Here is a 48,557-nt window from a genome sequence, read left to right on the forward strand (position 1 = left end):
ATACACCTGCCGCGCCGACAGCATGGTTGCCAGGAGCGGAAAACCCCAGGCGTGAACATGAAACAGGGGCGTGATGGGCATGTATACATCATGGGTCGAATGAAACGCGACGGCTTCATACCCGCAGATGTAGGTCACCAGCCCCATCGTGTGCATGAACAACTGCCGGTGCGAAAAATAAACACCTTTCGGATTGCCGGTGGTGCCGGTGGTATAAAACGTCGTAGCCCAGGTATTTTCGTCAAAATCCGGGAAATCGTACTGGTCCGAAGCGGTATTCAACAGACTTTCGTATTCGCCGACAAAACCGTCCGGAATCACAACCTCTTGATTTTGATACACTTTATCGCTCACCAGAATAAACGTTTCGACCGTCGTGAGCTGGCTTTTGATCGCATCGAGCAGCGGTAGAAAATCTTCATGAATGACCACCACTTTGTCTTCCGCATGATTCATGCAATACAGAATCTGCGCGGGAGACAACCGCACGTTGATCGTGTGCAGAATGGCCCCCAGGCACGGAATGGCAAAAAAACACTCCAGATACCGGTGGCTGTCCCAATCGAAAACCGCTACCGTATCGCCCGGCTTCACCCCACTGGAAGTTAGCAAATTGGCCAGACGACGAACCCGCTGGTTGAATTCCACGTAATTCATGCGGAACAGGTCGCGGTAAACAATTTCCCGCTGTGGCTCGTAGTTGAGCGACTGTGCCAATATCGTTTTTACCAGAAGCGGTTGCTCCTGAGCCGAAGCCGTGCGGGGAATCAGTTTCGTAGCAATCATCACAAGAGGGATAGGAAGGCTAGTAATAGGACAAGAAAATCCTGCTGAAATTATAGAATTTCAGTCAAATCCTGCCCTCCTGCAGCGGTTTTATTTTACAGCAGCAAACCGGCGAGCGTTGCCGACATATACGACGCCAGCGTTCCGCAAATCAGGGCTTTGAAACCCAGCTTGGCCAGATCGCTCCGGCGCGAAGGGGCCAGCTCGCCAATACCGCCCACCTGAATGGCAATCGACGAAAAATTGGCAAATCCGCAGAGCGCGAAGCTGGTGATGGCGATGGTTTTGGGGTCGAGTGTGCTTTTGATTTTCACCAGGTCGAGATAGGCCACAAACTCGTTCACCACCATTTTGGTACCCATCAACGACCCCGCAGCCTGAATATCCTTCGACGGAACGCCCATGGCCCAGGCAAAGATGGAAAAGACATGGCCCAGCAAAAAGTTGAGACTCAGGTTGGGGAAGCCAAAAATGTAATACCCGATCCGGAACAGAATGCTGTCGAGCAAGGCCATTAGGGCGATGAAACCGATCAGCATGGCAATGACGTTGAAACCGACTTTCAGCCCTTCAGCCGCGCCGGAAGCAATGGCATCGAGCAGGTTGGCGTGGCTTTTTTTGATTTCCAGCTTCACGATGCCTTCCGTTTCCGAGACTTCCGTTTCTGGAAAAACGATTTTACTGATCACCAGCGCACCCGGCGCGGCCATCAAACTGGCCGCCAGCAGATACGGTGCCGGAACGCCCAGTGAAATATACACCGCCAGAACACCCCCGGCAATGCAGGCAAAACTGCCTGTCATCGACGCCAGCAATTCCGATTGCGTCATGGTTTTCAGATACGGTTTGATCATGATCTGTGCTTCGACCTGTCCGACAAACGTACTCGAAACGTTCGACAATGCCTCGGCACCACTAACGCCCATCAACCACTTCATGAACCGCGCCAACACGGCCACAACCCGCTGCATGATGCCCAGATGGTAGAAAATATTGACCAGAACCGCTACGAAAATGATGGTTGGAATGACCTGAAAGAAGAAAATAAAGCCATTTTCGGGACCGAACGCTTTGCTGAGCAATTCACGGTTGACCAACGGAGAAAAGACAAATTCAGCACCCTTGACTGATTTCTGTAAAAGCCGGTCGACAAACTGCCCCAGTGTCTGGAAAATCTGCTGACCAATGTCCGTTTTCAGAATAAAAACCGCCAATCCAAACTGGAGTAGCAACCCGACTCCCACAGTTCGATACTTGATTGCTTTGCGGTTGTTTGACATGGCATAGGCGATGCCCAGAATCAATACGATGCCGATCAGTCCGGTAAAACGGCTCATTCAATACGCTGGTTAGTTGAAGTGTACGGTAGTTTACAAAAAACTTGTGAAGATAAGAAGGATTGATCGGTCCCGAATGCGAATTAACCGGTTTTCTCATTGGGCAACGGTTTATTTCCTGTTCGCGAATGTCGTGGTTTCTCCGATGTTCAGTGTCTTTCATACCGTTTCCATTCTCTTTTTTTTGCTAATTATCAGACAAAAACAGAAGAAATTTGTTATCTTATTATCTCTGATTATCAATTAATTAATTGAATAATTTCAATAATTATTGGATATATGAAAAAGATAGTATTTTCCTTTTTTATGACAACTTTGCTGGTTATCAGCAATGCCTGCCAGAATCCACTGGATGATGTGGGAATTGGATTTAAAGACCCCATTGAAAACGGAATTGTTGAGCTCCGGTTCCGGAGTCTGAAAGGGCCGATGCCAAAAGAGATTGAATTAGCGGTGGCCGGGGCCGATGCCGACCAAATTGTGACGACCCTCAATACGACGAATTACAAAGTAAATGAGGATGGCGTCTTGATTCTGGCAGCTTCTCCCGAGGCCATTTATTCGAAAAATGATCCACTCAATTTTGTTGTTGCCGCCAAATCGGTGGGTTATCTGGACATTATTCAGCCGGTTAAACTGGCTGATACGGGCCGATACAGCCTGTCACCAAAGTGGCTGAAACTGAGTGATCCGCCTACCCACCTGTCGGCAACGCAGGTAGACGCGTTCGAACTACCACTTGTCGCCGGCTTAGCCATCAAGACGCCCGTTGTCAACCAGAAAAAGGACAATGTAACGGTTCGGATCGAACCCGGCACTGAATTCAGGACAGCCAGTGGAACGGACTTGAGCGGCCCTTTGACGGCGGCTTTGCTCCACATCGAAAACCGGGGTAACAACCCTACCGATTTTCTACCGACGGGTTCAATCATGTCGTCGGTTACCAGTGCTGGCGGAGAAAAGTTGGGATCATTGCAACTCAGCCAGATTGCGGGGGCTTTTTCGCTGGAGTTTCACGATGACCAATTCCGGCTGGTTCAACAGGTTTCGAAACCGGTTTCCTGGGTCATGACGCTCAATCCGGCCACCATCAACCCCGCCCTGGGTCGCCCGCTTCAGCCGGGCGACGAAATTCCATTGTACCGCTATGACCGGGTTAGTAACCACTGGCAGCAGGAAAAACCGGGGCTGGTTACCCGCAATGCTTCCACCGGACAACCGGAATGCAGCCTTTCGATCTCGCATCCGGCTTTATGGGTGGCGGGCTGGACCCAGGCGGTTTGCGACGAGGGGCCTATTTTTACGGTAAGCAGTAAACTGAATCAGGTTGACATCCGGTATCTATGCAAGGTCGTGGATGCCGATACGCGGCAGGAACTGAGCTCGTTTTATTCGCCTTTGAACAACGGCAGCCGCATCGTTCTGACGAATCTTTTACAGAACCGAAAAGTCCGGTTGCAGATTTTTGCCTTCAACGATGCCTATAGTAGCGGAAATCCGGGCCAGCCGGTGCTTGAAACCGCGCCCCAGCAAACCTGCAACCGCAGCCCCCAAGTCGTGGATTTGCAAAAATTAGCAGTTCCACCTGCCATCACCGTAAGCTTTAATTTTGCGTGTCCGCCCCCCACTAAACTGGACGAATCCAGGTTACCCGCCCGGATTCGTTTGCAATACAGTGAGGCCGGAAAACGGAATTGGCGCGATCTGGTTACCCTGGATCGAAAAAGTACCAAAACCATGTCCTATAAGCTGCAGGTCAAAAAACCGTATGATATTCGGGTTAGCACCGATGGCGGAGCAAGCTGGCCACTGGAGAAAAACCGGTTTGTGCCCGACCACAACACACTGGCGTTCGAGATTGCCTCGCCGGAGTTTTGTAAATAGTAGTTTTACGGTTTACGGTATTCCGTTTACGCCGGGCCGTCGCTACGGTGGCTGACGCGTTTGAAGCGTGCGTCAGCCACCGTAGCGACGGCCCGGCGTAAACGGAATACCGTAAACTTAACTCGTGTGAACCTCCGTTTGCGGCTGTGTTTCCGGTTGGGGCGGCTCAGGTTCGATCGGTTTTTCGTTCACGAATAATTTCGCCTGCATGACTTCCTTCTGCGTCACTTCAAAAAACTTCTTCTGAATATTGAACGGCGGATCCGTTTCTTCGTCCGCGCAGCATCTCACGTAAACCCCGTCTTCGTGAAGTTCATAGGCGTTGACGTTGTCACGCAGATTGTAGTCCAGCAGGTGAATGGCCTGCTGTTTCACCCGTTTGTCCACCAGCAAAAACAACGATTCGATGCGCCGGTCGAAACTACGCACCATGACATCGGCACTGCCGCCGTAAATCTTCGGATCGTCATTGTTGTGGAAATAAAACAGACGCGTGTGTTCCAGAAAATCACCGACAATGGACCGGACGGTAATGTTCTCACTCAACCCCTGCCGATGGGGCCGCAGGCAGCAAATACCGCGTACGATGAGCCGAATGGGCACCCCCGCCTGAGAAGCCTTATAAAGTTCGTCAATCACCTCCTGATCCTCCAGGGAGTTGATTTTGATGCAAATACCGCTCGGTAACCCCGCTCTGGCGTTTTCGGATTCGGCCCGGATGAGCTTGACCAGTTGCTTCCGCATGTCGCGCGGGGCAGTAATCAAATACTGGTAATCGTTGGGCAGCGAGTGTCCGGTAATGACATTGAAAAATTCGGAAATATCGTGCGTATACACCTCGTCGGTGGTCAGCAAACCGATGTCAGTGTAAAGTTTCGACGTCTCTTCGTTGTAGTTTCCACTCGACAGGTGGGCATACCGAACCACGCGCGAACCTTCACTCCGAACCACCAGCAGCAGTTTCGTATGCGTTTTATAACTACTGATCCCGTAAATCACAAAACAGCCGGCTTTTTGCAGCCGCTGGGCTTCACGAATGTTGTTTTCTTCGTCGAAACGGGCTTTTACTTCAAACAAAACCGAAACATGTTTACCATTTTCGGCGGCTTTCAGCAAGGCTTCTGTGATCCGCGACCGTTTGGCCAGGCGATAAATTGTGAGTTTGATGGCTAGCACATTCGGATCCTCGGCAGCCTGTTCCAGCAGCGACATCACCGGCTCGAAGTTGTTATAGGGATGATGGAGCAGAATATCCCGCTCTTTCATCAACTCGAAAATGTCCGCATTTTTCTCCCGACGCATTCCCAAAGCCGGTACGGGGGCTGGGGGTGCAGGCAATTCATCACGAAATTCCGGGTGCCGAACGACTTGCCAAAGGCTCGTATAATCAATCAGTTCCGCATTTTCAAACAGATTGTAGTCATCGATTTCCCAGCGTTTTTTCAACAGATTCACCATCCATTCCGACGCATTGGGTTCAATTTCGACACGAACCACGCGACCCAGCCGGCGGTTTTTGATTTTCTGCTTGATTTCGTCGATAAAATCGTTTTCGATGTCGTCGCTTTCCTCCAGGGTAAAATCGCCATTTCGCGTTATCCGCATCAGATTAACCGAGTCGATTTCTACATTCCGGTATAACTTCTTGATTTCCTGACGGATAATCTCTTCAATTGGCAGAAAACACGTTTCGTCTTTGCGCTCAAATGGCATGAAACGGGGCAGATTGGCCGGAATCTGAACGAACGATAACCGCTGGTTCTCGTCATCATCCCCGGCTTTCACGGGGCGACTGGGGTCCTGGGTAACAACGCTGAAAATCAGCACCTTTGCCAGCAACATCGGAAAGGTGTGTGTATAGTCGTAGACCATCGGCGTCAGCATGGGATAAATGGTCCGATCGAAATAATCGACCGCCTTCACCCGCTCGTCGTCGGTAAGGTCATCCAGTCCGACAAATCGAAAGTCGATGTCCTTGAACGACGCTTTCAATTCATCAAAAACCGCACGCTGGTCCCGGCTGAACTGCTGTGCCGCCGTCATCAGGGCTTTTCGGAAAGGAATTTCCCGCAAACCGGAATAATCGACGCGCTCTTTTCCGTAGTCGAGGTAATTGTAGAGACTCCCGATGCGAATGGTAAAAAACTCGTCCAGGTTCGACGCCGTAATGGCCAGGAACTTGAGTCGGTCGAGCAGATGACGTTCGGGCGTTCGGGCCTGATCCAATACCCGGTCGTTGAATTTCAGCCAGCTCAGGTCACGGCTGATGTAGTTGCTCTGGTCGATGACATTCGCCAGTTTTTCGTTTATTTTCATAGCCTTACCATCTTCCGAATCGGATGGTAAAGTTACTTTACGCCCTGAGAAAAACGAGAAAAGATTCCCGAAAGAACCCTTCCTTTCCATATTATCTTTTTGTGAAGGACTTTTGCCGGTCATAGGTAGGGATGAACTTTATTGTATTCAAGTAACGCATAGTATAACAACTTCGTACGCTACTTTTTAGTTTACGGCACCTTCCTGCCACTTCATACGCACAGATTCTGTACCAAAAGGGTCGTCCACTCAAAAAAACGGCAAAAAAGAACGCCGAAGCATTTTTTGCATTAATTCTTTCAATGTTACAACCTTTCAATCATTGCATATGCAAAAATAATTTATTTATAATTGAAATCTTCAGTGGTATTTTAGAAATTTTGGTACGAGAATTGTTTATTATCAATCTAATAGCAGGATCAATGTATCGGTTTTTATAACGACTGATCTAAAAAACGGATTGACTTATGATGACTCGTACATGCCGTTCCGCTGAAGAACGACCCGGACAATCGGGTCTATCAATTAGCACTATTTATTCACCTGTTATGCGGTAGATTAGCTCAACAATAAAAAAACGAATAAATCGTTTTTTTGGCAATACCAGCAATAATTCCTACACAAATTGGCAGATTTTCAAACCAATTGTGACAACCTGAAAGCGCTTCAAAAAGCTGTTTTGGTGCCGGATGGCCTTTTTTTAGATGCTTTCCACTAAATTCAGGCTAATCTATTCTAGCCTTTCACAGCCTTTTGTCCTAAGCAGCAATGAGTTGTTTAGCTACTTTATCTGTTCAGACTCAGCAGCATACTTATCATACAACGCCATTCTGTCGCCCTTTAACATGTGCCATTAATTGAACCTTTTGGGTAGCAACTAAAAATTACCGGCGACATCAAGTCATTGAATCAAATGGTTGTTAGTCCGAAAAATAAAATCAAATTAACTCCCTCCGTACTATGTGGCTAAAATCGAGAATACCCTGGCGTTTTTTTTCAGTAATCCTGGTTTATTTTAGCATTCACTGGTTTATTGAAAGCCTGCCCGATTTGATCCGTTATTTTTCTAACCGCCCCTAAAAACAGAAAATCCTGTCGTTCTTCCGGATTATGGTTTTTACCAGCAGGGGTTTCCCGGAACATTCCGGATAACCGTTCCTGAGCGAACAAAAAAAAAGCGGGCTATTCGCCCGCTCTGTCTTACACGTCTACTTTTGCATATTTGGCGTTTCGCTCAATGAACTCCCGCCGGGGGGCCACCTCATCGCCCATCAGGGTCGAAAAGACGTGGTCGGCTTCGGCGGCCGACTCGATGGTCACTCGCTTGAGGCTCCGTTTCTCGGGGTCCATCGTCGTGCTCCACAACTGCTCCGGATTCATTTCTCCCAGACCTTTGTACCGCTGCACGTTCACGTTCTCCTCACGACCCGATCCGGCCAGTTCCCGAATAGCGGCTTCGCGTTGTTGCTCGGTCCAGCAATACCGTTCTTCCTTGCCTTTTTTGACCAGATAAAACGGTGGCTGGGCGATGTACAGAAACGCATTGTCGATCAGCGAGCGCATGTGGCGGAAAAACAGGGTCAGAATCAGCGTCCGGATGTGGCTACCATCGACGTCGGCATCGGTCATGATGATCACCTTATGATACCGCAGTTTCTCCAGATTCATCACGGTTTCGCCATTGACGCGTTCGTAGCGAATCCCGAGCGCCGTAATGATGTTCTTGATTTCTTCGTTTTCGTAAATCTTGTGTTCCAGGGCTTTTTCCACGTTCAGGATTTTCCCCCGCAACGGCAGAATCGCCTGGAAAGCGCGGTTACGGCCCTGTTTGGCAGAACCGCCGGCCGAATCCCCTTCCACCAGGTAGATTTCGCAATTCTCCGGATTGGTGTCCGAACAGTCGGCGAGTTTACCTGGCAAGCCCATCCCGCTCATGAAGTCCTTGCGGTCGGTCATGATGCGTTTATAGGCCAGATCGGCGGCAATTCGGGCCTGTGCTGAAATCAACACCTTCCGAACGATCGACGAGGCTTCTTTCGGGTGTTCCTCCAGCCACATTTCGAGCATTTCAGCCACCGTCGAGCTAACGGCTCCAACGACATCGCTGTTCCCCAGTTTGGTCTTGGTTTGGCCTTCAAACTGCGGTTCGGCCACTTTCACCGAAATAACGGCAGTTAGCCCCTTGCGGAAGTCGCTCCCGTCGAAGGTCACTTTACCGGAATTTTTCCCCAGCAAATGCGCATTGCGTTCGGCATAGCCTTTCAGAATCCGGGTCAAGGCGGTTCGGAATCCCTGCACGTGCGTGCCGCCTTCGATCGTATTGATGTTGTTGACGTAGGAAGAGATGTTTTCGCCTGCTTCCATGTTGTAGACCATCGCCACCTGAACGGGCGTCGTCCCGGTCTCGCGTTCCATGTAAATGGGCGACATGCCTTCCAGGGAAGGACGGCTTTCATCCACATATTTCACAAACTCGGTCAAACCGCCTTCCGAATAAAACTCCGTGTGCAGCGGTTCGCCCTGTTCGTTCATATCACGCAAATCGGTCAGGGTAATGCGAATGCGTTTGTTGAGGAAGGCCAGCTCGCGCAAACGACCGGCTACGGTATCGTATTTGTAAACGCTTTCGGTAAAAATCGAATCATCGGGTTTGAAGCGCACCGTTGTTCCGGTATCCGTTGCCGTACCGATTTCCCGAACGGGATAAACCGGCTGCCCGATGTGGTATTCCTGCTCGAACACTTTGCCTTCGCGGTGTACTTCAACGTGCAGAAACGTCGAGAGTGCATTCACGCAGGAAACCCCCACGCCGTGCAAACCGCCGGACACTTTGTAGGTATCCTTGTCGAATTTACCCCCGGCATGAAGCACGGTCATGACCACTTCCAGGGCTGATTTGCCTAATTTAGTCTGCATTCCGGTCGGAATACCCCGGCCGTTATCTTTCACCGTAATCGAATTATCTTCGTTAATCGTAACCTGAATGGTATCACAATAACCGGCTAAAGCTTCGTCGATGGAGTTATCAACTACTTCCCAGATCAGGTGATGTAACCCTTTGATACCAACATCGCCGATGTACATGGCCGGTCTTTTCCGAACGGCTTCGAGACCTTCCAGGACCTGGATATTGTCTGCATCGTAATTACCTCTGGAACGTTCTTCGGGTGTGATGTCGGCTTCAATTAATTCGTTTGTCATAGAATGCAATCAGTATAGCTCCGTTTTACGGAATTGTTATAAGAAATGCGGTTAAAAGGACGATTTCGGATAGTAAAAATACAAATTTTCCGGGTCATTTCCTAGCCCCGTTCGGCTTAACGTATAAATATACCTACAAAACAATGGACAGCAAAATTTTGTGTTTACGAATAGCGGTAAAAATGAGCGGGAATTGGCATTTTTAAAACTAAACCAATCCCTTTTTCGTCTATCTAAAGGGAACATCCATCAAGCATAGCAAGTACATGAGAAAACTGTTGTTTTTCGTAGCCATTTCTGCCTTCGCACTGACTTTCAGCCAATGCAGCGTCAACCGCCAGATCACGCAGGCCAAAGCTCTGGGCGATTGCAAATTCAATATCACATCGGCCGACAGCGTTTATCTGTCCGGCATCGACGTTCGGAAACTGAAAAATCTGGAAGATCTGAATCCCATGAAGTATCCGCAACTGGCCACGGGATTCATGACCAAAAGCATTCCGCTGAGCGCCCGGATCAACATCGACATCACCAATCCGACCAATAAAACGGCGGCTATCGACCAGTTGGAATACAAAATTATGCTGGCGGAACAGGAACTCTTTAACGGGTTTGTCAACCAGCGCATCGAAGTAGCCCCCGGTGGCGGCTCAACGCGCGTTCCGATCAAGCTGAACGCCAATGCCTACAAACTGATGACCGACGAAAAAAACCGCGGTGCGTTCACAGATCTGGTGCGAAACATGAGCGGATCGAACAGCGCCAAACCGTCGATGCTGACGATCAAAATCAAACCAACCCTTGCGCTGGGGAATAAGAAAGTCAACTATCCCGGTTATATCACGATCGATAAGGAAATGACGAATAAGATTCTTTTGGGGCAATAAGAAGGGAATACTAAATGCAAAATGAGTAATGCTGAATGTAAAAGTAATCGAATCGCTATCGGAATACTTTTACATTCAGCATTACTCATTTTGTATTTAGTATTTCTTTTCAAGAATAGCTTTCCTCTACTTTCCAGACATTACTCGCATAAATCAGCAGTTCGCGGACGCGGTGGCCGAGAACGAGACGGCATTTGGGCCGGGCACCTTTTTCGAGGTAACTGATGGCTTCCCGGTTCAGGATGTGGCTTTTCCCGATCCGGATGAAATGATCCGGTGGCAGGAGTTTTTCGAGCGTATCGAGCGTTAGATTCGGCACGTTGAGGTGTTCCTGTTTGGAGCAATAGACGTTGATCTGCTTGTTGGCCGATTCGCAGTACATGATGTCGGCCACCTCGATGCGGTGGAGCGCCACCGAATTTTGAAACGTCAGAAACCGGGGGCCCGACAAAACCGCCGACTCCGGGTTCTGACTGAACGCTCTTTCCAGTTGAGCCGTCAGCTCGATTTCATGCTCCTTGTCGGCCTTCCACTTGTGGTAAAACAGTCGGAACTTCTCTTTCAGAATCAGCGGATCGATGGGCTTCACCACAAAATCCGAGTGAGGATGCGGGGCGGCCTTTTGAACCGCCGTGAGCGCATCGTCGGGATAGCCCGAGATGAAAATGACGCCGTAAAACTGTTGTTGCAACGTAAGCTCATCCAGCAATTCAAAACCGCTGCGGATGGGCATCTTGATGTCCAGAAAAATCAGATCCGGTTTTTGTTCCGCAATCAAATCCAGCCCCTCCGTCACATTGCCGGCTTCGCCCACCACGCTCACTTCCGGCACGGAGGATAACATGCTGCGCAACGTTCGCCGAACCGGCAGTTCGTCGTCGATAATGACCGATCGTACCATCAATGCATTCATAGCGAGTCGTTTAAAAAGATCAGGAAACCGGTTCGTCAGAATCGACCACATTCTCTTCCGGTGGCAAAACCGGGTGAAGCGGCAAAAGGGCCTCCAGCCGAACCCCCGACACGCCGGTTTCAAAGTTAGTCAAATCGGTTACGTGCTGTGCGCTTTTCAATTCGTTATACTGGTTAAGCTGGTCGAAAACCGCCTGGTTGATGTTCAATCCGCGGCCCGTGCTCCGACGCCGGTATTGCCGGGCTTTCACCAGCCCTACCCCATCGTCTTCCACTTTGATTTGCAGACAACCTGCTGACTGGCCAACGTAAATGCTTACGGTTCCGCCTTTGGGTTTGTGTTCCAGCCCGTGTTTGATGGCGTTGGAAACATAGCCCTGAATCAGCATTTTGGGCAGGTTGGTCTCCATCGGAATGCCTTCACACACCTCGATTGTAAACTGAATCCGGTCGCCAAACCGCAATTTTTCCAGATCCAGGTAATTTCGCACAAACTCCAGTTCCTCCTGAAGCGTCCAGAAAACCCGGCTGCGGGTCATCAACTGATTCCGGAAAATGGAGCCAAACTTGGCCAGATAACTCACCACGGTGTCCGGGTCCGACTCGTAGGTAATCGACTGAATGGCAGTCAGGAAATTGGCAACAAAATGTGGATCGATCTGATTCGTAATGGCTTTTACCTCCAGCAAGGCCCGCTTCCGGCTGGCTTCGGCCAGTTGACGCCGGATTTCCGACTCCTGCTTTTCCCGGTTGGCAGCTTCCACTTCCAGTTGCGCCACCCGTCGCTGAATCTGGAGCTGTTTCAACCGGCGTTGCGCCAGCACCCGCACCTGCCGCAGACGCCCGTAAAACAGCGCGCCAACTACCAGAACAATCACCAGCGTTCGGAACCCCCAGGTGGCATACCAGGGCGGAGCAATGCGAAACGCCTGCACAATGGGTTCCGTATTCCATAACCCATCGGCGCGCAACACCTGAAGGGTCAGCCGGTAGGAGCCGTCGCCCAGGTTTTGCAGGGTGAACGAATTTTCGCGAATCGGTTCTGACCATTCGGGGGTTGTCGGGTTGCCGTCCAGACGTTCCAGGCGGTACTGGTAAGTCGTACTCGCCAGTAAATCCGTGTCGCCGGTTTTCTGAAGCTGAACTTCCAGGTCGTTTTCGCTGGATTTGAACGCTATTTCACCCATTTGCGTCTCCACCATCCGTCCGGATCGCATATCCCGAAATGCCTGAATGCGGGTTGGCACCGGTTTTAACAACTGAAAAAGCCGCTTTTCCGAAATCATCATCATGCGGTCGCGCGTGGCAACCCACAGCCGTCCGCGTGAATCAAGCAGAATGCCATTAAAAATGCACTGACTTCCGCGAAAGCCGTTTTCCCGGTCAAAATATGCCAGCCACTCTTCGCCCGTTTCATAAAACCGCTCCATATCGAACACAAACAAGCCTTCCAGCGTCCCAACCAGCAGGAAACGCCCCACGGGTCGGCAATAGGTGATGGTTCGCTGGATGAAGCCGGGAGCGATCCGCCGGTATGTTTTATAATCGTACAACCAGAGCCCGTTCCCAGTCGAGAGCCACAGGTTTCCGCGTTTATCTCGACGGACTTCAGCCAGCGTCTGGGTCGGCAATCCCTTATTTTTTTGGGTAAGCTGCCGGAATGAGCGACTGGAGCCGTTCCACAAGAGGGTTTTGTTCAATCCGGAAATCCAGAAACGCCCGAGTTGGTCGGTTTCAATGTTTCCATACTGGTCGGGCGGCATCGGCACCACGTCCAGGAGTGCCAGCGTCCGGCGGTTGTAAATGAATAAATCCGTGTTGGAAACAACCAGATAACGGTTTCGACGGATATCGTCGTAGAAACCCAACGGCAACGTTGCCGTATCGGAACCCGGTAACCGGCTAAAAGTCTGGCCGTCGAATCGGAAAACGCCTTTTTTCGGTTCGGCCACCAGGATGATATTTCCGTCGGCATCCGTCTGGCTTGCGGGCTGGAAATAGTCGGTGGGCATCGATTTGCGATACGTCCGGTCGGCCACAATGCCCTTCTCAGTCAGGCGGCTGAGCCCTTTTCCCCAGGAACCAAACCAGATGACGCCGTTCCGGTCTTCGGCCACGTTGTTGGTTTCTTCCAGCCAGCCTTCCGAGTTGTCGAAATATTGCCAGCCACTCATTTTGATGTTGATCAGCCCATGATGCGCCGTGCCAACCCAAAGATCCCCCCGGTGATCGAACAGCAGCCGGTTGGCTGGTGACGAACTGATGTGGGAGTTGGTCACCGTTTTGCCATCATACCAGCAGATGTCAAGGTCTCCCTTCGTTTTCTGAAAAGCCAGTTCGCCATTGAGGCCAATGGCACACAGCGATACTTCGGAAACCGGAACCGGCACGTCATACAATTTACTCACCGTCTGGTTTTCAATCCGGTAAACCGTCGACCCGGCCATCGCATAAAAACGCCCCGCCGGATCGGTCAGCAACTGTGTCAAAGCAAGTCGGTCGACCAGCAAGGTCAGGCGGTTTTTCTTCACTTCCCACAACCGGCCGTCATCGGTCAGCAACAGAATCCGGCGATTGGGCCAATCGGTCAGGATGCCCCGAAACCGTTGTTCCGGATTGGTAAAAAACCGTCGGGTTACATCCTGCATCCGGTCTTTCTCCCAGCAATACAGCCGCTGGCCAATGTTCCCCGGTTCCATTCGGGCGGCAAACCACAGCTTGTTTTCGTGGTCGGCGGTCATGAACACCACTTGCTGCTGGGGTTCCTTCCGCCCGTAGTTGACCGAAAACTCCTTGACGGTCAGCCCTGTTGTGGTGATGTTGTTCATCCGGAACAGGCGGTTTCCCGCGCAGGCCCACACCGTTCCGTCGGGCGCATCGGTCAGATTGTCGCCCCCGTCCGGCAAGGCCGGAATTTGGCGCTGGTTGATAATCGGAGGAACGCCGTTGAAATAATTGAGTCCAAAATACGTACCGATCCAGATTCTGCCAACACGGTCCTGATACAAACCCGACACATAGACGTACGACAAACCGTCGTAGACGCCGTAGGTTCGGTCGGAAAATTGCTGGGCCACGCCCACCCCCGTCCAACCGCAACTCACCAATCCGATCAGGAGCCGGATCAGGCTATAGTTTCGCTGAAGGAGCAAGTAAATGGGCATGACAATGCGATAGAATGATGACAATCAAGGTACAAAGGATGTCGCGGTATCACAATGGGGTGCGATCCTGAACCGATGAAAATGGCTTTTGAGCGTTCATAAAGTGCCGATCACTTCCTATGATTTTTTCAAAAAGCAGACGAGCCACACTGCGCAGTGTGGCTCGTCTGTTCGATGGGTGTGGATAAAAACGATGGGTACGGGTACGTCAAGACGGTTGAAGGGCACGATTGACACTTACAGGTCGGAGGTCAGGCGGGTTCTCTTGCAACTGCCCACCTCAAACCGCACCGAACTCGACCATTTGGTCACCTGCTTGCCATTCAGCGTTGCTACGGCATCGAGCGAGTAACTGCCAACCGGCCGACTGATGTTCAGAACGACGCCCGCCGTTTCAGACCCGCAGGGCGGCACACTTTGCTGGGTTGTGGCCAGATACGGTTTGGAGAGCAATCCGACGGTTTTTCCGTCCAGTTTCACCTCGACCTGGTCAAACTTTGAAGCCGACAGGCTGGTATAAATCAGATAAGAGCCTAAATCCTCCGGTTTTACTTCGTTGGAATCTTTACAGCTAACAACGGCAAGGAGCGTGACCAGTGCTAAAACATTTTTTTTCATGGCAGTAGTAAATGTTGTTGGTGATTAATGGATCAAAATTAATCACAACCGCCCGCGGGATCAGACAATGCCTTTCCAGCCAGACGAATAGCTACCCACAGCCGATGAAATAGAGGAACGAAGCGATGTATTATTGAACGGTAAGGAGTTAGGAAGGAAGAGTTAAGAGTTGGCTGACGCATTAACTCTTAACTCTTAACTAATTAAAGTTCCTGGCGGTTAGCAGCCATGCGTAGGGGTTTTGGGGTTGCGGGAGTCCGTCGGCCTGGAGTTGCAGGTACATGATGTGCAGATGCGTTGGCGAACGGGTTGCGTAGGCGTTGAAGCCGGTTCGGCCTACTTCGCTAATCTTTTGCCCCGATTGTACCCAGTCGCCCGGGCGAACCACAATGGCGTTGTTGTGGGCGTAATACCACAAGCCGTCGAGAATAGGGTCATAAATCCAGATCCAGTTACCCCCCCGGTATTCCTGCCCCGGCGTCCAGGCGGTTTCGATGGCCAGCACCACCCCGCTGGTCATGGCCAGCACGTCGGCCGGGCGGTCGGTGTTGTCGTCGATGCAGTCCTGGTTGCGGTCGGAGATAAAAATGTCCTGCGCAGGGTGGCTCCCGCGAACGTTGTAATCGAATAAGTCGAAGCCCCTGGCCCGGTAGCCTTCCCCGTGTGAACCGCCAATGGCGTCGGGGGAGTAGTTGCGGAGCGGGAATGAAAAATAGGCCGTTCGGAGAATGCTGTCCCGTCGGGTGCTGTCGAGCCGGAAAGGTTCGGCGGTGCGGAATTTGCCGCGCAGGCCGAACATGATGTCACTAAAGAATTTACGGGCCGAATCGGGCAACACACTTTCTTCCCGAATCTGGGTATAAAGCCGCTGAAACTGGTAACACATCGAATCGACCGGCGGAATGTCGGACCCGGCCCAGGCCACGGTTTGCGACGAAGCTGAATTTGATAAACCAATCCACAAAGCGCTTAGGACGCCGATCCACCGCATAGTTTCCCAAAATCCTGATTTCACAATAACGAGTTGTATTCGATCCGCTGAAGGCCAAAAATACGCAAAAAGTCCCGAATATGGTTATTCAGGGCACGTAATCCGGTAGAAACGGTAGGTCAACGTGATGCCAAGGTAGGTGTACGTATCTTTGGAACCGGGGTCGCCGTTTCGTAATTTATCCGTATCACTAAAGGTATTTGCTCCGAAATTGTCCAGGTAATCGGATCCGGAAAACCGGGTCCCATATTCCAGCCCCAGACTCCAGGGTCGTTTAAATTCATACTTCACGCCCACGCCCAGCGGGAAATTAAAGAGCGATTTTCGCTGGTAGCCCGGACTTTGGGGATTGGGCTTAAAGGTGAACAAGCCCAGTCCGCCAAATACGTAGGGCGTCCAGTTTTTCACTTTCCGCTGGCTGGCATAATTCAGGAAGTTGTATTCCATCAACACGTTCAGTTCCCGGATCGAGGTCTTGAACGACAGATCACGCGCCTGTTGAAACGGATCGTTGAACCGGCTGTCTTTCCCGGCAATCTGGCCTAAACCGGCGTTGATCCGCACCGTAAACGGCTGGCTGACGTTGTAGCGCACCAGCAAATTACCGGCGGGCCGGATGTTTCCCGGGATCAGGCTGGGGGCCAGATCGCCCTTGTAAATCATTCCGCCCAGACCGGCACCCACTTCCCAGGTCGGAGTCGATTGCGCCCATGCGCTAGAGTTCATCACCAGACAAAAAACTGTTATCACCCAGCCATCCGTCAGAAAACGGACGACCGACTTACGATCAGGCACCAAAAAATACGGGCAGACAGACAAGGGGTAATTTATTTGATCGGTGGGCATTTAATTCGTGGCGTCAGAACATAATGTACCTGAAAGCTAATGGTCATGTAGCCATCGTTGAAAACCCCGTCGGCCCCCCGCGTCGCATAAGCGGGATCGGCAGCCAGCACGCCCATAGGGTCGGTCGTGTTCAGGTAATTTTGTAATTCAGCAACGCGGTCACCCCCTTTCCGGGCAGCGGTCGGCTCCAGCCGACGGTCGGACATCACCCGCGCCAGGTCGTCTTTCAGAATGGTTGGATCGGGGTAGGCTCCACCGGCATCGTCCAGGTAATCGCTGGGCGTATAGCGGAATCCAATTTCACCGGCCAGACCAAACCGGTCGTTCAGCCGGTATTTCACCCCAAAGCCCACCGGAATCGCCAGGGTTACCAGAGAATACGGTTTTACGCCGTTTTGCCCCTGCCCTTCCGTTCCGAGCGGCTGCAGTTTTACCCAGCGCTGTTCCGTGTCGTCGGGTGTGGTACCGAAGCCAACCGGGGTCCGGGCTTCCGGGCTGTGGGCCAAAGCCGCAATCCCCAAAAATACATACGGCGTCAGTTTTGCGCGGTAATTCGGATTGCGTCCGTCCGGCACAAACTGGTAAATCCCGGACAGGGCAAATTCCTTCAGGTCATTGCGAAAATGCAGGTTCCGGGCGTACTGAACAATGCCGGAATTGAGATCTTTGCGATTGTACGTATAATCGTCGCCGGCGATTCGCGCCCAGGTAAACGACGCACGCGCGGCCAACTTCGGCGTAAAGTGCCGGGTATACATGGCTCCGGCACTCCAGCGCATCATTAGAAATGTGGATTTAAGGGGTTTTCGATACCCGGCAATCTCGCCGTAATAGCTGGCGGTTCCCAGTCCCAGACCCACTTCCGAATAGGGCACGAAGGGATTTCTGCCATTTTGCGCCTGTGCATCGACCGCTTGCAACGCCAGACAGGTGGCGGCAATCAAACTGGTAATCAGTAGGTTATTCTTCATGTTTCTTTGCTTACTACCGCACCGGAAACCCGGAGCCTCTGATTCATCGATTGAAGTTTTGACCGGTTTGGTCAAGCTCCTCCTCTGAAACGCCCGTTTTTGGTATTTTATTGGGTCGCTCGGTAAAACTGTTGCGCATTCTGAGCGAAAGACGGCTCCAGCGCACTGTAAAGGTATTTTTAATGGTCTAATTTCGAATATCCCAGCCCCAGCTCAGCTTGTTTCGCAGCGTATTCAGAAAACTGTCGTCGCTCATCTTGACCAGTTTGGCCGCAAACTTTTCTTTCCGGACGCTCAAACGGGTACCGGTGTTGATGGTACGAAAACGGGAGTCTACCGAAACCAGAAACGTGTTGCTGCGACTTTCCACTTCAAACGACAATTGCGCCGAATCCGGCACCACCATCGGCCGGACGTTCAGGTTGTGCGGGCTGATGGGCGTCACGATGAAGTTGCTGTTGTGTGGCAGCAGCAGCGGCCCTCCGCAACTCAGCGAATACCCGGTCGAGCCCGTGGCCGTTGAAATGATCAGGCCGTCGGCCCAGTAGGAATTCAGAAACTCACCGTTGAGGTAGGTGTGAACGGTGATCATCGACGACGTTTCGGTTTTGGTAATGGTCACATCATTGAGTCCGAACGGAACCCCGTCGAAGAGGTCCTCGTCTGATTGAAGATTCACCAGCGTCCGTTCATCGAGTCGGTAGTCGCCGATCGACAGGGCCTGCAGCAGTCTAGGCAGCATTTCCGGATTTTCGGGTGAAATGGTGGTCAGAAAACCGAGCCGACCAATGTTGATGCCGACAATCGGAATACCGCGTGGCCCGGCGTGGGTGAGCACTTCGAGCAGCGTTCCGTCACCGCCGAGGCTGAACGCAAAATCGGCGTCGAAAATATTGAGGTACGACGTATACGTTAAAGTAGAATGGTGGGCAATACCGGCAGAATCCAGGAACGAACGGTAGATTTCAGATAGCTGCACTTCTATTTGCCGCCGGGCCAGCTCATCGAACATGGATTGGATGAATGGGGTAGCCAGGTCGACAAAATTGCGTCCGTGAATAGCAATTTTCATAAAAATCGTCAGTCAGTTCGTCAGTCAGATTTGCAAAGATGAGAGAAAAGTCCAAGAATCTGCTATCGACTGCCGACGGAATGCCGGATGAATTAGGAATCCAGATACCGGAGCAACAAATCGAGTCGTCCCTGATCGATGGATTCGATGGGAGTATTGGCAAAAGCCGCTTCGATGGAATAGCCAAAGCGTTCGAGTGTAGCCACCACCGGCGTAATGTCTTTGCGATTGAGTTTGAGCGTGAGCCGCGATTTATCGGGCATCCCGTAGGCTGCCCCCGCGAAGTAGCTGCTGATGATCCGGACGTTGTTCGATTCGACCAGCCGACTGATTTCGGCCATCGAATAATCGCGTTCGTTGATGGAGAGAATCAGAATGGCGCCCGCTTCCTGAACGCCCAGCAGTTGGGCAAACTGTTTGAGGAGTTCAATGGCAGAAACCGTCCCGACAAACTCCTGTTCGTCGTTCACCACCGCAATCACCTGCAGCCGGTGTTCGGTAATTAAACTCAGGAGTTCGTAGAGATGCTGGGATTCATGGACCGACAGGTGCTCGAAAAGCCGCATGACCTCACTCAACTGGTGGGTATCATCCGGCACATCCATCAGCAGGTCTTCATTGACAAGGCCCTTGTATTGGCCCTGATCGACAATGGCCAATTGACCAACACGGTGTTCCTGCATCCAGTCGAGGGCCTGCCCAACGGTATCCGTCGGCTTCAGGGCCGGTATCATCGGGTCTATTAGTTCGGAGGCCAGCATCGGTGTCGGTTGTTTACTACTCTGTACCTGTTTATTGTCCAAAAACATCCGGAAAATTTCTGGAAGAGATCTCCGGTGTCGTGTAACTGGAACAGTATAGTTGAAAACTAAGAAATTTCCGTTAGAGTTTCAAAATCTTTTCGGAAATTTCTTAATTCCATCAGGCAATGGTGAGATCGCTCTGCCGACTGGTGGCATTCAGGGGTTGTCGGATGAGCCAATCGGTCAGCAGCGTATTGAAACGATCCGGATGTTCCATCATGGGCGCATGACAACATTTATCAACAAAGTGCAATTCTGAGTTGGGAATCAGGCGATTGAATTCGTGGGCTACTTCCGGTGGGGTAATCGTGTCGTTCAGCCCCCAGATCAACAGCGTGGGAATGGTAATGTGCTGAATATCCTTCGCCACATTGTTGCGTTGGGCCGATTTGGCAATGGCCACGATCCGCAGGCACTTCGGAATGCTGTTGGTAATTTCGAAGACTTCGTCGATCAGTTCTTTCGTCGCCACTTTCGGGTCGTAGAACGTGTAGGCAACCCGTTCGGCGATGTAATCGTAGCTGCCCCGTTTCGGGTAAGAACCGCCCATCGAGTTTTCGAACAACCCGGAACTGCCCGTCAATACGAGCCGTTTCACCATATCCGGATGTTTCAGCGTGTACAACAGCCCGACATGGCCGCCCAGTGAATTGCCCAGCAAAGTCAGATTGTCCAGGTCTTTGAAGGCCAGGAACTCTTCAATAAACTTCACAAGTCCTTCCAGTCCGGCTTCCCGGATGGGCATTTCATAAATTGGCATCACCGGAATTACTACCCGATACCGGTCAGCGAAGGTGTTGATTACGCCGTCCCAGTTGCTTAAAGCGCCGAATAATCCATGAAGTAAAAGCAATACATCGCCTTGTCCTTCATCAATGTAACGGAAGTTACCTTCTTTCCGAACACGATAGTTCATAGCGGTCTTGGTTTTGTCGTAGAAAAATTGGAAAAATACAACAAAATGGTCACTATTTAGTTGTTTTCACAAAGGTAATCCAATTTTTTAAAATTGCTAATCCGTACTGGGTCAATGCCGCTTCGGGGTGAAACTGAATGCCCCAAAGGGGCAAATTACGGTGCCGAAACGCCATGTTTTCGCCCTCAATCGTGGTGGCCAGTTCGGTCAGTTCGGCGGGCAGGTCCACCAGCACCAGCGAATGATACCGGGTTACCTTGAACTCGTCGGGCAGACCAGCTAGTAAAGCATCATCCGACGATTTCCTAATCACCGACAGTTTTCCGTGCATCGGTTTGATGGCCTTGACCAGCCGGGCGCCATAATAGTCACCCAACGCCTGATGACCTAAACAAACACCCAGCATCGGAAGTTGCTCGTGGTAATAGTGGATTACATTTAGCAGACAACCCGCCTGTCGGGGTGTTCCGGGGCCGGGCGACAAAACCACGCCGTCGTATGGTTCCGCCGTGATTTCGTCCAGCGACGCCGTATTGCGCACCACCCGACACGTCGCCCCGGCCTGTTTCAGGTAGTCGACGAGCATGTAGGTGAACGAGTCGATGTTGTCCAGAACGAGTAAATGCATGGGGATGAGAAACTAAAAGTACAAAAGTAATCATCCTATCCGGTAAGCTGTATTTTTGTAAAAAAACGAACTGAATCCTGATGCAGTCCAAATCCTCCGTAGTCATTGTAGGAGCAGGCATGGCCGGCCTGACCTGCGCCGTTTACCTCCGCCGGGCCGGTATTGAGGCCACCTTACTGGAAGCGTCCGACGGCGTCGGTGGCCGCATCCGGACGGATGTTGTCGACGGTTTTCGGCTCGACCGGGGTTTTCAAATCCTGTTGACCGCCTACCCCGAAGCGCAACGGTTGCTGGATTACAGTGCGTTGAAACTGCAGACGTTTCGTTCCGGTGCGCTGATCCACCAGCCCGCGGGCGGCTGGATTCCGTTCATCAATCCGCTGCGCGAACCGTCGGGTCTGTTTCAAACCCTGGCTTCGGATGCGGGAACCTTCAGTGATAAACTGCGGATTGTCGAACTGATGCGGTACGTGTCGGGGATCTCGACCGATGCGTTTTTTCAACAGGAAGCCACCGATACCGAGACGTTTCTGGAGGATTTCGGCTTTTCGGAACAGATCATCAACCGGTTTTTCCGGCCTTTTTTCGGCGGCATTTTCCTGGAAGATGCCCTGGCCACCTCGAGCAATTTCTTCCAGTTCTGTTTCAAGAACTTTTATACGGGGGATGCGGCCCTGCCGACCGCCGGGATGGAAGCCATTCCGCAGCAACTGGCCGGGCGATTGAATCCGGCTCAGATCCGGTTGAATTCACCGGTGCGGCAAATCCGGGATTCTATGCTCTACCTGGAAACCGGTGAAAGCCTTCAGGCTGACACCATTGTGTTGGCCGTCGATGCGTCTGCCGCCAACCGCCTGCTGGGCCTTGAAAATCCGGTGCGGCTGTTTAATGCCACCACCAATACCTATTTTACGGCCTCGCAGTCTCCCAAAGCAAAACCGTCCGGTGCTGAAAAACTGTTGTTGCTGAATGAAAACCGCCAATCCGCCATTCATAACATCGCCATCCTGAACGACGTGGCTCCCTCCTACGCCCCCGACGGCCAGGCGTTGATTTCGGTCAGTACGCACGGGATGGACGTGGTGAACGAAAAAGCCCTGGCCGAACGGATTCAGAAAGAACTGGTCGGCTGGTTTGGCCATGAGGTCGACCAATGGCGCTGGCTGAAAACCTACCATCTTCCGGAAGCCCTTCCAACCTATTATCCGGGAACGCAGCACGCTCCGCTGAAACGCGCTGAAAATCTGTACCAATGCGGGGATCAAACCGCCTATCCGTCGCTCAATGCCGCGATGCAAACCGGGCGGAACGTCGCCGAGCTGATCATTGCCAGGGAAACCGTTGAATAGGCACCGGTTTTCAGTTTACGGTTTACGGTGCGGTTCCCCCCCGGGACTGAAAACCGTAAACCGAATACTGTAAACCGTAAACCCAAAAACAGATTTTAATGCGTTGGTTTGTCCGCTTCCTGGTGTTTCTGCTGATTTTGCCGCTGGCCTACTTTGCGGCCTTTCCGCAGATTTTTCGTTGTCAACTTTTGGAATATACCGCTGACTTTCAGCCGCTCACCACCGGTGTGTGGGTCGACGCCAGCACCCCGGAACGCCAGCGGATTTATCTACTTTTTGAAATCAATGAAGCGAAGAAGCGGCTGGAACAGTTGTGGAACAGTCCGGCGAAAGGCCGGGCCACGGTGATTTTCTGCCAATCGCCCGAGCAATACCAGCAGTACTGCCACGATGGCGAAGGCGCGGGCTGCAGCCTCGGAACACCCTGGGGCGAATCGTGGATCATCATCAATCCGTATGGCCGCAACCCCGACGTGCTGGCCCACGAAATGTGTCACGATGAGCTGTTCACCCGCCTGGGCTGGCTGAAAACCCAACGCCAGATTCCGCAGTGGTTCAACGAGGGGCTGGCGCTGTTGATCGATCAGCGGTTTACGACAGCCACCGACAGCCTGCGTCGCCACGACGAATTTCAGGATCACTGGGAGGAGCAATCACACGGGCAGCAGGTGGTTCTAAAGCTGACCGAACTGGAATCGCTGAAGGATTTTTTTTCGGGAAATTCCAACCGGGTCATGCTGGCGTATATGACCGCCGGTCGGGAAGTGTCACGCTGGCTGGCGGTGGTGGGCCGCAACGGATTGACGAAACTGGTCGACCAGCTTAAAGCCGGTGACAATTTTGAGACGGTTTACCAACGGCTGGAGCGGGAAGCGAAAACCGGTGGGTGATATCATCAAACCCACCGGCCAAACGGTCAATACGTCGTCACCTTCTTCGCCAATTGGTCACCGTCTTCCCAGATGCGGGCCTGATTGATCGGAATCAGCCTGGTGTTCTTGTCGTCGCCGGTTTTCTGGGTCATGGTTAAGCCGATTTGAAAGTTCAGAATACCGTCCGGACCAATTTCACCCGATACGACGTCCAGCGCCTTGAACGAAATACCGGAATCCGTACCCGCTGTCTCCAGAAAAAGCGTGAATTTATTGCCCGATCCGGCTAGCAAAGCCCCTTTGCCCGTACCCGTTTCCGATCCTGAAGCGTTTTTGTAATCGACCTGAACCACATCGCCCTGCTGCTGATAAAACCGGTATTTGTAATTCCCGATCACCCGCCCCTGCCTGAAATTATCGTTGGGACCGTATGGACTCAGCAACCGGTATGGGCTGATTTCAAAAACACCTTCGATATTGGGAGGCTGTGATCCCTGATTGACGACTAGCCCTTTCGCTTCCAGATCGTCCAAAGTGGCCTGCGGGACGATATTTTGAATCTTGGCCGAAAGACCACTGGTAGGCTCGTTGTCTTTTTTGCATCCGCCTGCCAACGCGAAAACACCCAGCATGACCAGAAGCCCCGGTCGAAATTGATTGAAACCGTATTTCATATTATGTATCGTTTAAGGAGTATATTGCCAGAATTGGCCCATTAGATTGGTGCAGGGAGTCCCCGAAACGCTCCGGTATTCGTGGAACAAATAGGCACTATTGCCAACGGATTCCACCTGAAATTGATACGTCGTGCATCCTGCTCCGCCAGCGGGCGCTCGGTAGATGGCATCCGGTGCCTGGGCCGTTGTCCACGCTTGTGCAGCAAAATCATAGGTAAAGTATTTGTCTGCCTGTTGCACAAAGGTTAGCTTTCCACCCACCAGGTAGGCTTTGCCACTATACGCCCCCCCCTGTATATCCACCGGGGAAGCGGTTTTCTGAGTCCAGACATCGGCAACAGCATCGTATTCCCACAAATCCTTGAAACTCCCGAAATTTTCAGTACTCCCGCCCATGATATACCCTTTGCCATTATACACCGCCCCAAAGGCTCCAAAGCGAGGTTCTCCGGGAAAATCTTTCTTTTTAGTCCATTTGTCCGTGGTTGGGTCATATTCATAAACCGCTTTACCGGGTTCTATTAGCGTTGCCGTATTGGACCCGGTTTTGCTGTATCCACCGCCAACGACATACCCTTTGCCATTCAGCACCATCGTAGTCCGCCAGTTGCCGATGAAGGGAACTGAACCTTTGGGTGTCCATTTATCCGCTGCGGGGTCGTAGACATACATCGTGGACGTCGTGATGTTGGCTCCCCCCAGAAGCGTGAGCATCGTGTAGGCCTTCCCTCCGATGGACATTACGGGAAGCGTGTAACTCACATTAAAACCGTTCGTCACCGGCAAAGCCGCCTTCTGGCTCCATTTATCCTGAGCCGGATCGTATTCCCACAAATCATTGAGTTCAACCTTCGGCGATTTGGTTTCATCCGTTCCTCCCAGCACATACAGCTTCCCGTTTAGCGTAAACACGCGCGACAGCCGCCGACTTTGCCCCGGAAAATTAGCTTTGCTCACCACCCCACCCGTAGACACCGTCGTTGAGGTGGGTGCTTCGGTTTTGAAATCCACTTTCATACTGATCTGCCCGACTTTGTTCACCGCAAAAAAGTAAACCGTATAGGCCGTGTTAGGCAGCAGATTGGTCAGTTTGGCGGTGACCGTCAGCGGAAACGGGCCGCTCGTAGCCCCCAGGCTCACTTGTTTGGATTCCTTTCCGGTTTCGGCATAGGTATAGCCGTGCTGCGTGATGGCTTCCCCGCCATTACTTCCCAGAACAACCGACACCTGCGCCGAGGTGCTGGCAATGCCGGTGATGGCCGGGGCGGTTTTGACAACCGGGATGGTGGCCGCCCCCGTCACCGAGGTGTTGCTGCCGGGGGGCGTTGTGCCGCCGGGCGTAGCCGGATCGGGCTCCGATTTTTTGCAATGGAGCAAGGCTATCGCCAGGCTTGTGAAGATCACAAGCGAAAAAAGACGCGTTCTCATTGGGAATCAGTTAGATTGAATTGGAACAGGTGTTCATTATTTTTTCACAAATTCATAGAGCTTCCCCATTTCTTCCTTGTCGCAGGCCGTTAGATTGGCAACCTCTTTGGTGTTGCTGATCACCGCAAATATCCGGTCACCAACGTGTACCATATTCAGACCGCTTCTTGGATAAGCATCGCAGGCTTTGGGGTATGGCAACAGATTGGTAAGCTGGGGCGTCACCTTGAGGGGGTCCAGCGTGAGGACAATGGGCATTACGCCATCCCGGTATTGCTGTCCCGTCCAGGTGTTGTACTCCACGATTCTATCACTACTGAATCCGAGCGACTTTGAACTGCCACCCGCACCCAAATAATCCCGGGTAGACACCGACGTCCATTTGTCCGTCGCAGGATCATACGATAGCGTCGAAATTGGCTGGCCGGTTTCAGAGGCTCCGATGACCAGCCCCTTTCCGTTTGTAGCAGCTCCGATAGAACCGCCTTGTAGCGGACCGGTCAGATCACTTTTCTGCGTCCATTTATCCGAGCTAATGGTGTATTCCCAAACTTTCTTCACAAAACCGGTCGAACTGCTATGCCCGGCAAAATACGCCTTGTCGCCGATCACAAAAGCCGCCGTTCCGCCGGGGTCGAAACCCGCTGGCAAAGCGCCTTTTACCGACCATTTATTGGCAACGGGATCAAATTCATGAACGTTGGCTTTCACATCGGCGGGCGTTGGACCAACCCCAGCCGGGAAAAAGATCTTTCCATTGGCAACCAGCGGCCGGATGGGCGGGAAGAAAATGGCCGATTGCGTAAAAGCGGTTTTGGCTTTTTCGGTCCAGCGATTGCCCGCCGGGTCGTATTCCCAGGCGTCGTAAAACCTTTGTGTAGCACTATACCCCCCTAACAGGTAAACCTTGTCGTTTACGGCTACCAACCAGAAATCATTGCGCGGATTGGCCGGAAATTTGGCTCGTTCAACCCAGGTCCCGCTCAGTTCTCCGGGCACGGATGTGGTGGCAGCCGCCGTCTTCACCTGCGCCACGGTTCCGTAGCCGGTTCCTTTGTCGTTGGTGGCATACGCCCGCAGGTAGTAGGTCGTGTTGGCTTCCAGGCCGGTCAGTTTGCCCGTAATCGTCAGCGGGAACGGTCCACTGGTGGCTCCCAGTTCGGTTTTACTGTCGGCGGTGGTGGGCGTCTGGCTGGTTTTGCTGTAGACAAAACCGTGCTGGCTAATGGCCGACCCGCCGTTGCCGCTGATTACCCCCGATGCCGTGGCCGAGGTGGATGCCACAGCAGACGTGGTGGGTGCGGTGGCCGTGTTGACCAGGGGCGCGGTGCTGGTGCCCGTCACCGATGTCCCGCTGCCGGGGGGCGTGGTGCTGCCGGGCGTGACGGGGTCGGCACTTTTCTTACACTGAAACAGGGTAAAAATGACTACGACAAAAAGTGTGAGGTAAAGAACTTGTTTCATGGCCGGGATATAGGCGAAAAGCCGTCGTTTGTTAGAACCAGCCCAAAGGTAGGCGTACCCGCAACGCCCGTCAATCCCATGATCATGTGACCGGACAAACCCCTACCGGTTACGTAGAATTACGCATTTTTGTAAACGGCATTAGAATAACACCCTGTTATGTGTAGTTTGTAGAATCGATCGACCCAAACCCACATGAACCGTTTCTTTGACTACCCAACCCTGCGCATTTTTCTGGATGGCATGTTGTGCATGATGTTGGTCTACACCCTGATTTCGTACGTCTGGCACCGGAAGCGGCTTCATTTTCTCTATAGTGCCTACATCATCAGCCTGCTGATCTACTTCTATCTCAACGACGTATGCCATTTCTACATCGATACCCATGCCCCGGATGGCCTGACCAACCGCGCACTGCTGGCCGAAAGCGTCATACAATGCTTTTCTTTCATCATTTATGGCCGTTTTGCGATTGTTCTGATGGACCTGCGGACGAACGATCGGGTGAGTGTTCGGCTGATCAACGCGATTGCGGCTCTGGCCCTCCTGCTGATTGTCTTCGATTCCATCAAATTTCTGGCGGGTACAACGGATGGCCCATTCCAGCGGGCATTCTACATCGCAAGCCGGTATTTTGTCTGCTTTTGTGCGCTGGCGACTGTTCCCCGCATTCTCCGGTTGCGAAATCAGGTGGTATCGTTTTTTATTACCGGCACCCTGTTCTACGTTTCGGGTGCTTTGCTGGGCCTGGTCATGCACCAGTTTGGCTGGGACAGCCGACAGCCCGATGCGCCATTTACCTTTCCGATGATTCCGATGGAGATTGGTGTTGTGCTGGAAACCATTTGCATTACAGTCGGCATTTCGTTGCTAAACCGGCAAACCGAGCGGGAAAAAATTCAATTTCAGGCGCAGCTTATTGAACAATTGCAGGAAAATGAACGCAAACAGCAGCAACTCCAGCGCATCCGCGACGACATCGCCCGCGACCTGCACGACGAAATTGGCTCCGACCTCAGCGGCATCAGCATCCTGAGTGGCGTGGCCATCCGGCAACTCGACCACCAGCCCGAAAAAGTTCGTACGGCCCTGACCATCATTGGCGAAACCGCTCAGAACGTCATGTCGGCCATGCGGGAAATCATCTGGAGCCTGAACTCTGCCCAGGATTCGATGGAACAGTTGAGCCTGCGTCTGAAAGAAACCGCCTACAATCTGTTTGAACACACGCCCGTAGACCTGGAAATAACGTTTCAGAAGAACCTGCCGGCGGGTTTGCTCGCCACCCAGCACCGGCGCGATTTTTTCCTGACCTACAAGGAAATCCTGCACAACATCGTCCGGCACGCCCACGCCCACACGGTGGCAATCAATCTGACGGTAGCCCACGAAACCCTCTGGCTGGTGATCCGCGACAATGGCGTGGGTTTCAACCCGGCGCTCTTGCGCACCGGCAGCGGTTTGACCAACATGCACCAACGCATTGCGCGGCTGGGTGGCGAAATCGACATCCGCTCGCAGCCCGGCGAAGGCACAGCGATCACCGTTCGTTGCCCGGTTCCTGCGTCCCAGGCCGAAGCCGTCGCTCCCGGTCCTCCCATAATGATGTGAGGGCGGGCGGTTTTTGCATTTTGTCTTTTGACACCGCGCACCGTACATTGCTTTATGAAAAACCTCCTGGGCATTGTCTTCGTTCTTGTCTGCACTCTTTCGGCCCAAAGCCAAACGCTGTCTTTTGCCTTCAAAGACTACCTGACACTACCCCGGAGCCGCAACCTCCACAATATTTCCGGGATGGAGTATATTTCCGGACGACAGGAATGGCAGTTGGCCGAAGACCGGGGAGCCTACCACCTTTTCAAAACGATTCACCAGCTTTCCGACTGGGTCTGCGAGCCTGATTCGAGCTTTCAAACGGGTCTTTTCCTCGAAGCCGTGCGGTATGATCCGGCCCTGGACACGTATTTTTTTGCCGTCGAAAATGAACAGGAATCCTACGTCGGTTTTAAACGGCATTCGCTCCCGCAGCCGGGCGATTCCATCCAGCGACTGACCTTGCCCCATCTCATGCCTATGCCCAAAAAAAACAAAGGCATTGAAGGACTGGCCGTAACGCCCCAGTATCTGTGGATTGCACCCGAAGCCGGTTCGCGGGAAGAAGCCCGGGTCGACAATCCGCTGATTCATTTTTACCGGTATAAAAAAAGCAACGGCTCGGTGGTGTTCGACGCCGAGTTCAGTTACGAGATCGACCGGAATGTCTGCCCGAGCGACTCCAACGAAGCCCTCGGCGGGGTGTCGGAGATTATTTCCGTTCCGGGCGACGAAACCCGGCTGCTGGTGCTGGAACGCTGTTACGAGAAGACGACGAAGACCGTCACGGTGAAACTCTACGAAGCGCAGGTGGACGAAGCCCGTCGGCAACTCCTCAAACGGAAAGAAAAACCGGCTTTCGATTTCAACGGGCGGAACGGTTTTCGACCCGACAACCTGGAGAGCATGGCCTGGGGCGAAGACGTCGATGGCCGGAAAATTCTGGTGGTGATGTCCGACGACAATACCGGTAAAAACCAGTGGACCCAGGTTGTTTTGCTCGAAATGCAGCCCAACTGACTTTTTAGTAAGCGGCATCGAGTTCTCCTCTATTTTTTCTACCCTAATGGGCTCCAAAACACGCTTGCTCTCAGCGGTTTAGCCGTACGCCTACGCCTGTTGTAGTCAAAAAGCCTGCCATTATTTATTTGTTACCACTGCGTAAAAAGCAGTAAATTGTTTGGACTTTTTAGCAAACGGTTCTATTTTTAGAAATCGAAACTTGACTTGACCTACTAATTTATGATTAGAAAAGTGCTCCTGACGGCGCTTTGCGTTGTCTCGTTTGGCATTGCTCAAGCCCATAGCCCGCTAAAACGAATCGTTAAAAAACATTCGACAAAACCACCAGTCGTCGCAGACTCAACTTCTTTTTACGAGCGGATTCCCCTGGTTCACGACATTCTCGGCTACGCCAAAAAATACATTTCTTCGCGGTATCGCTCCGGCGGTTCGTCCCCCCGCGGCTTCGATTGTTCCGGCTTCACCCGGTTTTGTTTCAGTAAATTTGGGATTACCTTACCGCATTCCAGTGCCGCTCAGGGCAACGTCGGCGTCAAAATTGATCAGGATGTAGCCCGCCCCGGCGACCTCATTTTCTTCAAAGGCCACAGTTCGCGCGACCGTCACATCGGGCACGTCGGCATGATTGTCGAGATTGTGGGCGACCGCATCAAGTTCATCCATTCGGCCTGGAACGGTGGCGTGCGTTACGACTGGCTGCACGCCAGCTACTACCAGCAACGGTACGTCGGCATCCGGCGGGTGGTTGGCTAGGCAGGAACGCCCAAACGCAAAACCGTGCCGACACCACTCCCGCTCACGGCTTCGGCCACCTGGTTGGCGTGGCAGATAATGACGCGTTTCACCCCCTTTTCCACCGCTTTGAAGGCGTTGTCCAACTTGGGAATCATGCCCTTGTTGATGACTCCCTGGCTTTTGTAGTCGGCGTAGCTTTCGGGCGTTAGTTCGGTAATCACGCTGTCGTCGTTGTCCGGATCGGATAAAACCCCCTTTTTTTCGAAGCAATACACCAGCGTCACCTCGTTGCGAATCACCATATCCACCGCAATCGCCGATGCCATGGTGTCGGCATTCGTATTCAGCAAACTTCCGGTGCGGTCGTAGGTCAGGGGCGCAAAAACCGGGGTCAGATTCTGCCGGACAAAATACTGGATCTGGCCGGAGTTGACCTCTTCAATATCGCCAACAAAACCGTAGTCGATGGCCCCAACCGCCCGCTTTTTCGAAAGCACGGTATTGGCATCCGCGCCGGTCAACCCGATGGCATCGACGCCAAGGGCCTGTAACTTCGCCACAATCTGCTTGTTGACCAGTCCGCCATACACCATCGTTACGACATCGAGCATCGGCTGGTCCGTAATCCGGCGACCCTCGACCATCGTGGTCGAAATACCCAGCTTTTCGGCGACCTGCGTCGCAATTTTTCCGCCCCCGTGGATGAGAATTTTGTGCCCGTGAATCCCGCGAAACGAAGCGAGAAAATGGGTCAGCGCATCGGGATTGTCGATGACGTTTCCGCCTATTTTAATGATTGTCAGACTGTTCATAATCCTTGCAATACGCCTTTCAATACCGCCTGCGCCGACCATTCCCGGTTGGCGGCCTGTTCGATCACGAGCGATTGCGGGCTGTCCAGCACCTCATCCGTTACTTTCATGTTGCGCCGAACCGGCAGGCAGTGCATGAATTTACCGTTGTCGGTCAGCTTCATTTTATCCATGGTCACCATCCACGACGCATCCTGGGTCAACACCTGTCCATATTGCTGGTAGGAGGACCAGTTTTTGCCGTAGATAAAATCGGCGCCTTCAAAGGCTTCGTCCTGGTTGTAGGATACGCGGGCGTTGCCGACAAACTCCGGCGCCAGGTCGTAGCCTTCGGGATGCGTCACCACAAACTCGGCGTCCGTGTGGTTGATCCACTCGCAAAACGAGTTGGCCACGGCCTGCGGAAGCGGTTTGAAATGCGGGAGCCACGTCAACACGATTTTAGGACGTTTCCGGACTTTGAACTCTTCGATAGTGATGCAGTCGGCCAGGGATTGCAGCGGATGGCGCGTGGCCGATTCGAGATTGATGATCGGAACACCAGCGTATTTTTTGAACTGGTTCATCACCACTTCCCGGTAATCCTGTTCGCGGTCTTTCAGGCCGGCAAAGGCCCGAACGGCCACAATGTCGCAATATTTCCCGACCACCGCAGCCGCTTCCTTCACGTGTTCGGCTTTGTCGCCGTCCATGACGGTTCCTTCCTCCATCTCCAGCCCCCAGCTATCCTGCCCCACGTTCATCATGATCACGTTCATGCCGAGGTTCTGAGCGGCTTTTTGGGTGCTCATGCGGGTCCGTAAACTGGAATTGAAGAAGATCAGGCCAATCGTTTTGTTGTGGCCCAGCGACTGATCGGCAAAAGGATTCTGTTTGGCATTCAATCCCTCCTGAATGAGGGTATTCAAATCGGTTACGTCGTCGTACGCTAAAAAATTGGTCATTTCTAGTAGCAGAGTCAGGTTTAAGCGGTTAAGAAACTACGCGCACTTCTTTGCTCAATGCTTCCAGAAATACATCGACTTCCTCGCGGCCCAGCGCCAGCGAAGGCAGCAGGCGAATGGTGTTTTTTCCCGCAACGCCCGTAAAAATGCGGTGTTCGAACAGCAACGAATTCCGCAATGATTCGACCGGGAAATCATACTCGATTCCGATCATCAGACCCCGGCCCCGCAGGTCTTTGTAACCGCCAATCTGCCGAACGCCGTCCATGATGTATTCGCCGATTTGGGCAGCATTTTCGATCAAATTCTCTTCCTGCATGATGTCCAAAACCGCAATGCCCGCCGTACAGGCCAGGTGGTTGCCGCCGAAGGTGGTTCCGAGCAAACCGTAGGTTGCTTTGAATTTTGGCGAAATCAGCACCCCGCCAATCGGAAAACCGTTGCCCATGCCCTTCGCCATCGTGATCAGATCAGGCGTGATGCCGCTGAACTGGTGGGAGAAGAACTTGCCCGAACGACCATAACCGCACTGAACCGCGTCCAGGATCAAAATGGCACCAGTTTCGTCACACTTCTGACGCAGGGCTTGCAGAAACGCATCGGAAGCGACCTGAATCCCGCCAACGCCCTGAATGCCTTCGATGATGACAGCACAGGTTTCGTCGGTAATACCGCTCTGAGCCGCTTCGATGTCGTTGAACGGCAGGAACGTAACGTGTTCATTATAATTAATGGGGGCCACGATGGACGGGTTATCCGTAGCCGCTACGGCTCCGGCGGTCCGGCCGTGGAACGACTTTTTGAAAGCCACCACGTTTTTACGACCCGTATGGAACGACGCCAGTTTCAGGGCATTCTCGTTGGCTTCGGCCCCGGAATTGCACAAAAACAGCGCATAATCCGGGTAGCCCGACAGGGTGCCCAGTTTTTCCGACAATTCTTCCTGCTGCCGAATCCGTACCGAATTGGAATAGAACGAAATCCGGTTCAACTGCTCCGTCAACGCCCTGACGTATTTGGGATGGGTATGGCCGACTGAAATAACCGCGTGACCACCGTATAAGTCGAGATAACGATCCCCCTTGGTGTCCCATAAATAGCTGCCCTGCGCCCGAATGGGTTCGATGTCGTAGAGCGGATAGACGTTGAAAAGCATTTTGAAACTGGATTAAGCGAATTACTAATTTCAGGTACTTGATTTTCAGCCTGCAATTTTACGCATTCTGATGATAAATCGTTGCTAAAAATGTAAAAAGCAGGCCTGACTGCCTGCTTTTGATAACCATCAATGGCGGACAGAGGTTCAAAGTCGGCCGGTTGGTCGTTTACCGGTCTCCAGAACCGCCACCTGATCGGGCGAAAAGGGGGCTTCGTACAGAGCCGCCGATTCGTGGTAGCAGCGGAAAAGGTCGGCAATGAAATGAATCCGCTCGGGCAGATCGGCCCAGTCGCGCGCGCCGGTTTCCAGCAAGCTGTTGGCTGTGGGGTCGATTTGCAGCAGCAGCGTTTGCAAATCCGCATTGGTAATCAGCCGGAGCGAGGCCGGAAAGTCCACCAGCAAATCGCGGCCCAGCCGCAGGCGCACATTGGGCGGAAAGGACATCGTCATCAGTTGTTCGGTCACCACCAGCCGAATTTGCTGGTGGATGGCCGCGACCAGCGATTCGATGGCGCGGTCCAGGGGGGCAATCTGGCCGATGGTTTCCAGAAAAAACAACCGCATTCGGCCCAGCACACTGCCCGCCGGAAACACCAGTTCCATCAGGCGGTTTTTCAGCACCGCCGGATCAATGGGAGCCATGTTGAGCGATTCGGCAATTTCGGGTTGCAAACGGGTTTGTTCATGAAACCCGATCTGGAGATTCGCCAGCAACCGGAGTTCGGCCTGTTGCTTCGGATCATTTTCAAACCAGGACTGGTAATACGACGTAAAAGCCTGCCGAAGGTATTGCTGCCCCTCGGGTGGGTTGCCGGGCCGAAGTTCCCGTAAAAACTGTTCGAGATGAGCCGGATTGTAAACCGGATCAGGCTGGCAAATCGCTATAAACCGCGCAAACTCGCGCCCGATTTCAATGAACACCTTCCGGTTTCCCCGGCTCACGGCCTCGCTCGCCCGGTTGAGCGCGGTCATGACGACGGTGTTCCAGATAAGGGTGCGAATGGCGTCCGGTTTCTGTTTGGCCCCCAGTTGCCGCACCAGACCAATGATTTTCTGAATGGCCTCACCGGCTTCCGACTGAATGCGTAAACGGGCTTCCAGTTCCCGAACCACATCCTCCCGGCGGATGGTTTGACCGGCCTGTTTCGAAGCCCAGGTGGCGTAGGTACACCAGTTGGCTCCTGCGCCGGAGCGTTCGGCAAAAACCGACGAAAGTTCGTGGTAACACTGCGTAATCTGCAGGTTGCGAACCACCGGGTCGCTTAGGGCGGCAATCCGTTCGACATCGGCGACCGTGGGCATGCGTCTGGTGCGTAAAGGGGTGTGGTGAATTGCGGGTTCCGACATGACTTCCATCCGTAGATATGGGGCTAAAGGTATCGCAAACCCCACAAAACCAGTCGGGTGATTTATTTATCGGTCATCCGGCATTTATGCTTTTTCCGTTCCGGTTGCCATAAAATGAAAAGCGGTATCAGGTTTCCCCCATACCGCTTCGGATTCATTCAATCGTGTCGTTACAAACCAGCCGCGAAGTCCCGGATGGCCGTTATCACGTCGTCCGGACTTTCGATCATGCCCAGATGACCGGCATTTTCCAGGACAACGGTTTTCGCATTGGGAACCGCGGTGAACAATTCCCGGCTTTTTTCAATCGGTACGATCTGATCCTGCTGCCCCGCCATAATCAATACCGGAAAAGCGGCCGCTTTCAAAACCGCCGTCCGATCGGGGCGCGAAGCCATGGCCTTCACCCCCGCAATGAGGGCTTCTGCCGGGAGTGTCGAATACTGCTGTACGGACTGTTGCACCACATCCGTATGGTTTTTGCTGAATGTTTCCCCGAACATTTTAGGAACGGTTTGGGCGATAAAAGGTGCTGAACCGTTGGCCTGCATGGTGTCGACGGCTTTCTGCCGGGCTTGTTTCTTGGCTTCATCGTCGGCAAAAGCCGTTGAATTGAGCAACACCAGACCGCTAACCCGTTCCGGATGCTGTTCGGCAAAAGCCAGTGCAATGTAGCCCCCCATCGAATGTCCAACCAGTACGCACGATTCGATTTCCGACGATTGCAGAAGACTAAACAGGTCCTCGGCGTAAGCATCCATCGATTCGTGGCGGGTTTGTTCCGAAAAATCGGGTTTTATAATGCGGTAGTGGGTAGTCAGCTCGTCATAGATTGCGTTCCAGATGGCCGCATCGACGCCGTGGCCGTGAATCAATACAATAACCGGTTTCTCACTCATCATTCCATTGCTTTTAAGGTGTGTACAGATAGTAACCGGGAAGTCTGAAAACAGTTTGGCGCAGTAGCCAACCCGGAAGTCGATTACTACGCCAAAATTGTTTGTGTTTAAGACTGAATCGGGTGCGATTCGCTACGCTTGGGCGAGCACGTCCACCAGAATCAGCACCAGACCGGCAATCAGTGCTAAAAGACCAAGCAACGACAAGACCGGAATTCCCAAAATAACTAAAATCAAACCAACCACGCCGAGAATAACACCCGCCCGGAGCGTCCGGCTCATGGCTTTTGCTTCGTCCGGTGCCAGCGAATTTTTGATTTTCTTGTCGATTTTCTTCATCATCATCCGCTCCGCCAGATTCATTTTGTGCGTCGTGGTCAATGCTGAAGCCGATGCTTTTGTGGTCGTGGTAGCGGCTTTGGCACTTGCTTCCGCCAGCATGGTTTGAACGCGGGCCATCCGCTTCTCCAGCTTTTTGTTACCAGCCAGTTTATTATCATTACGAGCAACGGTTTCCTGGAGCTTCTGCTCAACGTTTTTCAGCGCTGCCGCCGTAGTCAGGGGTATTGCCTGCTCAGCGGGCGTCAGGGCCGGGGTTTCTACCGCTGCCACCGCTACGTCTTCCGCCGGGGTCGGTGTGGCCTGAACCGCAGGAACTTCCTGACGGCTGCCAAAGCGTTCGACCGGCATTTTCTGATAGGTAGCATAGGGACGGCTACAGGCACTCAACAAAGCTGAAGAAAGCAGTGCATACACTGCCAGTTTGGAAAATGTTCTCATGAAATGTAAAATGGAGATTAGATGAGTAATGTGTATTCGTTGTAACTGGGGGCAAAAAAGCAGAATGATTAGCATCCCTGCAAAACTTGACTCTACTTTTTACAAAAAAGTCTACAGGCAAACGGGTAAATTTATTTACCGCACTTAAAAACGGTCATTTCACGCCAGAATGGCGGAAATGCAACGCGCCCGGTTCTTGAAACCGGGCGCGTTTATACGTTCCGTCAGACGATCAATCCGACCAGTAACAACACCAACCCGACGACCAGCAGGGTGATTCCGATTGCATTGGAAGTCGTGGCCAGGTATAAAATCAAACCAATCAGAGCAACAATGGCGCCCACGGTCACGATGACGTTGACGGCTTTGGGTGCATTGGGATTATTGGGAGCAAGCGTTTTCTTGATTTTTTTATCGACATTTTTCAACATCAAGCGTTCGGCCAGATTGGGCTTCTTGGCCACACCGGCTTTGCGGGCCTCCATGGCTGTTTGCGTGGTTTCTGCTCCCAGCATTTTCTGGATGCGGGCCATGCTTTTCTGTAGCTTATTGCTCGTTACCTTATTGGTGCTGCTGGCTACGACCTGATCAACTGCCGCTTTGGCTTTTGCTACATCCGCTGACGGTGTGTTGACGACGGCTACCTGTGGACTGGCAGCAATGGGTTGAGAAAGCGAAGGAGAACTTACTGCCTCCGGAGGGGTTGTCGCCAGAACCGTTTCAGTGGGCACAGCTACCGGGGTTTGGGTTTTCCGGCTGCCATAATGCTCGACGGGCATTTTCTGGTAGGTGGCATACGGGCGGCTGCAGGCACTGAATAAAACCGTGGCGATCAACGCGTAAATCACGTTTCGGGAAGAAGTTTTCATACGGGTATAATTGAGGTTTTAATGAAGCATGATGGTTGCTTCGTATCCAAAACTTCCCAAAACCGTATTTGTTCTGTTTCCCAAAAAAAATCTGACGGACTGGAACCGGGTCTATTCCGGTTCCAGTCCGTCGGGCTAGGCGGCTGACCGCAGTACGTGCAGCGACGACTTCCCGAATTTCTCCCGGGCGTAGTCGACCGTGATGGTCAATTCCTTCACTTCCTTCGTTGAGGGAAGCTCATACATGGCATCCGTAATGATCGACTCGCAGATCGAGCGTAATCCCCTGGCTCCCAGGTTATACACCATCGCCTGATCGACTACGTAATCGAGGGCCAGATCGTCCCAGTACAACTGAATGTCTTCCATCTGAAACAGCTTGGCATACTGTTTCGTGATGGCGTTTTTGGGTTCCGTCAAAATCCGGCGCAGTGCTTCCGGGCTGAGGGGTTCGAGGTAGGTCAGAACGGGTAAACGGCCAATTAATTCCGGAATCAGACCGAATGATTTCAGATCCTGCGCCGATACGTGCCGCATCAAATGCGCGCGTTCCAGCGATTCGTTCAACCGGCGGCCACCCGAAAAACCGATGGGCCGGGCATTGACGCGTTTGCCAATGTGCCGGTCGATGCCGTCAAAGGCTCCTCCGCAGATGAACAGGATGTTTTCGGTGTTGAGGGCAATCATGCGCTGGTCGGGATGTTTGCGCCCGCCCTGGGGTGGCACATTGACGATGGACCCTTCGAGCAGCTTCAACATCGCCTGTTGTACGCCTTCCCCGCTCACGTCGCGGGTGATGGACGGATTGTCCGATTTCCGGGCAATTTTGTCGATTTCGTCGATGTAAACGATGCCCCGCTCGGCGTTCTCGACGTTGTAGTCGGCGGCTTGCAACAAACGCGTCAGAATGGTTTCCACATCTTCGCCCACATACCCGGCTTCGGTAATGACCGTGGCGTCGGCAATGCAGAAAGGCACCTGCAAAATTTTGGCGATGGTCCGCGCCAGATAGGTTTTGCCGGTTCCCGTATCCCCGACCATCACAATATTCGATTTTTCAATCTGAATTTCGTCGTCCGTTGGCGGCTGCATCAACCGTTTGTAGTGGTTGTAAACGGCAACGGTCATCACTTTTTTGGCCTCGTCCTGCCCAATGATGTATTGATCCAGGTAACTTTTCATCTCCATCGGTTTGATGAGATTGAAGTTGGGGCGGTCTTCCGGGTTCGACCGTTTGGGTTTGGTTTCTTCCAGCACCACCTGATGGCCCTGCTCGATGCAGAAGTTACAAATATGGGCATCGATGCCCGACAGCAGGAGGGACACCTCGTTTTTCCGTCGTCCGCAGAACGAACAGCTCACTTGTGGCATAAAAATTTTTCTAAACGATTTAGATCGCGTTTTCGCTTAACGTTGGGTATCAGCCGCCGGGTTCCGGCTCAACTGATAAAAAAGCAGGACCCATTGGGGGAACCAGGTCGTGCCAAAACAAATATACTAGAAAATTCGGTTGGGTAATTGATGAGGGTGCATTCAGAAAACGATACGGGATTGCAAACCAAACAGAACCCGGTTTTGCACCGTAATCAGGCCACTTTTTGTGGCGGCTTTTTATTTTTCGGGAATGACCCCCAGCCGCGCCCGCTCTGTTTTGACCCATTCGACAAGCAGTTGCTGCTGGGCTTCGCTCAATTTGGCATCCTGATGAATCAGCGTATAGGCCGGCAAGGGCATATGACCTTCCTCCACTTCTTCCGCCATTTCTTCCAGTTTGTGATCCATGCGCTTTTTGTCGTACTGGGCAAAATTGGAGAAATTCAATTCGCTCTTTCCCTCATCGACGTGATTGGCCAGCCACAGGCTCACCGGACTGATGCTCGCATACCAGGGATACCTCGTGTGGTTGGAATGGCAATCGTAGCACGCCTGTTTCAGGGTGGTCATTACCGCATCCGGCACCGTTACAAAATGGGTGACGTCCTGGGGTGTATCTGCGGATCCTTCATTTTTTTCGGGCCGAATAAATTGAATACCAATGAATAACACGACAAGTCCGATCAGGATATTCTTTTTCATAGCCGTAGTTTAGAGGAAGACGCTAAAATAGTGACTTTCCCGATAAAAAAAACGGAAACCGTCGCAGACAGTTTCCGTTTTGGGTATTCGATTCTTCCGACTCTTACTTCTCCCGACGCAATACCTCATCGATCAGGCCATATTCCTTGGCTTCTTCAGCCCGGAACCACTTGTCGCGGTCGGAGTCTTTTTCGATTTGCTCCTTCGTTTTTCCGGAGTGATCTGCGATGATTTCGTAGAGTTCATCCCGCAGTTTTACGATTTCACGGGCGGTAATTTCAATATCGACCGACTGGCCCTGGGCGCCCCCCGACGGCTGGTGAATCATCACCCGGGCGTGGGGCAGTGCCGACCGTTTGCCGGCGGCTCCTCCACAAAGCAATACCGCACCCATCGAAGCGGCCAGGCTCGTACAAACCGTGGCGACGTCGGGCCGGACATACTGCATGGTGTCATAAATTCCCAAACCGGCATACACCGAGCCACCGGGGCTGTTGATGTACATCAGGATATCCTTTTTCGGGTCGGCAGATTCCAGGAAAAGCAACTGTGCGACAATGATGTTGGCGATGTTATCATCAACGCCCATCCCCATGAAGATGATCCGGTCGGCCATCAGCCGCGAGAAAACGTCGACTTCGCGGAAGTTCATCGGACGTTCTTCAATCACGGAGCGGGTCATATTTTCAACGGTATGGTTTACGTAGCCATCTACCGTCAACCCGTTCAGACCCATGTGGTGAACGGCAAATTTGCGGAATTCATTTCCTTGATTCATACTGATTATTCTTCTGTTTAGCGCAACGAAAATACAAACTTAACGCACTCTCTGGTATCCGGTTGTCAGCCTTCGTTTTTTTTTCCGGAACAAAGGCAGGTTGATGACTGAAAACCGGTTTTGAAACCAACTTCCCCTTTGTCCGTGTTACGATACAAAAATGGGCAATCAAACCCGGTTTTGATAGTCGGTTTGACTTATTATATTATCAGAATTTCTTGAGACGCCATGACTATAAGTTCCCAAATCCGTTTGCTGCGCCAACAGAAGGGGTATTCGCAGGAAAATATGGCCGATATGCTGGGCCTCTCCACCACCGCTTACGGGGACATTGAGCGGGGAAAAACGGATGTAACGCTCTCGCGCTTGCAGCAAATTGCAACGGCACTCGGCACCACGGCCGCCCAATTGCTGTCGGGAGAAATCCAGCCCCACCAAGAATTGTACCCGGCCGAAGTGGTTCACCAGGTCGAAACGCTGAAATCCGCGCAGGAGCGGAAAGACCTGGAAATCGAAAAGCTGCGAATGGAAGTGGCCTACTGGAAACGGAAAGCCGAAGACATCGCCCTGGTCGAGGTCGTCCGCCATCTCGTTCCACCCACCGACCGAAACCGAATCGGGTTCTAATCCCCACCCTGTTAGCGCCGGGCCGACGTTTCGGTCGAAGACCCTGACAGCGGTGGGAATTAAAACCCGATCCTTTGAACAACACCTCCACCGCTGTCAGGGTCTTCGACCGAAACGTCGGCCCGGCGCTAACAGGGTGGGCGCTGACAGGGTGAATATTACACCGGCTGACGCGTGCTCACGAGTTCTTTAAACTCATCCACCGAAACCGTCCGCGGCTCCAGCGTCAATTTGCTTTTGATCAACTCGATCACTTTATCGTCGGACAGGCGGTTATACATTTTCATGTAATTTTCGCCTTTTTCATCCATCAAATACTGCTGGGCAATTTTATCGATGCTTTGGTTCATCGACTCATCATCGCCGTAGAAGCCAAACTGCTCGCGCACCATGCCCCGCGTCACGTTCATCACGTCTTCGTAGGTCACGTTGATCTCGTTCTGGCTGGCAATTTTGTTTTTGATCAGTTGCAGTTTCACCGAACGGGCAAAGGCGTCGTATTGCTCTTCCACTTCTGCTTCCGTCACACTGCCTTCGTTGGTAGCCAGTAGCCACTGTTTCAGGAAATCGTCCGGCAGTTCGATGGTGATGTTATCCAGCAAAGCCTGCTCAATATCAAGACGTTCCAGCGTTGCCGACTCGCGTCCGTAGTTGCCTTTGATCACTTCCAGCACTTTTTCGCGGAACTGTTCTTCCGTTTCAACGGCATCTTTCCCCAACACTTTATCGAAAAACTCCTGGCCGATTTCCGCCGGTTCGCTGCGGGTAATGTCATCGACAGTAAAGGTAAATTCACCTTCCAGATTGGCCGCTTCTTCGCCTTTCAGGCCGGTAGCCAGCCCGCGGGCTTTCTCGTCCGCAAACGTTTTCTGAATATCGAAGGTAACGGTATCGCCTTTTTTCAGACCTACAAATTTCGGCAGTTCTTCGGCTGCGATTTGCTTGGTTGGAAAGGCGGTTTTGGTGGCAAACGGTTCGCCGTCTTCTTTCGCCTGTTGCTTCAGTTCACCATAAATCATGTCGCCCTCAGCCGATTCTTCGACGTGCGCCTGACCGCTAAACCGGGTTTTCAGTTCTTCGATGGCCGAATTCAACTCGGTTTCACCCGCTTGAATCTCGTAAGACGGTACGGGTGGCAAGGCGTCGAAATCAACTTCAAAATCTGAAGCCAGGCCGATGTTATAATTGAATTCAAACTCATTCTGACTATCCCAGTCGATGGCATCAGCCTGCTCGCGGTCGGGCAACGGATCACCAACCACTTGCAGTTTATTATCGCGGATGTAGTTACTAACCGTGTTTTTCAACAACTCGTTGATTTCTTCCACCAGCACGCTTTTGCCGTACATTTTCTGAATCAACGACGTCGGCACTTTGCCCGGACGGAACCCTTTGATGCTGGCCCGACGTCCGTAGTCTTTCAATTTCTTATCTACTTCCGGCTGATAGTCGCTTTTCGATAGCTTGATTTTCAGCGAAGCGTTGGTTTCCGTTGATTTTTCTAATGCAATTTCCACGATGCAACAATTTTGAATGAAAGAATGAGTGAATGAATGAATGGTTACGGAACATAACCCCGAAGGATTTATTCACTCATTCACTCATTCACTCATTCAAAATTTGGTACGGGCGGAGGGACTCGAACCCCCATGCCTTGCGGCACCAGATCCTAAGTCTGGCACGTCTACCAATTTCGCCACGCCCGCGAATATCTAGTTTGGTTTTTTAGTCGTTAGGGGAATGAAGCGTTCTCTATTCACGCCCGAAGCCCGTCATGTTCTAACTCCCAAACTATTTTTGGCCTGCAAAAGTACAAATGATTTCTGTATTGAACAACCACTTCCTGAACGAGGATTATTTTTTCTAACTATTCCTTTGATTTGCTGAGCCAGTTTTCTAATATTAATGTATATCCTGTAGCCGAAAGTGATGCAGCTTATAACCCAAGAAGAAGGACGCACCCCTATGGACATAACCGCTGAACCGGTCATTGACCTTGACCAGGAACGGAAAGAAATTTTGAAGTGCTACCGCCGGTTGCTGCGGGAAGCGAAACCGATGTTGAAGGATAATGACGCCAAATTGATCAAAAAGGCGTTCAATACATCCCTGGAAGCCCATCAGAGCATGCGCAGGCGGTCGGGCGAACCGTATATCTATCACCCGCTCGCCGTTGCCCAGATTGCCGTTGAAGAAATCGGATTGGGGACCACCTCCATCGTTGCCGCCCTGCTGCACGATGTCGTGGAGGATACCGACATGACGATTGCCGACATCGACCGGCTCTTCGGTCCGAAGGTTGCCCGAATCATCGACGGCCTGACCAAGATTTCGGGAAAATTCGAATACGGCACTTCGCAACAGGCCGAGAACTTCCGCAAGATGCTGCTGACGTTGTCGGACGATGTGCGGGTGATCCTGATCAAACTGGCCGACCGGTTGCACAACATGCGGACGCTCGACTCGATGCCCCGCGACAAACAGCTCAAAATTGCTTCCGAAACGATTTACATCTACGCCCCGCTGGCCCACCGGCTGGGGTTGAACGCGATCAAGTCAGAACTGGAAGATCTGTACTTAAAATATGCCGAACCGGAAGCCTATAAGGACATTGCCCGGAAACTGCGGGAAACCAAAACCGCCCGGGATCGCTTCATCGCCCGCTTTATTGAGCCGATTGAGGAAGATTTGAAAGAAATGGGCTACGATTTTGTGGTGAAAGGCCGCCCCAAGTCCATTTATTCCATCTATAACAAGCTCAGCAAGCAGAAAAAACCGTTCGAGGAAATCTTCGATCTGTTTGCCATCCGGATCATTCTGAATGTGCCGCCCGAAAGCGAAAAAGCCGGTTGCTGGCAGGCCTACTCCGTCGTAACGGATCATTACAAGCCCAATCCCGACCGGTTGAAAGACTGGATCAGCACCCCCCGCGCCAACGGCTACGAGTCGTTGCACACCACGGTGATGAGCAAAGCCGGGCAGTGGGTAGAAGTACAGATCCGGACGGCCCGCATGAACGAAATCGCCGAAAAGGGCTATGCGGCTCACTGGAAATACAAAGGCAACGAAACCCAGACCGGGCGCGGCATCGAAACCTGGATCAGTCAGGTGCGCGAAATGCTCGAATCGGCCAGCAACGAAAAAACCGGTGCCATCGAGTTTCTGGACGATTTCCGGAGTAACCTGTACAGCGAGGAAGTATTCGTCTTTACGCCCAAAGGTGACTTAAAGGTTTTGCAGCGGGGAGCCACGGCACTGGATTTTGCCTTCGACATTCACACCCAGATTGGGGCGCGGTGTATGGCGGCCAAGGTCAATACGACGCTGGTGCCGCTCAGCCACGTGCTGAACAATGGCGATCAGGTTGAGATCATTACCTCCAACAAACAAAAACCGAACGAGGACTGGCTGCGGTTTGTGGTGACATCGAAAGCCAAAACCAAGATCAAAGACCTCATCAAGGAGGAGAACAAACAGCACATTACGGACGGGCGCGAAGCCGTGGCCAGAAAATTGAAAACGCTTCGTCTGGAAATGACGAACGAAGTGCTGAATCAGCTTCGGGCGTATTTCGGTTCCAAAACGTCCAACGATTTCTTTTACCGCGTCGGCAAGGGGCACATTGATGTTCAGGAACTGAAGCGGTTTAAATCGGACAAGGAATCCAAGGAAAACCGCCAGAACAAACTCAATACCGACACGCTTCAGGACGGAAAACAGTTTGAAAAAGAACTGAAAAAACTCCACGGCGAGCGGGCCGACGCCGACATGCTGCTGATCGGCGAAGACATGGACCGGATCGATTACACGCTGGCAAAGTGCTGCAATCCGATCTCGGGCGACGACGTTTTCGGGTTTGTGACGGTAAACGAAGGCATCAAGATCCACCGGACCACCTGCCCGAATGCCGTTGAACTGATGTCGAACCACGGCAACCGGATTATCAAAGCCAAGTGGACGTCGCAGCGCGATCTGGCTTTTCTGGCTGGTTTGCGGATCACGGGCACCGACCGCGTAGGTCTGGTGAATGACGTAACCAAAATCATCAGCAACGAACTGCACATCAACATCCGGTCGATCACGATTGACTCGAAAGACGGAATTTTTGAAGGCACCCTGAAGTTATACGTTCACAACACCCGTCACCTCGAAGAATTGATGAAAAAACTCGAAAAAGTCGATGGAGTCGTGAAAGTAGCCCGGTTTGATTAATTTTGTACTGCATTAGCGAGTTCTGGGATTTTGGAGTGGACGGATATGGGGGTAAATAGTCTCGTATATACTTTACTGCCAGCTTCTTAAGCTCAACACGCCGAACTCCGGAATTCATAAATGTGAAGTTATGCCCATAGCGAAACAAGCCAACCTCGATGCCGCAAAGAAAATTTTTACGGCGTATTTAGAAAGCAAAGCCCTGCGGAAGACCCCGGAACGCTTCGCTATTCTGGAAGAGATCTATAACCGTGAAGATCATTTTGATGTCGATGAACTCTACATCTCGATGAAAAATAAAAAGTACCAGGTCAGCCGGGCGACGGTTTACAACACGCTCGATGTGCTGGTGGATTGTGATCTGGTAACGAAACACCAGTTCGGAAAAAACCTGGCGCAATACGAGAAGTCGTACGGTTACAAGCAGCACGATCATATTATCTGCACGGATTGCCACCACGTGATGGAGTTCTGCGATCCCCGCGTCCAGAACATTCAGTCGCTGGTGGGCGATATGCTGAAATTCAACGTGATGCACCACTCGCTGATTTTCTATGGAAGCTGCCAGCGCGACCATTGCGAAAACCGGTCCAAAAGCGAAGAAGAAAAAGATCTTCAGGAACACGGCGGACAACCGCTGGTTTCGTAGTCATTACTAAATTATGGGCAAATAACGCCCAAACACTTCGTTTCAACGACTAAAACCTAACTCGATGAACGCAGTCATTTTTAAATTTTTATTATGGTAGATGTATTACTCGGCCTGCAATGGGGCGACGAAGGTAAGGGGAAAATAGTGGATGTACTGGCCCCACAGTACGAAGTGGTAGCCCGTTTTCAGGGTGGACCGAACGCCGGTCATACGCTGGAATTCGACGGCTATAAGCACGTCCTGCACCAGATTCCGTCGGGAATTTTCCGGACGGATATTAAAAATATCATCGGAAACGGCGTCGTTCTCGACCCGATCGTGTTCCGGAAAGAGATCGACGGTTTAGCCAAATACAAGCTCGATCTGACGCGTAATCTCTTCATTTCTAAAAAAGCATCGATTATTCTGCCGACCCACCGCCTGCTGGATGCGGCTTATGAACTGTCCAAAGGCGAGTCGAAAATCGGATCTACCCTGCGCGGAATCGGCCCGACGTACCAGGACAAAGTAGCCCGTCAGGGCTTGCGCGTAGGCGATGTGCTTTCGCCGAACTTCCGCGCCAAATACACCAAACTGGTTGACCTCCACAAGATTACGCTGGATCACCATCAGTTTGATTACCAGTCGGTTTTGCCACAGGCCGAAGCGGAATTCTTCGAAGCCGTGGAGTTCATGAAGCAGTTTCAACTGGTTGAAAGCGAATACGAAGTGAACCGATCTCTGAGTGCGGGTCAGAAAGTGCTGGCGGAAGGTGCGCAGGGATCGCTGCTCGACATTGATTTTGGCTCCTATCCTTTCGTAACCAGTTCGAACACGATGTCGGCGGGTGCCTGCACCGGCCTGGGCATTGCGCCCCGGCAAATCGGTGAGGTGTTCGGTATTTTCAAAGCCTATTGCACCCGCGTTGGCAGCGGCCCCTTCCCCACCGAATTGTCGGACGAAACCGGCGAACAGATGCGGGCGGAAGGCCGGGAGTTTGGCGCGACGACGGGTCGCCCCCGCCGGTGTGGCTGGCTCGACCTGCCCGCGCTGAAATACGCCATCATGATCAACGGCGTGACGCAACTGATTATGATGAAGGTCGATGTTCTGAACATTTTCGATACCATCAACATCTGTACGCATTACCAGTTGCCGGACGGAACAGTTACGGAACAACTGCCTTATGACCTGTGTGATACGGCCGTCGTTCCGATTTACAAGGAATTTAAAGGCTGGAAAACCGATCTGGCTACCTTTCATACGTACGAAGAGGTTCCGACCGAACTGGCCGCTTACATCGACTTTTTAGAAGCCGAACTGGGCCTGCCAATCAGCTTTATCTCGACCGGTCCGGATCGGGGCGCGATCATTCACCGCGAAGCCGTGGTATAACACCCGGTTTATACTACTGATTTGAGAGACCTGCAAGGACGAAAGCGCCCTGTAGGTCTTTTTTTATTACTTTTGATCTATTCAACCCAATCCTTTTATTTGCTTTCATGAATCGATCATCGCTCTTCAACCGTCGGGGTTTCCTCAAAAAAAGTACGCTGGCCACGATGGCCGGGATGTTGGGCACTAAAATCGCCTTCGCCGACCGCCTGCCAACCGGTTACCTTCCGCTTGCTTTTCAGGAACCGAATCCGATGCTGATCAAAAACAAGGATCTGATCGTGCTGAACGATAAACCGTGGAACGTTGAACCACCCGCCCATTTGCTCGACGATGCCATTACACCCGCCGATAAAATGTTCATCCGAAACAATGGACTGATTCCCGAGAATGTCGATGTTGCCAACTGGAAGCTTACCATCAACGGCGAATCAGTAAAAGCGGCTAAAACCTATTCTCTGCGTGATTTAAAGACAAAATTTAAAACCTATACGTACCAGTTGGTGCTGGAATGCGGAGGGAACGGTCGGGCAGGATACGCACCCCAAACCGCCGGAAACCAGTGGAGCGACGGTGCGGTGAGTTGTGCGGAATGGACCGGCGTCCGGCTGAAAGACATTCTGGCGGATGTCGGCCTGAAAGATGATGCAGTTTATATCGGATATTACGGCAAAGATTTGCACATCAGCCAGGACCCGACCAAACCGGTTATTTCGCGGGGTGTTCCGATCAAAAAAGCGCTGGAAGACGAAACGCTGGTGGCCTGGGCCATGAATGGGAAGGACATTCCACTGACGCACGGCCACCCGTTGCGGCTGGTGATTGGTGGTTGGCCGGCTTCGGTTTCGGGCAAGTGGCTGCACACCATCGCCATTCGTAACAAGGTACACGATGGGGCGAAAATGACGGGAAAAAGCTACAAAGTACCGATCAATCCGGTTCAGCCGGGTGTCGATCCGCCGGAAGACCAGTTCAAAATCATCGAATCCATGCCGGTCAAATCCCTCATTACGTTTCCCAAAACCGGGGCGATGGTGGATCTGGGTCAATCGATCAGCCTGCGCGGCCACGCCTGGGCGGGCGACCGGGCGGTGAAAACCATGCAGGTTTCCTTCGATTTCGGCAGTACGTGGCAACCCTGCAAACTCCAGAGCCCCAAAAACCGGCTGGCCTGGCAGCAGTGGACGGCAGAACTCAAACTTCCGCAGAAAGGCTACTATGAAATCTGGGCGCGAGCCGTCGACGATGCGGGCGTTTCACAGCCCATGGTGATGCCCCAATGGAATCCGGAAGGCTACTGCAACAACGCCTGCCACCGGATTGCAGTGAAGGTGGTTTAGAAAAAGTAATTTCAAATGTAAAATGATGAATGCTAAATGTAAAAGTGCTCGATTTGAAACACTTTTACATTTAGCATTCATCATTTTACATCAGTACTGTACGAAGGATTTGGCCTTACGGGATAAAAAGTTAAAAGTTTGTTGTTCTTTGATCTACTGGATTTTCAAAAGCGATGGATAAACCAATTATTCAGAGTCAGTCGGTTTTAGCTTCG

The 48,557-nt window shown here is 52.1% G+C and carries 40 protein-coding genes and 1 tRNA gene (1 of these 41 only partly in view); 12 read left to right on the plus strand and 29 right to left on the minus strand.

What is annotated here, in order from left to right; translation table 11 throughout:
• On the minus strand, positions 1-786 hold the 5' portion of the coding sequence (locus DUE52_RS28050) for a fatty acid--CoA ligase (protein WP_114409411.1). The gene continues 888 nt to the left of window position 1, outside the view; only the first 786 of its 1,674 coding nucleotides appear in the window; the start codon lies at positions 784-786; its stop codon lies off the left edge, out of view.
• A 95-nt stretch (positions 787-881) separates the two neighbouring features.
• The gene (locus tag DUE52_RS28055; RefSeq protein WP_114409412.1) at positions 882-2,123 is read right to left on the minus strand and encodes a NupC/NupG family nucleoside CNT transporter; all 1,242 of its coding nucleotides are present in this window, start codon (positions 2,121-2,123) and stop codon (positions 882-884) included.
• A gap of 306 nt (positions 2,124-2,429) precedes the next feature.
• Between DUE52_RS28055 and DUE52_RS28060 the strand changes: the two genes are divergently transcribed.
• Complete coding sequence (locus tag DUE52_RS28060; protein WP_114409413.1) at positions 2,430-4,007, plus strand: hypothetical protein; 1,578 nt, start codon at positions 2,430-2,432, stop codon at positions 4,005-4,007.
• Between the two features lie 117 nt (positions 4,008-4,124).
• On the opposite strand, the gene ppk1 is transcribed toward DUE52_RS28060, so the two are convergent.
• Together ppk1 and gyrB are read right to left on the minus strand one after the other, a co-directional pair.
• Positions 4,125-6,446 (minus strand): polyphosphate kinase 1, encoded by a 2,322-nt coding sequence (gene ppk1, locus DUE52_RS28065; protein ID WP_114409414.1) that lies wholly within the window; start codon positions 6,444-6,446, stop codon positions 4,125-4,127.
• Positions 6,447-7,523: 1,077 nt separating this feature from the next.
• Entirely contained in the window at positions 7,524-9,524 is a 2,001-nt protein-coding gene (gyrB, locus tag DUE52_RS28070; protein WP_114409415.1) for a DNA topoisomerase (ATP-hydrolyzing) subunit B, read from the minus strand.
• 266 nt (positions 9,525-9,790) lie between these two features.
• Between gyrB and DUE52_RS28075 the strand changes: the two genes are divergently transcribed.
• Entirely contained in the window at positions 9,791-10,411 is a 621-nt protein-coding gene (locus tag DUE52_RS28075; RefSeq protein WP_114409416.1) for a hypothetical protein, read from the plus strand.
• A 109-nt stretch (positions 10,412-10,520) separates the two neighbouring features.
• On the opposite strand, the gene DUE52_RS28080 is transcribed toward DUE52_RS28075, so the two are convergent.
• From DUE52_RS28080 to DUE52_RS28125, 10 genes are all read right to left on the minus strand, one after another.
• Entirely contained in the window at positions 10,521-11,324 is an 804-nt protein-coding gene (locus DUE52_RS28080; RefSeq protein WP_165841052.1) for a LytR/AlgR family response regulator transcription factor, read from the minus strand.
• Positions 11,325-11,343: 19 nt separating this feature from the next.
• Positions 11,344-14,487 (minus strand): two-component regulator propeller domain-containing protein, encoded by a 3,144-nt coding sequence (locus DUE52_RS28085; RefSeq protein WP_114409418.1) that lies wholly within the window; start codon positions 14,485-14,487, stop codon positions 11,344-11,346.
• A 237-nt stretch (positions 14,488-14,724) separates the two neighbouring features.
• Positions 14,725-15,105: a hypothetical protein gene (locus DUE52_RS28090; RefSeq protein ID WP_114409419.1), complete on the minus strand. Its 381-nt coding sequence runs from the start codon at positions 15,103-15,105 to the stop codon at positions 14,725-14,727.
• A gap of 199 nt (positions 15,106-15,304) precedes the next feature.
• A complete protein-coding gene (locus DUE52_RS28095) occupies positions 15,305-16,096 on the minus strand; it encodes a M23 family metallopeptidase (protein ID WP_114409420.1) in 792 nt (263 codons plus the stop codon).
• Between the two features lie 84 nt (positions 16,097-16,180).
• A complete protein-coding gene (porG, locus tag DUE52_RS28100; RefSeq protein ID WP_222930336.1) occupies positions 16,181-16,942 on the minus strand; it encodes a type IX secretion system protein PorG in 762 nt (253 codons plus the stop codon).
• Entirely contained in the window at positions 16,924-17,913 is a 990-nt protein-coding gene (locus DUE52_RS28105) for a DUF6089 family protein (RefSeq protein ID WP_114409452.1), read from the minus strand. Before DUE52_RS28105 ends, porG begins: the two co-directional genes overlap by 19 nt.
• 187 nt (positions 17,914-18,100) lie before the next feature.
• Entirely contained in the window at positions 18,101-18,985 is an 885-nt protein-coding gene (locus tag DUE52_RS28110) for an NAD kinase (RefSeq protein WP_114409422.1), read from the minus strand.
• Positions 18,986-19,077: 92 nt separating this feature from the next.
• Positions 19,078-19,746, minus strand: a complete 669-nt coding sequence (locus DUE52_RS28115; protein ID WP_114409423.1) for a CBS domain-containing protein — start codon at positions 19,744-19,746, stop codon at positions 19,078-19,080.
• A 160-nt stretch (positions 19,747-19,906) separates the two neighbouring features.
• On the minus strand, positions 19,907-20,704 hold the full coding sequence (locus DUE52_RS28120) for an alpha/beta fold hydrolase (RefSeq protein WP_114409424.1): 798 nt from the start codon (positions 20,702-20,704) through the stop codon (positions 19,907-19,909).
• Between the two features lie 52 nt (positions 20,705-20,756).
• On the minus strand, positions 20,757-21,332 hold the full coding sequence (locus tag DUE52_RS28125; protein WP_114409425.1) for an anthranilate synthase component II: 576 nt from the start codon (positions 21,330-21,332) through the stop codon (positions 20,757-20,759).
• An 80-nt stretch (positions 21,333-21,412) separates the two neighbouring features.
• Between DUE52_RS28125 and DUE52_RS28130 the strand changes: the two genes are divergently transcribed.
• Positions 21,413-22,681: an NAD(P)/FAD-dependent oxidoreductase gene (locus DUE52_RS28130; RefSeq protein WP_114409426.1), complete on the plus strand. Its 1,269-nt coding sequence runs from the start codon at positions 21,413-21,415 to the stop codon at positions 22,679-22,681.
• Between the two features lie 98 nt (positions 22,682-22,779).
• A complete protein-coding gene (locus DUE52_RS28135) occupies positions 22,780-23,571 on the plus strand; it encodes a hypothetical protein (protein WP_114409427.1) in 792 nt (263 codons plus the stop codon).
• A 26-nt stretch (positions 23,572-23,597) separates the two neighbouring features.
• On the opposite strand, the gene DUE52_RS28140 is transcribed toward DUE52_RS28135, so the two are convergent.
• From DUE52_RS28140 to DUE52_RS28150, 3 genes are read right to left on the minus strand one after another with little or no spacing between them, the layout of a single operon-like run.
• On the minus strand, positions 23,598-24,227 hold the full coding sequence (locus DUE52_RS28140; protein WP_114409428.1) for a hypothetical protein: 630 nt from the start codon (positions 24,225-24,227) through the stop codon (positions 23,598-23,600).
• A gap of 12 nt (positions 24,228-24,239) precedes the next feature.
• Positions 24,240-25,658, minus strand: a complete 1,419-nt coding sequence (locus DUE52_RS28145) for a hypothetical protein (protein ID WP_114409429.1) — start codon at positions 25,656-25,658, stop codon at positions 24,240-24,242.
• A 36-nt stretch (positions 25,659-25,694) separates the two neighbouring features.
• Positions 25,695-27,122, minus strand: a complete 1,428-nt coding sequence (locus tag DUE52_RS28150; protein ID WP_114409430.1) for a tRNA wybutosine-synthesizing protein 4 beta-propeller domain-containing protein — start codon at positions 27,120-27,122, stop codon at positions 25,695-25,697.
• A 195-nt stretch (positions 27,123-27,317) separates the two neighbouring features.
• Here DUE52_RS28150 and DUE52_RS28155 point away from each other — a divergent pair, with 195 nt between their 5' ends.
• From DUE52_RS28155 to DUE52_RS28165, 3 genes are all read left to right on the plus strand, one after another.
• The gene (locus DUE52_RS28155) at positions 27,318-28,733 is read left to right on the plus strand and encodes a sensor histidine kinase (RefSeq protein WP_114409431.1); all 1,416 of its coding nucleotides are present in this window, start codon (positions 27,318-27,320) and stop codon (positions 28,731-28,733) included.
• 54 nt (positions 28,734-28,787) lie between these two features.
• A complete protein-coding gene (locus DUE52_RS28160; protein WP_114409432.1) occupies positions 28,788-29,735 on the plus strand; it encodes an esterase-like activity of phytase family protein in 948 nt (315 codons plus the stop codon).
• 222 nt (positions 29,736-29,957) lie between these two features.
• Positions 29,958-30,491 carry a C40 family peptidase gene (locus DUE52_RS28165; protein WP_114409433.1) on the plus strand — a complete coding sequence of 178 codons (534 nt, stop codon included), beginning with the start codon at positions 29,958-29,960 and terminating at the stop codon, positions 30,489-30,491.
• Here DUE52_RS28165 and argB read toward each other — a convergent pair.
• The 10 genes from argB to DUE52_RS28215 all read right to left on the minus strand — a co-directional run bounded on the left by argB (position 30,488) and on the right by DUE52_RS28215 (position 40,137).
• Positions 30,488-31,285, minus strand: coding sequence for an acetylglutamate kinase (gene argB, locus DUE52_RS28170; RefSeq protein ID WP_114409434.1), 798 nt, complete (start codon positions 31,283-31,285; stop codon positions 30,488-30,490). The two genes, DUE52_RS28165 and argB, sit on opposite strands and share 4 nt — an antisense overlap.
• Complete coding sequence (locus DUE52_RS28175) at positions 31,282-32,229, minus strand: N-acetylornithine carbamoyltransferase (RefSeq protein ID WP_114409435.1); 948 nt, start codon at positions 32,227-32,229, stop codon at positions 31,282-31,284. Before DUE52_RS28175 ends, argB begins: the two co-directional genes overlap by 4 nt.
• Before the next feature lie 28 nt (positions 32,230-32,257).
• Positions 32,258-33,385 (minus strand): aspartate aminotransferase family protein, encoded by a 1,128-nt coding sequence (locus DUE52_RS28180; protein ID WP_114409436.1) that lies wholly within the window; start codon positions 33,383-33,385, stop codon positions 32,258-32,260.
• 147 nt (positions 33,386-33,532) lie between these two features.
• A complete protein-coding gene (locus tag DUE52_RS28185; RefSeq protein WP_114409437.1) occupies positions 33,533-34,690 on the minus strand; it encodes a hypothetical protein in 1,158 nt (385 codons plus the stop codon).
• Positions 34,691-34,905: 215 nt separating this feature from the next.
• Positions 34,906-35,637 (minus strand): alpha/beta fold hydrolase, encoded by a 732-nt coding sequence (locus tag DUE52_RS28190; protein ID WP_229312339.1) that lies wholly within the window; start codon positions 35,635-35,637, stop codon positions 34,906-34,908.
• A gap of 129 nt (positions 35,638-35,766) precedes the next feature.
• Positions 35,767-36,414 (minus strand): hypothetical protein, encoded by a 648-nt coding sequence (locus DUE52_RS28195; protein ID WP_114409439.1) that lies wholly within the window; start codon positions 36,412-36,414, stop codon positions 35,767-35,769.
• Between the two features lie 224 nt (positions 36,415-36,638).
• Complete coding sequence (locus DUE52_RS32680) at positions 36,639-37,283, minus strand: hypothetical protein (RefSeq protein ID WP_222930337.1); 645 nt, start codon at positions 37,281-37,283, stop codon at positions 36,639-36,641.
• Positions 37,284-37,418: 135 nt separating this feature from the next.
• Positions 37,419-38,654, minus strand: a complete 1,236-nt coding sequence (clpX, locus tag DUE52_RS28205) for an ATP-dependent Clp protease ATP-binding subunit ClpX (protein ID WP_114409440.1) — start codon at positions 38,652-38,654, stop codon at positions 37,419-37,421.
• A 240-nt stretch (positions 38,655-38,894) separates the two neighbouring features.
• Positions 38,895-39,359, minus strand: coding sequence for a heme-binding domain-containing protein (locus DUE52_RS28210; RefSeq protein WP_114409441.1), 465 nt, complete (start codon positions 39,357-39,359; stop codon positions 38,895-38,897).
• 103 nt (positions 39,360-39,462) lie between these two features.
• The gene (locus tag DUE52_RS28215; protein ID WP_114409442.1) at positions 39,463-40,137 is read right to left on the minus strand and encodes a ClpP family protease; all 675 of its coding nucleotides are present in this window, start codon (positions 40,135-40,137) and stop codon (positions 39,463-39,465) included.
• 228 nt (positions 40,138-40,365) lie between these two features.
• On the opposite strand from DUE52_RS28215, the gene DUE52_RS28220 reads away from it, so the two are divergent.
• A complete protein-coding gene (locus tag DUE52_RS28220; protein WP_114409443.1) occupies positions 40,366-40,764 on the plus strand; it encodes a helix-turn-helix domain-containing protein in 399 nt (132 codons plus the stop codon).
• Positions 40,765-40,922: 158 nt separating this feature from the next.
• Here the strand turns inward: DUE52_RS28220 and tig are convergent, their stop codons facing one another.
• Positions 40,923-42,281 (minus strand): trigger factor, encoded by a 1,359-nt coding sequence (gene tig, locus DUE52_RS28225; protein WP_114409444.1) that lies wholly within the window; start codon positions 42,279-42,281, stop codon positions 40,923-40,925.
• A gap of 104 nt (positions 42,282-42,385) precedes the next feature.
• Positions 42,386-42,470: transfer RNA gene (locus DUE52_RS28230), tRNA-Leu, on the minus strand.
• Positions 42,471-42,729: 259 nt separating this feature from the next.
• On the opposite strand from DUE52_RS28230, the gene DUE52_RS28235 reads away from it, so the two are divergent.
• From DUE52_RS28235 to DUE52_RS28250, 4 genes are all read left to right on the plus strand, one after another.
• Positions 42,730-44,976, plus strand: coding sequence for a RelA/SpoT family protein (locus DUE52_RS28235; RefSeq protein ID WP_114409445.1), 2,247 nt, complete (start codon positions 42,730-42,732; stop codon positions 44,974-44,976).
• 130 nt (positions 44,977-45,106) lie between these two features.
• Complete coding sequence (locus DUE52_RS28240) at positions 45,107-45,625, plus strand: Fur family transcriptional regulator (RefSeq protein WP_114409446.1); 519 nt, start codon at positions 45,107-45,109, stop codon at positions 45,623-45,625.
• Between the two features lie 93 nt (positions 45,626-45,718).
• A complete protein-coding gene (locus tag DUE52_RS28245; protein ID WP_114409447.1) occupies positions 45,719-47,002 on the plus strand; it encodes an adenylosuccinate synthase in 1,284 nt (427 codons plus the stop codon).
• 107 nt (positions 47,003-47,109) lie between these two features.
• Positions 47,110-48,342 (plus strand): sulfite oxidase, encoded by a 1,233-nt coding sequence (locus DUE52_RS28250; RefSeq protein ID WP_114409448.1) that lies wholly within the window; start codon positions 47,110-47,112, stop codon positions 48,340-48,342.
• Positions 48,343-48,557: the final 215 nt, after the last annotated feature.

This window comes from Larkinella punicea (assembly GCF_003334855.1).
GTDB lineage: Bacteria > Bacteroidota > Bacteroidia > Cytophagales > Spirosomataceae > Larkinella > Larkinella punicea.

Bases quoted from the DNA above. Each gene is read 5' to 3' on its own strand.
- DUE52_RS28055 (WP_114409412.1), bottom strand. From the start codon at position 2,123: ATGAGCCGTTTTACCGGACTGATCGGCATCGTATTGATTCTGGGCATC.
- DUE52_RS28060 (WP_114409413.1), top strand. From the start codon at position 2,430: ATGACAACTTTGCTGGTTATCAGCAATGCCTGCCAGAATCCACTGGAT.
- ppk1 (WP_114409414.1), bottom strand. From the start codon at position 6,446: ATGACCGGCAAAAGTCCTTCACAAAAAGATAATATGGAAAGGAAGGGT.
- gyrB (WP_114409415.1), bottom strand. From the start codon at position 9,524: ATGACAAACGAATTAATTGAAGCCGACATCACACCCGAAGAACGTTCC.
- DUE52_RS28075 (WP_114409416.1), top strand. From the start codon at position 9,791: ATGAGAAAACTGTTGTTTTTCGTAGCCATTTCTGCCTTCGCACTGACT.
- DUE52_RS28080 (WP_165841052.1), bottom strand. From the start codon at position 11,324: ATGAATGCATTGATGGTACGATCGGTCATTATCGACGACGAACTGCCG.
- DUE52_RS28085 (WP_114409418.1), bottom strand. From the start codon at position 14,487: ATGCCCATTTACTTGCTCCTTCAGCGAAACTATAGCCTGATCCGGCTC.
- DUE52_RS28090 (WP_114409419.1), bottom strand. From the start codon at position 15,105: ATGAAAAAAAATGTTTTAGCACTGGTCACGCTCCTTGCCGTTGTTAGC.
- DUE52_RS28095 (WP_114409420.1), bottom strand. From the start codon at position 16,096: ATGCGGTGGATCGGCGTCCTAAGCGCTTTGTGGATTGGTTTATCAAAT.
- porG (WP_222930336.1), bottom strand. From the start codon at position 16,942: ATGCCCACCGATCAAATAAATTACCCCTTGTCTGTCTGCCCGTATTTT.
- DUE52_RS28105 (WP_114409452.1), bottom strand. From the start codon at position 17,913: ATGAAGAATAACCTACTGATTACCAGTTTGATTGCCGCCACCTGTCTG.
- DUE52_RS28110 (WP_114409422.1), bottom strand. From the start codon at position 18,985: ATGAAAATTGCTATTCACGGACGCAATTTTGTCGACCTGGCTACCCCA.
- DUE52_RS28115 (WP_114409423.1), bottom strand. From the start codon at position 19,746: ATGCTGGCCTCCGAACTAATAGACCCGATGATACCGGCCCTGAAGCCG.
- DUE52_RS28120 (WP_114409424.1), bottom strand. From the start codon at position 20,704: ATGAACTATCGTGTTCGGAAAGAAGGTAACTTCCGTTACATTGATGAA.
- DUE52_RS28125 (WP_114409425.1), bottom strand. From the start codon at position 21,332: ATGCATTTACTCGTTCTGGACAACATCGACTCGTTCACCTACATGCTC.
- DUE52_RS28130 (WP_114409426.1), top strand. From the start codon at position 21,413: ATGCAGTCCAAATCCTCCGTAGTCATTGTAGGAGCAGGCATGGCCGGC.
- DUE52_RS28135 (WP_114409427.1), top strand. From the start codon at position 22,780: ATGCGTTGGTTTGTCCGCTTCCTGGTGTTTCTGCTGATTTTGCCGCTG.
- DUE52_RS28140 (WP_114409428.1), bottom strand. From the start codon at position 24,227: ATGAAATACGGTTTCAATCAATTTCGACCGGGGCTTCTGGTCATGCTG.
- DUE52_RS28145 (WP_114409429.1), bottom strand. From the start codon at position 25,658: ATGAGAACGCGTCTTTTTTCGCTTGTGATCTTCACAAGCCTGGCGATA.
- DUE52_RS28150 (WP_114409430.1), bottom strand. From the start codon at position 27,122: ATGAAACAAGTTCTTTACCTCACACTTTTTGTCGTAGTCATTTTTACC.
- DUE52_RS28155 (WP_114409431.1), top strand. From the start codon at position 27,318: ATGAACCGTTTCTTTGACTACCCAACCCTGCGCATTTTTCTGGATGGC.
- DUE52_RS28160 (WP_114409432.1), top strand. From the start codon at position 28,788: ATGAAAAACCTCCTGGGCATTGTCTTCGTTCTTGTCTGCACTCTTTCG.
- DUE52_RS28165 (WP_114409433.1), top strand. From the start codon at position 29,958: ATGATTAGAAAAGTGCTCCTGACGGCGCTTTGCGTTGTCTCGTTTGGC.
- argB (WP_114409434.1), bottom strand. From the start codon at position 31,285: ATGAACAGTCTGACAATCATTAAAATAGGCGGAAACGTCATCGACAAT.
- DUE52_RS28175 (WP_114409435.1), bottom strand. From the start codon at position 32,229: ATGACCAATTTTTTAGCGTACGACGACGTAACCGATTTGAATACCCTC.
- DUE52_RS28180 (WP_114409436.1), bottom strand. From the start codon at position 33,385: ATGCTTTTCAACGTCTATCCGCTCTACGACATCGAACCCATTCGGGCG.
- DUE52_RS28185 (WP_114409437.1), bottom strand. From the start codon at position 34,690: ATGCCCACGGTCGCCGATGTCGAACGGATTGCCGCCCTAAGCGACCCG.
- DUE52_RS28190 (WP_229312339.1), bottom strand. From the start codon at position 35,637: ATGATGAGTGAGAAACCGGTTATTGTATTGATTCACGGCCACGGCGTC.
- DUE52_RS28195 (WP_114409439.1), bottom strand. From the start codon at position 36,414: ATGAGAACATTTTCCAAACTGGCAGTGTATGCACTGCTTTCTTCAGCT.
- DUE52_RS32680 (WP_222930337.1), bottom strand. From the start codon at position 37,283: ATGAAAACTTCTTCCCGAAACGTGATTTACGCGTTGATCGCCACGGTT.
- clpX (WP_114409440.1), bottom strand. From the start codon at position 38,654: ATGCCACAAGTGAGCTGTTCGTTCTGCGGACGACGGAAAAACGAGGTG.
- DUE52_RS28210 (WP_114409441.1), bottom strand. From the start codon at position 39,359: ATGAAAAAGAATATCCTGATCGGACTTGTCGTGTTATTCATTGGTATT.
- DUE52_RS28215 (WP_114409442.1), bottom strand. From the start codon at position 40,137: ATGAATCAAGGAAATGAATTCCGCAAATTTGCCGTTCACCACATGGGT.
- DUE52_RS28220 (WP_114409443.1), top strand. From the start codon at position 40,366: ATGACTATAAGTTCCCAAATCCGTTTGCTGCGCCAACAGAAGGGGTAT.
- DUE52_RS28235 (WP_114409445.1), top strand. From the start codon at position 42,730: ATGGACATAACCGCTGAACCGGTCATTGACCTTGACCAGGAACGGAAA.
- DUE52_RS28240 (WP_114409446.1), top strand. From the start codon at position 45,107: ATGCCCATAGCGAAACAAGCCAACCTCGATGCCGCAAAGAAAATTTTT.
- DUE52_RS28245 (WP_114409447.1), top strand. From the start codon at position 45,719: ATGGTAGATGTATTACTCGGCCTGCAATGGGGCGACGAAGGTAAGGGG.
- DUE52_RS28250 (WP_114409448.1), top strand. From the start codon at position 47,110: ATGAATCGATCATCGCTCTTCAACCGTCGGGGTTTCCTCAAAAAAAGT.